This is a genomic window from Actinosynnema sp. NPDC050436 (genome assembly GCF_040655415.1).
In the GTDB taxonomy this organism is placed as follows: Bacteria; Actinomycetota; Actinomycetes; order Mycobacteriales; family Pseudonocardiaceae; genus Actinosynnema.
In genome coordinates this window covers 1-49,012 of record NZ_JBFAJV010000029.1, presented here as the reverse complement: position 1 = coordinate 49,012, position 49,012 = coordinate 1, and the positions used below count along the sequence as shown (strand labels likewise).

Sequence of the window (49,012 nt, the reverse complement as noted above, 5' to 3'; positions counted from 1 at the left end):
CGTCGAGCTGGGCCACTCGCTGAGCCTCACCGTGGTGGCCGAGGGCGTGGAGGACGACGCCGCCCGCGACCAGCTCGTGGCCATGGGCTGCGACGTGGCGCAGGGCTACCTGATCTCCCGGCCGCTGTCCGAGGACCGCTTCGAGGCGTGGCTGCGCGCGCGGACGGTGCAGGTCAGGGGTGCCCGGGATGAGACGGTGCTCACCCTCGTGCACTGATCGACCCCCCGGATTTCACTCTCGCGGGGACGTTGTGTAGAGTTCTACTCGCTCCGCAAGGAACGAAAGAGCAAGCCCCTTTAGCTCAGTCGGCAGAGCGTCTCCATGGTAAGGAGAAGGTCTACGGTTCGATTCCGTAAAGGGGCTCCACGACTTGGCCGCGGTGCACAAGCATCCGCGGCCGGTTGTCGTGCGAAGCGGTGTAGCTCAGTTGGTAGAGCAAGCGGCTCATAATCGCTGTGTCGCCGGTTCAAGTCCGGCCACCGCTACTCCCGTTCGACCCCGCCAGGCGGTAAGCCCGCACTGGACGCACCGGGGCACGTGCGCTCTAGAAAGGCAAGGACCGTGGCTGCAACCGACGTACGCCCGAAGATCACCCTCGCGTGCGAGGAGTGCAAGCACCGGAACTACATCACCAGGAAGAACCGGCGCAACGACCCGGACCGCCTGGAGATCAAGAAGTTCTGCCCGAACTGCAAGACCCACCGGGCGCACAAGGAGACCCGCTGAGGGTTCCCGCCAGTCGTGCCGACGAGGCCCGTCCCCGACCGGGGGCGGGCCTCGTCGCGTAACCTGCTCCGGTGCCCCTCGACCAGTCGTTCGCCGGACGCGCGTACCCACCCTCACCGCCCTACGAAGTCGGCCGCGAGAAGATCCGCGAGTTCGCCGACGCCGTCGGTGAGACCAGCCCGGTGCACCGCGACCCGGAGGCCGCCCGCGCGGCCGGGTACCGCGACGTCATCGCGCCGCCCACGTTCGCCGTCATCGTCTCGATGAAGGCGAACGACGTCCTGGTGGACGACCCCGAGCTGGGCCTGGACTACTCCCGCGTCGTGCACGGCGACCAGAGCTTCAGCCACGTCCGCCCGATCACCGCCGGCGACCGGCTCGTCGTCGAGCTGCACGTGGACGGCATCACCTCGCGGATGGGCAACGACATGCTCACCGTCCGCGCCGAGATCAGCACCGACGAGGGCGAGCTGGTCTGCACCGGCCGCTGCACCCTCGTGGTCCGTGGGGAGGACGCGTGACCCGCGCCGCAGACGTGTCCGTGGGCGACGAGCTGCCGCCCCTGTCGCTGCGCATCACCCGCGCCGACCTGGTCCGCTACGCCGGCGCGTCCGGCGACCTCAACCCGATCCACTGGAGCGACCGGTTCGCCACCGGCGTGGGGCTGCCGGGCGTGATCGCGCACGGGATGCTCACCATGGGCCTGGCCGGCCGGATCGTCACCGAGTGGGCCGGCGACCCCGGCGCGGTCCTGGAGTACGGCGTCCGGTTCGGGCGGCCCGTCCCGGTGCCCGACGACGACGAGGGCGCGCTCGTGGAGGTCACCGCGAAGGTGACCAAGGTGCTGGACGACGGGACGTTCAAGGTCAACGTGACGGCCGCGTTCGAGGGCAAGTCGGTCCTCGGCGGCGCGTCCGCCCGCGTCCGCCTGCCCTAGCCGGCAGCACGGCGGGGCGCACGTCCCGGTGCCCGCTCCCCGCAGACCGCCGACCGGCCTGCGGGGCGGCGGACTGCTCAGAAACCGCCGCAGAGGGCGCTGGTGAACGGGCCGGTGGCGGTCGCCGAGCGGCGTTCCACGCCGTCCACGTCGACCCGGCAGCCCACCGAGCCGCCGTCCGGGCCCACGGTCACCGTCAGCACGCCGTCGTGCACGGCGTCCTGCTCCACGCGCAGCTCCTGGTGCCACGGGAAGGACGTCAGCTCCACCTGCCGGGTGCCGCCGCCCTCGCCCTCGAACGTGGAATACGTGACGGTGGCGCTGCCCGCCTCGCCGAAGACCTCGTAGACCACGACGGACGGCTCCTCGGGTCTGGCCACCCAGAGGGCGAGGATCAGCGCGCCCAGCACCAGCAGGGCCGATCCGGTGATCACGGGCCACCGGCGGGCCGGGCGTCCGGCGGGCTCCGGTAGGGCGGACTCCGTCATGGGCTGCTCTCCTCGGGCGAAGATCGATTGATCTGAATAGACCATCGGTGTAGTTATACCGACGGTTACTCGTTTCACCCGGAAGGACCACTTCAGGTGTCGGCGGGAGACCACCCCGGCGGGTGCGGAGGGAGTGCCGGAGTGGCCCCGTCGTGCGCGGAGCGGGTCAGAAGTTGCAGGCCGCCACAGCGGAGGCCCCGGTGGCGGTCGCGGTCTTCTTCTCCACGCCGTCCACGCTGATCTTGCAGGTCACCGAGCCCCCCTCGGGGCCGGTCATCGCGGAGAGGCCGGCACCGCTGAGCAAGCCGGTCACGGTCACCTCCTTCTTCCAGGGCAGCTTGGTGATCTCCTCCTTGTTCGACGAGCTGTCGCCGCCGCTGTAGGTGGTGAAGGTGGCGGACGCCCTGGCGGCGGTGCCGGTGATCTCGTAGACCACCCGGGACTCCTTGCCGGCGTGCCCCTTCAGGTCGTCCAGCGGCGGCGTGGCCGCGTTGAGCGCCTGGTTGAACACCGCCACCCAGAGCACGCAGACGACCAGGCCCGCGGCCGAGAGCACGACGCCCGCGACCGCGAGCCCCCTGCCGCCGGACCGGCGGGCCCGCGCGATGCCCAGGCCGCCGAGCACCAGGCCCAGGACGACCAGCGGCCAGGCGACGACGCCGACCAGCGGGACGAAGCTCGTGCCCAGGCCGAGCAGGCCCAGCACGAAGCCGGCGACGCCGAACCAGTTGCGCGGGGGTGCCGGCGCGGCGTGGTGGTGTTGCGTCGACGGGGGTAAGGCCATGTGCGCTCCTCGGGGGGATGCGGCTCGGCGAGCCGGGGGTTCGGGCGTCGGACGGGTGCGCGGCGCGGGGGCATCCGGTTACCCGATCGGGCCCGAACACGACGAAAGGCACCCCCAGGTGGAGGTGCCTTTCGAAGGGGTTGTGAATGTCTACAACTTGATCTCGCCGAGCAGTTCCGCCATTCGGGTGATGCCGGTCTTCAGGTCGTCGTCGCCCAGCGCGTAGGAGAGCCGCAGGTAACCGGGCGTTCCGAAAGCCTCGCCGGGCACCACGGCCACCTCGGCGTGCTCCAGGATCAGCGCGGCGAGCTGGACCGTGTCGGTGATCTCCGCGCCGCGCAGCGACTTGCCGATCAACGCCTTCACCGAGGGGTAGACGTAGAACGCGCCCTTCGGCGTCGGGCAGTGCACGCCGGGGATCGCGTTCAGCAGGTCCACGATCGTGCGCCGCCGGCGGTCGAACGCCTCGCGCATTTCGTGCGCGGCGTCCAGGGGGCCGGACACGGCCTCCAGCGCGGCCCGCTGCGCGACGTTCGACACGTTCGAGGTGAGGTGCGACTGGAGGTTCGCGGCGGCCTTCACCACGTCCGCCGGGCCGATCAGCCAGCCCACCCGCCAGCCGGTCATCGCGTAGGTCTTCGCCACGCCGTTGAGCACGATCGTGCGGTCGGCCATCGCGGGCACGGCCACCGGCAGCGACACCGACTCGGCACCGTCGTAGACCAGGTGCTCGTAGATCTCGTCGGTGATCACCCACAGGCCGTGCTCCAGCGCCCACTCGCCGATCGCGGTGACCTGCTCGCGGGAGTACACCGAGCCGGTCGGGTTGGACGGCGAGCACAGCAGCAGGACCTTGGTCCTCGGGGTCCGCGCGGCCTCCAGCTGGTCGACCGTGACCAGGTAGTCGGTCGCCTCGTCCGCCGTGACCTGCACCGGGACGCCACCCGCGAGCGTGATCGCCTCGGGGTAGGTGGTCCAGTACGGCGCGGGCAGCAGCACCTCGTCACCGGGGTCGAGGACGGTGGCGAACGCCTGGTAGACCGCCTGCTTGCCGCCGTTGGTGATCAGCACCTGCGAGGCGGGCACGACGTACCCGGAGTCGCGCTCGGTCTTCCTGGCTACGGCCTCCCGCAGTTCGGGCAGGCCCGAGGCGGGGGTGTAGCGGTGGTTGCGCGGGTCGGTGCACGCGGCCTGAGCAGCGGCGACGATGGCGTCCGGGGTGGGGAAGTCGGGTTCGCCCGCACCGAAGCCGATCACCGGTCGGCCGGCCGCCTTGAGCGCCTTCGCCTTCGCGTCGACCGCCAGCGTGGCGGACTCGGCGATGCCGGCGATCCGCCGGGAGATCCTGGGGAAGTCGGAGGTGGCGGGGGCGGAGGTCGTCTCAGGTGAGGCCATGCCCCAATCGTGGCAGACGGCACAACGCCGCGAGCCGCCGGCACCCCCTCTGACCGGGCCAGTTGGAAGGAGGGGCACCCGGTGCCGTATGCTTCGACTCCGGAACGTCCAGCCGCTGCCTCACGGGCCACGTGAGGAGAGTGGAAGACGTCCTCAGCCAGGGGTCCCCCACCGGGGGTCCCAAAGGGGTGTAGCTCAACTGGCAGAGCAGCGGTCTCCAAAACCGCAGGTTGCAGGTTCAAGTCCTGTCGCCCCTGCGTCGAAGCGCGACGTGCGATCGCGATGGTGAGCGGAGGACGGCATGAGCGAGGGCCGCGAGCAGGATCAGCCGGACGAGCGCGAGAGCGCGTCCCGGCCGGTCACCGCCGCAGCACGTCGTGAGCGTCGGGGCTCCGCGCGCCCGGCGGGCCGCAAGGACTCCGCCGCACGTCCCGAAGCGAAGAAGGCGGCCGAGGTCGACGCCGAGGCCGCCGAGGACAAGAAGGGTCGTCCCACGCGCGCCCGGGGCGACCAGGAGAAGCGGGTCGGGTTCTTCGCGCGGATCGTGCGCTACGTCCGCGAGGTGGTCAGCGAGCTGCGGAAGGTCATCTGGCCGACCCGCAAGCAGATGATCACCTACACCTCGGTCGTGTTGGTCTTCGTGGCCTTCATGGTGGCGTTGGTGTTCGGCCTCGACTCGGCCTTCGCCTGGGGCGTGTTCAAGGTGTTCGCCTAGAGTCGAACACCCCGGCCGCCGCCCGCGGGCGGCGGCGGGAGCACGTGATGCACGAAAGGAAGCGAGACCCACAGTGACCTCCGACAACGGCGTTGACGCCCAGGAGCCGACCGACCTGTCCGACGAGCAGGACCTCGACCGTGGCGTCGAGGACGTCGAGCAGGGCGAAGCGGCGGAGGACACCGAGGAGGGCACCGCCTCCGACTCCGACGAGACCGGCGGCGAGGACGTGGCGGCCGGCGGCCCCGAGGCGGCGGAAGCCCCCGAGGGCGACGGTGACGTGGACGTCATCGCGCTGGACACGACGCCGATCGACGAAGAGCCCGCCGACCCGGCCGCCGAGATGCGCGAGGCCCTGAAGTACGCGCCCGGCGACTGGTACGTCGTGCACTCGTACGCGGGCTACGAGAACAAGGTCAAGACCAACCTCGAAACGCGCATCCAGACGCTCGACATGGAGGACTTCATCTTCCAGGTCGAGGTGCCGACCGAGGAAGTCACCGAGATCAAGAACGGCCAGCGCAAGCAGGTGCAGCGCAAGGTGCTGCCCGGCTACATCCTGGTCCGGATGGAGCTCAACGACGCCTCGTGGAGCGCGGTGCGCAACACGCCGGGCGTGACCGGGTTCGTCGGCGCGACCTCCAAGCCGTCGCCGCTCACCCTGGACGACGTGCTGAAGTTCCTGCTCCCGCAGGCCGAGCGCGAGAAGCCGGCCGCCGGCAAGAAGGCCGCCTCCGCTCCCGCGAAGACGACCGTCGAGGTCGACTTCGAGGTCGGCGAGTCGGTGACCGTGATGGACGGCCCGTTCGCCACGCTGCCCGCGACGATCAGCGAGGTCAACGCGGACGGCCAGAAGCTGAAGGTCCTGGTGTCGATCTTCGGCCGCGAGACTCCGGTCGAGCTGTCGTTCAGCCAGGTCTCCAAGATCTGACCGGTCCCCACGCGGGACCGCCAGCCACGCTGCGGCCGGCAGGGCCGCGCGCGGACACCGCAATAGAGGAATCACGAGATGCCACCCAAGAAGAAGAAGCTCTCAGCTGTCATCAAGCTGCAGATCAAGGCCGGGGCCGCGAACCCCGCGCCGCCCGTTGGTCCCGCGCTGGGTCAGCACGGCGTCAACATCATGGAGTTCTGCAAGGCGTACAACGCGGCGACCGAGTCGCAGCGCGGCACCGTGGTGCCCGTCGAGATCTCCGTGTACGAGGACCGCTCGTTCGACTTCAAGCTCAAGACCCCGCCGGCCGCGAAGCTGATCCTCAAGGCCGCCGGCGTCGAGAAGGGCAGCGGCGAGCCGCACCGCGTCAAGGTCGCCAAGGTGACCATGGACCAGGTGCGCGAGATCGCGCAGACCAAGATGGTCGACCTGAACGCGAACGACGTCGAGCAGGCCGCGAAGATCATCGCGGGCACCGCCCGTTCCATGGGCATCACGGTCGAAGGCTGATCCACCCCCCGATCTCGTGGGAGAGCCGTCGCTTCGGCTCGTGACCACAACTGTTGGTGAAGGACAGAGGAATGAAGCGCAGCAAGGCGTACAAGAACGCGGCTGAGCTGGTGGACCGGGAGCGGCTGTACTCGCCGCTGGAGGCCGCCAAGCTCGCCAAGGAGACGTCCAAGGTCAAGCTGGACGCGACCGTCGAGGTCGCCATCCGGCTCGGCGTCGACCCGCGCAAGGCCGACCAGATGGTCCGCGGCACCGTGAACCTGCCGCACGGTACGGGCAAGACCGCCCGCGTGATCGTCTTCGCCACCGGCGACAAGGCCGCCGAGGCCGAGGCCGCCGGTGCGGACGCGGTCGGCTCGGAAGACCTGATCGAGCGCATCCAGGGTGGCTGGCTCGACTTCGACGCCGCGATCGCCACGCCGGACCAGATGGCCAAGGTCGGCCGCATCGCCCGCATCCTCGGCCCGCGCGGCCTGATGCCGAACCCGAAGACCGGCACGGTGACGCCCGACGTCACCAAGGCCGTGACGGACATCAAGGGCGGTAAGATCAACTTCCGCGTCGACAAGCAGGCCAACCTGCACCTGGTCATCGGCAAGGTGTCGTTCGACTCGGAGAAGCTGGTCGAGAACTACGCGGCAGCGCTGGACGAGATCCTGCGCGCCAAGCCGTCCGCCGCGAAGGGCCGGTACCTGAAGAAGGTCACCGTCTCCACGACGATGGGCCCCGGCATCCCGGTCGACCCGAACCGCACCCGCAACCTGCTCACCGACGAAGCCACCGCCTGACCCGGCTCCGCTCGGCAGAAAAGCCCCTCGGCCTCCCGCCGAGGGGCTTTTCCCTTTCCCTTCAGCGGGCGGGGCAGCTCGCGGGCTCGGCCTGGTAGTCGGTGATCGGCCAGGCGCCGCTGGGCTGCTTGGTGAGGACGAACCGGCCGAGCTTCGGGCCGTCGCGGACCACCAGGGCGCACGAGCTGACCTCGACCGAGCCGGACGCGGGCGTGATGCGCTGGTCGGCGGGGAAGACGAGCTGCCGGTAGTTGGTCACGCTGGTGACCTGTGGCTGGAGCTTCGCCACGGCCGCGATGCAGTCGCTCGCGCCGAAGGCCTCGGCGAACGCCTTCTTCGAGGCGTCGGAGGTGAAGTACAGGCAGGCACGGACGCCGTCGCCGGTGCCGACGTGCTTGTAGAACTGGCCGACCGTGCCGTTGGGCCCGAACGGCTCGGTCGGCGCGATCACGTTGTTCTGCACGCCGCCGCTGTCCCGGGCGATCGAGCCCGACTCCTCGCCGCCGAAGTACTTGTCGTAGAAGTAGTACGCGATGAGCAGGACCACCAGCAGGTAGACCAGCCGCCGGAACGCCCTGCTGCCCAGCAGGACCCGCCACAGCGGCCGGCCCGCAGGTCGCGCCGGGGTGACGGGCGGCGGCGGCCCGTACGGCGGCGGCCCGTACGGGGGCGGTGGGGTGTCGGGTGGGGGGACGGCGGGGAGGTTGTGCGGGGTCGGGGTGCCGCCCGGGGGGAGGGCCGGGGTGCCCTGGGCCTGCTGGAAGCGCTGGAACTCCTGGAACCGCTGGAACTCCTGGAACTGCCTGAGCTGTTCCGGGTCGATGTCCGGGGGCGGCGGGTTCCTCGGGGGCTCTTCGGTCACGGGTCACATCATGCCGATTTGGAGGGCGCGGGACACATCCCGTAGGCTGGTTCCCGGTTCCACCGAAGACCGCTGGTCTTCTCACGCCCGACGGGTGTGGGGACGAAGGGTTCGCATGGCGAACGGCCCGCGCAGGAGGACGAGGTTACCCGGACGTTCCACGTCCCGACCGCCCCGTGCTGCTGTGCGCCGGGGCGTTTTTCATGCCCTCCCCTCGTCACGGCCGGTGGTCAACCCCCTAGCCCAGAGAGGAGGCGATCATGGCGAAGCCCAGCAAGGTTTCGGCCGTCGCCGAGCTCACGGACAAGTTCCGGGGAAGCTCGGCAGCAGTCGTCACCGAGTACCGTGGCCTCTCCATGGCGCAGCTCACCACGCTGCGTCGCGCTCTCGGCGCGGGCACCACGTACACCGTTGCGAAGAACACGCTGGTCAAGCGTGCCGCTCAGGACGCCGGCGTCGAGGGTCTCGATGAGCTGCTCATCGGCCCGACCGCCATCGCCTTCGTCGAAGGCGAGCCGGTCGACGCGGCGAAGGCCCTGCGGGACTTCGCGAAGGACAACAAGGCCCTGGTCATCAAGGGCGGCTTCATGGACGGCCGCCCGCTCTCGGTCGACGAGGTCACCCGCATCGCGGACCTCGACAGCCGCGAGGTCGTGCTCGCGAAGATCGCGGGCGCGATGAAGGGCAACCTGTCCAAGGCCGCGGCGCTGTTCAACGCCCCGGCTTCGCAGGTCGCCCGCCTGGCCGCTGCCCTGGTGGAGAAGCGGACCGCCGAGGAAGCGCCCGCCGCTGCCGAGGCCCCCGCCGACGCTCCCGCCGAAAGCTGATCCACCCGACAACCTCCGCGCCCCGGCGGTAGTCGGGCGTTGAACGAAAGGACGCCGATCATGGCGAAGCTCAGCACCGACGACCTGCTCGAGGCGTTCGCGGACCTGACGCTGCTGGAGCTCTCCGACTTCCTGAAGAAGTTCGAGGAGAAGTTCGAGGTCACCGCCGCCGCTCCCGTCGCCGTCGCGGCGGCCCCGGCCGCCGGTGGCGGCGCTGCCCCCGCCGAGGACGAGAAGGACGAGTTCACCGTCGTCCTCGAGGGTGCCGGCGACAAGAAGATCCAGGTCATCAAGGTCGTCCGCGAGGTCGTCTCGGGCCTGGGCCTGAAGGAGGCCAAGGAGCTGGTCGAGTCCGCTCCGAAGCCGCTGCTGGAGAACGTGGCGAAGGACGTCGCCGACGCCGCCAAGGAGAAGCTGGAAGCGGCCGGCGCCAAGATCTCGCTCAAGTGATCTGAGCGCCTTCGGGCGCTTGCGCACCGCCGAGAGGGCGGGCACCCACCACGGGTGCCCGCCCTCTCGGCGTTCACGGGGCGGGTTTCCGCAGGTCGTGGTCCCTGCACGGCACCGGTGATCCAGCTCGCAAAGTTACCGTTCCGTGACCACCGTTAACCCAACTGGGGAGTAACCACGGCGCGACGGGCTCGTTGCAGGGGTATGGCGTCCTGCCGCGCGGGGCGTGCCCTGGCGAGGTGGCCGGTGACCTGGAGGTGCGGATGGGCGTCGAGGTGGTCGTCGAGGGCCTGACGAAGTCCTTCGGCACGCAGACCATCTGGCGGGACGTCACGCTCACCCTGCCGCCGGGCGAGGTCAGCGTGATGCTCGGTCCCTCCGGAACCGGCAAGTCGGTGTTCCTCAAGTCCCTGGTCGGCCTGCTCAAGCCCGAACGCGGCCGGATCTCGATCAACGGCACGGACCTCGTCCGCTGCTCCGAGCACAAGCTCTACGAGATCCGGAAGCTGTTCGGCGTGCTGTTCCAGGACGGCGCCCTGTTCGGCTCGATGAACCTGTTCGACAACGTCGCCTTCCCGCTGCGCGAGCACACCCGCAAGACCGAGGCCGAGGTCCGGCGGATCGTGCTGGAGAAGATGGAGATGGTCGGCCTCGTCGGCGCGGAGAAGAAGCTCCCCGGCGAGATCTCCGGCGGGATGCGCAAGCGGGCGGGCCTGGCGCGGGCGCTGGTGCTCGACCCCGAGATCATCCTGTGCGACGAGCCGGACTCGGGCCTCGACCCGGTCCGCACCGCCTACCTCAGCCAACTGCTGATCGACCTGAACTCGCAGATCGACGCGACGATCCTGATCGTCACCCACAACATCACCGTCGCCCGGACCGTGCCGGACAACCTCGGGATGCTCTTCCGCCGCGAACTGGTCATGTTCGGCCCCCGCGAGGTGCTGCTGACCAGCGACGAACCGGTCGTCGAGCAGTTCCTCAACGGCCGCCGCATCGGCCCGATCGGCATGTCCGAGGAGAAGGACCAGGCCACCATGGCCGCCGAGCTCGCGCACCGCGACGCGGGCCACTCGGACGGCTCGCCCGACGAGGACGTCCGGGGCGTGGTCCCGCAGCTCGAACCCACGCCCGGCCTGCCGCCGCGCGGCGCGGTCCGCCGCCGCAAGGACCGGGTCATGAGCATCATCCACACGCTGTCCCCGGACGCCCGGCAGGGCATCATCGCCAGCCTGACCCCCGACGAGCAGCGGCACTACCGGGTGTTCGCCGGCGCGGACCGGGAACCCGCCGCCCGCACCGCGCCCAGCCCGTGGCCGAGGCAGGGGGGCGTGCTGTGACCTCACCCGCGACGTTCCCCGGCGCGGGCGCGCTGCGGGAGGCGGGCCGGATGTTCGCGCTGGGTGCCGACGTCGTCCGCAACGCCTTCCGCCGGCCGTTCCAGCTCCGCGAGTTCGTCCAGCAGTGCTGGTTCGTGGTCAGCGTGACGGTCCTGCCCACGGCCCTGGTGTCGATCCCGTTCGGCGCGGTGATCGCGCTGCAGATCGGGTCGCTCACCCGCCAGATCGGCGCGCAGTCGTTCACCGGCGCGGCCAGCGTGCTGGCGATCATCCAGCAGGCCAGCCCGATCGTCACCGCGCTGCTGATCGCGGGCGCGGGCGGGTCGGCGATCTGCGCCGACCTCGGGTCGCGCAAGATCCGCGAGGAGATCGACGCCATGGAGGTGCTGGGCGTCTCGCCGGTCCAGCGCCTGGTGGTGCCCCGCGTGCTGGCCGCGATGCTGGTCTCCGTGCTGCTCAACGGCATGGTGAGCGTCGTCGGAGTGATGGGCGGCTACTTCTTCAACGTGGTGCTCCAGGACGGCACGCCCGGCGCGTACCTGGCCAGCTTCGCCGCCCTGGCCCAGCTTCCGGACCTGTGGATCTCCGAGTTCAAGGCGCTGGTCTTCGGGTTCATCGCGGGCATCGTCGCGGCCTACCGGGGCCTGAACCCGGCGGGCGGCCCGAAGGGCGTCGGCGACGCGGTGAACCAGGCCGTCGTCATCACGTTCCTGCTGCTGTTCTTCGTGAACTTCGTGCTCACCACGATCTACCTCCAGGTCGTCCCGGCGAAGGGGAGCTGAGGTGGCCACCACCGGCAGCAGGCTCCGCAGGGCGGTCGACGCGCCCCTGGCGGTGCTCGACGCGCTCGGCGACCAGCTCTGGTTCTACCTGCGCGCGCTCGCCTGGACCCCGCGCACGCTGACCCGCTACCTGCGGGAGACGCTGCGGCTGCTGGCGGAGGTCAGCTTCGGCTCGGGCGCGCTGGCCGTCATCGGCGGCACGATCGGCGTGATGGTGGGCCTGTCGCTGGCCACCGGCACGGTCGTCGGCCTCCAGGGCTTCGCGGCGCTCGACCAGATCGGCACGTCGGCGTTCGCCGGCTTCGTCTCGGCCTACTTCAACACCCGCGAGATCGCGCCCCTGGTCGCGGGCCTCGCGCTCAGCGCCACGGTCGGCTCCGGCTTCACCGCGCAGCTCGGCGCGATGCGGATCTCCGAGGAGATCGACGCCCTGGAGGTCATGGGCATCCCGAGCCTGCCGTTCCTGGTCACCACGCGGATCATCGCCGGCTTCGTCGCCATCATCCCGCTGTACGTGATCGGTCTGCTCACGTCGTACCTGGCCGCCCGGATGATCACCGTCGAGTTCCACGGCCAGTCGGCGGGCACGTACGACCACTACTTCACCCTGTTCCTGCCACCGGTCGACGTGCTGTGGTCGTTCGGCAAGGTCCTGGTGTTCTCCGTGGTGATCATCCTCACCCACTGCTACTACGGCTACCGCGCGAGCGGCGGTCCGGCGGGCGTGGGCGTCGCGGTCGGCCGCGCGGTGCGCACCGCGATCGTCACCACCAGCCTGCTGGACTTCTTCCTGAGCATGGCGATCTGGGGCACCACCACGACGGTGAGGATCGCCGGATGAGCCGCGCCCTGCCGCCCATCGCCGCGCCGCGCGCGCCCGGACCCGGACCGGGGGTGGCGTGATGCTCCGTCGACGGCTGCTGGGCGTCGTGTTCCTCGCGGTGATCGCCCTGTTCCTCGCCCTCACCGTGGCGCTGTACAACGACGCGTTCACCAAGGTCGTGAAGGTGACGCTGAAGACCGACCGCATCGGCAACCAGCTGCTGGTCGCGTCGGACGTCAAGGTGCGCGGCATGGTGGTGGGCGAGGTCCGGCAGATCCGCACCTCGGGTGACGGCGCGGAGCTGGAGCTGGCGATCCGGCCGGACCAGGTGGAGTTCATCCCCGGCGACGTCTCCGCGCGCCTGCTGCCCAAGACCCTGTTCGGCGAGCGGTACGTGAACCTGGTCGTGCCGGAGCGGGCGGACCGGACCGACCACCTCGCCGACGGCGACGTCATCGAGCAGGACCGCTCCAGCGGCGCGGTCGAGCTGGAACGCGTGCTGGACGACCTGCTGCCGGTGCTCCAGGCGGTGCAGCCGGAGAAGCTGGCGACCACGCTCACCGCCGTGTCCCAGGCGCTGGACAACCGGGGCCGGGCGCTCGGCGAGACGCTCGTCCAGCTCGACTCCTACCTCGGCGGGCTGAACCCCGAGCTGCCCCGGCTCAAGGAGGGCATCAGCCGGCTCGCGGACGTCTCGAACGTCTACGCCGACGCCGCGCCCGACCTGGTCCAGGCGCTCGGCGACGCCACCGCGACCAGCCGGACCCTGGTCGACCAGCGGGACGAGCTGCTGGCGATGTACGGCTCGCTGACCACCACGTCGGTCGACCTGAACAGCTTCCTCGCGGTCAACCGCACCAACCTGATCCAGCTCGCCGACGTGTCCCGACCGACCCTGGAGCTGCTGGCCAAGTACGCGCCCGAGTACCCCTGCCTGCTCCGGGGGCTCAGCGAGTTCAAGCCGATCATGGACCAGGTGTTCGGCAAGGGCACCGACGAGCCGGGCCTGCACATCACCCTGGAGATCACCGCGAACCGGGGCAAGTACGTGCCGAACCGGGACGAGCCCGAGTACGCCGACAAGCGCGGCCCCCGCTGCTACGACATCGTGCCCCGGCCGGACCCGTTCCCGCAGTACCCGCCGGAGGGCGCGGTCCGGGACGGTTCCACGCCGCCGCCGCCCGCCCGCGTCGCCAACGACGGCGTCCTCCCACCCGCGACCGGCGTCAACGGCCTGGGCACCACCTCGCCGTCGTCGCTCGGCGGCGTCCAGGTCCCGAGCCTGGCGAACTCCCCGGAGGAGCAGGACTTCCTGGCCGCGCTGCTCGCGCCGCAGTTCGGCGTGCCCGAGAGCGGGATGCCGAGCTTCACCGCGCTCCTGCTCGGACCGCTCTACCGGGGAGCGGAGGTGACGGCGTGAGGTCGCTGGTCGCGCCCCTGGTCAAGTTGGGCGTCTTCGCCACCGTGACGGTCCTCGCCACGGCGCTGCTCGCTATCACCATCGCCAACACCGACTTCGGCGACGCCCACACCTACCGCGCGCGGTTCACCGACGTGACGGCGCTCAACGACGGCGACGACATCCGCATCGCCGGCGTCCGCGTCGGCCAGGTCACCGGGATCCGGGTGGTGGACCGGCGGGTCGCCGAGGTGGAGTTCGAGGTGGACGACCGGCGCAGCCTGCCCCGGTCGGTCGTGGCGACCATCAAGTACCGGAACCTGGTGGGGCAGCGCTACATCGCGCTGGAGCACGGCGCGGGCGACGCATCCGCGCTGCCGCCCGGCGACGTGATCCCGGTGGAGCGCACGAAACCCGCGCTCGACCTGACCGCCCTGTTCAACGGCTTCAAGCCGCTGTTCCAGGCGCTGGACCCGGACGACGTCAACAAGCTGTCCAACGAGATCATCCAGGTGCTCCAGGGCGAGGGCGGCACGATCGACAGCCTGCTGCGGCACACCGCGTCGCTCACCCGGACCCTGGCCGCCCGCGACCAGGTGATCGGCGAGGTGATCGACAACCTCAACTCCGTGCTGGGGACCGTGAACAGCCGCACCGACCAGGTGTCCACGCTGGCGTCCACGCTCCAGGAGCTCACCACGGGCCTCGCGGGCGACCGGCAGCCCATCGGTGACGCGATCAGCGCCCTGGGCGACCTGACCGGCACCACGGCCGGGCTGCTCGGCGAAGCGCGGCAACCGCTCAAGGACGACATCGCGCAACTGGGCCTGGTGTCGCAGACGCTGGCGGACAACGAAGCGGTCGTGGAGGGCGTCATCCAGCGCCTGCCCGGCAAGATCGAGGCCATGGCGCGCACCGCGTCCTACGGCTCCTGGTTCAACTTCTTCCTGTGCGAGGCCGGCGGCCAGGTCGCCGTGCCGCCGGTCATCACCGACCCCATCCCCATCACGGTGCTGCCCGTCACGCAAGCGAGGTGCCGCCCGTGAAGGCCGAGCGCAACCCCGTGACCACCGGCGTGGTCGGCCTGACCGTCATCGCGCTGCTGCTGCTCGCCGCGTTCCACTCCGACGACCTGCCGTTCGTCGGCGGCGGCACCACGTACTCCGCCGAGTTCACCGAGGCGGCGGGTCTGGTGCCGGCCAACGAGGTGCGGGTGGCGGGCGTCAAGGTCGGCAAGGTGACCAAGGTCCGGCTCGACGGCGACAAGGTGCGCGTGTCGTTCCGGGTGAAGGACGCCTGGCTCGGCGACCGCACCACCGCCACCATCCGGATCAAGACGCTGCTGGGCCAGAAGTTCCTGGCCCTGGACCCGCAGGGCGGCCGGCCCCTCGACCCCGGCGACCCGATCCCGCGCGAGCGCACGCTGTCCCCGTACGACGTGCAGGAGGCGTTCAACGGCCTCGCGTCCACCGTCGGCCGGATCGACACCGCGCAACTGGCGGAGAGCTTCCAGGTCCTGGCCGAGACGTTCGAGGGCTCGGCGGACAACGTCCGGGGCGCGCTCGACGGCCTTTCCGCGCTGTCGAAGACGATCTCGTCCCGCGACGAGCAGTTGGCGCAGTTGCTCGCCAACACCGAGCAGATCACCAAGACCCTGTCCGACCGCAACGAGCAGTTCGAGAAGCTCCTCGCGGACGGCAACCTCCTGCTCGGCGAGCTGCGCAAGCGCAAGGACGCCATCGGCGCGCTGCTCACCGGCACGCGCGCGCTGTCCCGGGAGCTGTCCGGCCTGGTGGCGGACAACGCCGCGCAGCTCAAGCCCGCGCTGGAACAGCTGGACCGGGTGTCCACGATGTTGCAGCGCAACCAGGACGCGCTCAACCGGGGCCTGGCGCTGATGGCCCCGTTCTACCGGGTGTTCGCCAACACCCTGGGCAACGGCCGCTGGTTCGACGTCTACATCTGCGGCCTGCTGCCGCCGTCGGTGAACCTCGGCGTCGTCGGCTTCACCGAAGAGGGCTGCCTGCCCCCCGGCGTGCAGAGGGGGAACTGAGGTGACGACCAGCCGGATCGGACGGGCCGCCGCGATCGCGTGCGTGCTCGCGCTCGTCGCGGTGGCCGCGCTGTGGTGGGTGTTCGCGGCGGGCAACAGCCGCAAGGTGACGGCCGTGTTCGGCGCGGCCGTGGGCGTCTACCCGGGCTCCGACGTCCGGGTGCTGGGCGTGCGGGTCGGGTCCATCGAGGACGTCGAGCCGCAGGGCGCGCAGGTCAAGGTCACCATGTCCCTCGACCGGGCGGTGAAGGTGCCGGCGGACGCCCGGGCCGTCGTCGTCGCACCGAGCGTCGTCTCCGACCGCTACGTCCAGCTCGCACCCGTCTACACCGGCGGCGAGACCATGGGCGACAACGCGACGATCCCGCGTGAGCGCACCGCCACGCCGGTCGAGCTGGACGAGCTGTACGCCAGTCTGGAGGAGCTGACCACCGCGCTGGGACCCAACGGTGCCAACAAGAATGGTGCGCTGTCGGACCTGCTGAACGCGGCGGCGAAGAACCTGGACGGCAACGGCAAGGCCCTGGGCGACACCATCCGGCAGCTCGGCGACGCCACCCGGACCCTGTCCGGTTCCCAGGACGACCTGTTCGGCACGGTCGACAACCTCCAGGAGTTCACCGGGATGCTGGCCGCCAACGACAGCCAGGTCCGCGACTTCAACCGCCAACTCGCCGACGTGGCGGGCTTCCTGGCCGACGAGCGCGAGAACCTCGCCGGGGCACTGACCGAACTGGCCCACGCGCTCGGCCAGGTCCAGGGCTTCATCCAGGACAACCGCGCGATCGTGAAGTCCAACGTGGACAAGCTGGCCGGCATCACCCAGATCCTGGTGGACCAGCGCGCGTCACTCGCCGAAACCCTGGACGTGGCCCCGCTCGCGCTGGGCAACCTGCAGAACGCCTACAACGCCGCGTCCGGCACCCTCGACACGCGAGCCGACCTGAACGAGCTGAACCAGCCGCCGCTGGTGCTGGTCTGCAAGCTGATCCAGTCGGTCGAACCGGGCAAGGTCCCCCTCGCCCTGTCCCAGGCGTGCCGACAACTGGCCCCGATCCTCACCGGCGCGGTCCCGCTCAAGACCCCCGCCGAAGTCATCAGCGACCTGACCCAGGGCAAACTCCCCCTACCCCTCCCACTGGCAGGGGTCCCCCGATGACCCACACCTCCCGACGTCCCCGCCCCACCCGCACTCTCCTCATCTTCGCCGCCACCACGACCCTGGCCATGGCGCTCACCTCCTGTGGCTCGGGCGGCTTCGAGGGCGTCTACACCATGCCGCTGCCCGGCGGCGCCGACCTGGGCGACCGCCCGTACTCGGTGAAGGTGCGGTTCAAGGACGTCCTCGACCTCGTCCCCCAAGCGGGCGTCAAGGTCAACGACGTCCCGGTCGGCCGGGTGGACCGGATCGACCTCGCCCCCGACGGCTGGACCGCCGAGGTCACCGTCCTGGTCAACGGCGGCGTGAGACTCCCCGCCAACGCCGTCGCCAAGCTGCGGCAGTCGGCGCTGCTCGGTGAGAAGTTCGTCGAACTGGCCAAGCCCGCCGAGGGCCGCGAGGAGGGCGCGCTGACCGACGGCGCGACCATCCCCGTCGAGCGCACCAACCGCAACCCCGAGGTGGAAGAGGTCTTCGGCGCGCTGTCGATGCTCCTCAACGGCGGCGGCATCGCCCAGCTCCAGAACATCAGCCGCGAACTCAGTGCCGCCCTGGAGGGCAACGAGCCCGAGATCCGCTCCCTGCTGGCGAACCTGAACACCCTCGTCAGCGAGCTGGACGGCCACAAGACCGAGATCACCCGGGCCCTGGACGGCGTGAACCGCCTCGGCGGCACGCTCAACGCCCAGCGGCAGCAGATCACCGACGTGCTCGACGGCCTCGAGCCCGGTCTCAAGGTGCTCAGCGAGCAGCGCACCCAACTGGTCACGCTGTTGCAGTCGCTCGACGCCCTGTCCGACGTCGCGGTGGACACCGTCAACCGGTCCCGGGACGACGTCGTCGCCGACCTCAAGGCCCTGCAACCCACCCTGCGCAAGCTGGCCGAGGCGGGCACCAACCTGCCCAACGCCCTGGAGCTGCTGCTCACCTACCCGTTCCCGGACTCGGCCGTCGACGGCATCAAAGGCGACTACACCAACCTCTACGCCGACGTCGACCTGAACCTGGGCAACATCGTCGACAACCTCGGCCGGTCCCGGCAGAGCCCGTTGCCCACGTTGCCGGGCATCGACGGCACCGCCCCGTCCCTGCCGCTGCCCCTGCCGAACCTGCCGCTGCCCGACGTCGGCCGCACCACCGGCCTGGGCAACCTGCTCGGCGGGCTGCTCGGAGGTGGTCGCCGGTGATCCCCCGCAAGATCAAGGTGCAGATCGGCGCGTTCGTGCTGATCGCCCTGCTCGGCGTCAGCTACGTCGGCGCGCGCTACGCGGGCCTGGGCCGGGTGTTCGGCGCGTCCGGGTACGTGGTGACGCTGCAACTGGCCGACTCCGGGGGAGTGTTCACCAACGCCGAGGTGACCTACCGGGGCGTCACCGTCGGCCGGGTCGGGCAGATGCGGCTCACCGCGGACGGCCTGGACGTCGACCTGAACATCGACTCCGACGCCCCGCGCATCCCGTCCGACCTGGATGCCGTGGTCGCCAACCGCTCCGCCGTGGGCGAGCAGTTCGTGGACCTGCGCCCGCGCCACGGCGACGGCCCGTACCTGGCCGCCGGCGCCACCATCGACAAGGCCCGCACCAGGACCCCGCCGCCCGTGGACGGCCTGCTCGCCAACCTCGACGGCTTCGCCAAGTCGGTCCCCGCCGACTCGCTGCGGACCGTCGTGGACGAGCTGGACGAAGCCTTCAACGGCACCGGTCCGGATCTGCAGGCCCTGCTGGACAACACCCGGCGGTTCACCGAGGCCGCGACCCGGCACCTGCCCCAGACCAAGGCGCTGATCAACGACGGCCTGGTGGTGCTCGACACCCAGGCCGCGCAGGGCAGCGCGATCCGCTCGTTCAGCGCGGACCTCCGCGCCCTGGCCGAGCAGCTCAAGAACTCCGACACCGACCTCAGGGCCCTGATCGGCATCTCACCCCTGGCCGCCGAACAGGTCTCCGCCCTGCTGGAGGAGACCGGCCCGAACCTCGGCGTCGTGCTGGCCAACCTGCTCACCACCGGGAACATCCTGGTCACCAGGCTCGACGGCCTGGAGCAGATCGCCGTCACCTACCCGATCGCCGTCGGCGGCGGCTTCAGCGTGGCGAAGGGCGACGGGACCGGGGCCCACTTCGGCCTGGCGCTCAACGTCTTCGACCCGCCCCCGTGCACCGTCGGGTACGAGGGCACCAAGATCCGCCAGGGCACCGACACCACCCCCGTGACGCTGAACAGCCAGGCGTACTGCGCCCTGGCCCGGGGCAGCGCCACCGCCGTGCGCGGTGCGCAGAACGCGCCCTACGGCGGCACACCGACGACGCCCGTCGGCAACGAGACCTCCCAGCCCGGACGGGAGCCGGTCGGCAGGCCGCAGGCCGACGCCCCCGTCCTGACCAGCCTGGGACAGCTGCTCGGTCTGCCGGGCTGAGCGAGGAGGAACCCGATGCAGCGCTACGCGCTCCCCGTCGCCGCCGTCCTGGCGGTGCTGGCCGCCGGTTACGCGCTCTGGGCCGGCGTGTCCTGGTGGAGTTCGGAGACCAACGACTCGGTGTCGTTCTCCCGGGAACGCGAAGAAGTGCTCAGGGTGGGCCAGGTCGGCATAGCCAACTTCACCACCCTGGACTACAAGAAGGTGGACGAAGACCTGAACCGCTGGCTCGACTCGTCCACCGGCGACCTCCGCACCGAAATAGAAACCGGCCGCGACACCCGGAAGAAGCAGATCGCCGACGCGAAGACCGTGACCGTGAGCAGAGTCCTCGACGCGGCCGTGACGGACCTGGACGACCGAGCCGGAAAAGCGCACCTGATAGCGGTGGTGGAAACCACGGTGACCCCGGAAGGCGCCCAACCGGTGAAAAAGGTGAACCGCTACCAGACCAACCTGACCCGCACCGAAGCGGGCTGGAAGCTCAGCGCCCTGGGCCCAGTCGCCGCCGGCGGCGCATAACCCGGAGGAGGAACCCCGTGCCCCCCACACGCCGCCGCCCGGTCCCCACCCCACCCACCACCGGCCGCCCCCGGGTAGCCGGCCTGCGCAAGCGCCCCACCGACCCCGCCCCACCCCCCACCCACCCCGACCCGCCCCCACCACACGACGAGCCGACCACCCCCGCACCCCCTTTCGTAGAAGACACGGTCACCTCCTCCGCCACCACCACGACGGAACCCCAAGAGGAACGACCCACCTCCCGCCCCACACCTCGACGCAAGCGGCAGACCCCCCGACCCCACCCAGTACCGCCTTCTGACCAAGACACCCACCTCCCTCCCTCCACCTCTGACCAGCAGAAGTCGCGCCGTTCGACCCTCTTCCTCCCCATCGCACTGGTGCTCGTGGCGGCAGTGCTGGTCGGCCTGGGCGTATGGCTACAGGGTCAGGCGGGCAACTCCCGGTACAACAAGGCGCTGGTCGACAGCGGCGGCACCACGGAGGTCGCGGGCCAGGTCAGGGAGGCCGTGGAGAAGGCGTTCTCGTACAACTACGCCGACGTCGCGTCGACCGAGAAGGCCGCCGGCGAACTGCTCCTGGGCAAGGCGAAGTGCCAGTACCTGGCGATCTTCGGCCCGGTGAAGACCCTGGCACCGGAGCAGAAGCTGGTGGTGACGGTGAAGGCCGTGTCGAGCGGGGTGACCAGCCTGGACGACGACCGCGCGACCGTCCTGCTCTTCCTGGACCAGGTGACCACCCGGACCACGGACAACCAGTCGGGCGGCGGAATAGCGATGATGAGGGCGGGCGCGCAAAAGGCCGACGGCCGCTGGAAGGTCGACAACATGGAGATGTTCGGTCAAACGGGCGAGCAATCGACAGAACTGGCGAAGTGCAACTAGCACTCCACACCCCACCCACCAAGTCGTGTCATCCCCGTATGGCCCGCGCGCCAGCGAACCGCGCTTGAGTGGGGAGTGCAAGCACGCTTTTCGCTTGCACTCCCCACTCAAGGGTGGTTGTCTCCGACCGGGTCATACGGGGATGACACGACGACCCGCACTTCCGTCATCCTCGGTGGCTCGCCCGTCCGGCGAGGACACCTTGAAGAACAACTCCGCTGCCGCCTGCCCGAGGTTCGCCGCCCAAGGCCGGCCAGAGGTACTCCCGCGCGAAGACCCCCTACCAACATCCAACCAGCGGGGTACGACATTTTCGCCCGCCGCACCCGCCGCACCCGCCGCACCCGACTGGCCCCGCCACGGCCAGCCGCACCTCACAGAGCCTGCTGCCCCTCCGCCGCTCCCACTACACCCTCAAGCCACACCCTCAAGCCACACCCAGCACCCGCACCCGGCACCCGCACCCGGCCCCACCACACCACCCACATCCACCGCACGCCACTTCAAACGCAGCGTAGGCGCACGACCACACCCAGTATCCCGCCCCATCACCTGAAAGATCAACTCACCGCAGCCCGTCCCACCTCCAGTCGCATGTGGACCGGACACCCCCAAAAGCAACTCTCAAAACAGTGATCTCCACCACACGGACGGGCACGTCACCGAGCGGAGCCGCAGGCTTCGACCGGAGGACCACGAACACCCGCCAACAGTTCACCCCCGGCCCACATCGCTGTAATTCCGCAGGTCAGAGCGGTAACCGCGAGTGAGCGGCGCTTGCGCCACGAGAGTGATCGCCGCGTGGCATCTTGACTGTCGGCGTCGGCAGGGTCACTCTGTCGGTGACGACGAGAAAGGTCCTTCCAGGTGCCTCTCGACAGTTGGCGTGCGCGTGGCTAGACTGCCCCTTTGCGCTGCCCTCTTTCCGTTTGCCCTTCGCCGAGAGCTGGATTGCCGGGCATCGCCGCACCCTTGACAGCCGTGCTAGTTCCGCTGACTAGCCAGCTACCTGTCCCTGGAAGGACGCATCTTGGCGATCTCTCGCGCGACCAAGGCCACTGCTGCGACCAACTCCACGTCGGGGATTCCCGGAGCGCCGAAGCGCGTCTCGTTCGCGAAGATCCACGAACCGCTTCAGACGCCCAACCTGCTCGACCTCCAGATTCAGTCCTTCGAGTGGCTCACCGGCGACGAGGCGTGGTTCCAGCGTCGCGTCGACGAGGGCGACGAGACGCCGACGGGCGGTCTCGAAGAGGTCTTGAACGAGATCTCGCCGATCGAGGACTTCTCGGGCTCGATGTCCCTCTCCTTCTCCGACCCGCGCTTCGACGAGGTCAAGGCCTCGACCGAGGAGTGCAAGGACAAGGACATGACGTACGCCGCCCCGTTGTTCGTCACGGCGGAGTTCACCAACCACACCACCGGCGAGATCAAGAGCCAGACGGTGTTCATGGGTGACTTCCCGATGATGACCGACAAGGGCACGTTCATCATCAACGGCACCGAGCGGGTCGTGGTCTCCCAGCTCGTCCGCTCGCCCGGCGTCTACTACGACACGGCGATCGACAAGACGACCGACAAGGACGTCTTCAGCGTCAAGATCATCCCGTCGCGGGGTGCCTGGCTGGAGTTCGACGTCGACAAGCGCGACACCGTCGGTGTCCGGATCGACCGCAAGCGCCGCCAGCCGGTCACCGTGCTGCTGAAGGCCCTGGGTTGGAGCACCGAGCAGATCCGCGAGCGCTTCTCGTTCTCCGAGACGCTGCTGACGACGCTGGAGAAGGACCACACCGCGGGCACCGACGAGGCGTTGCTCGACATCTACCGCAAGCTGCGTCCGGGCGAGCCGCCGACGAAGGAGTCCGCGCAGGCGCTGCTGGAGAACCTGTTCTTCAAGGACAAGCGCTACGACCTGGCCAAGGTCGGCCGCTACAAGGTCAACAAGAAGCTGGGCCTGGACACGCCGATCTCCACGGGTGTGCTCACCGAGGACGACATCGTCACGACGATCGAGTACCTGGTCCGCCTGCACGCCGGTGAGACGACCATGCAGCCGGGCGAGACCGAGGTCCCGGTCGAGGTGGACGACATCGACCACTTCGGCAACCGCCGCCTGCGCACCGTCGGCGAGCTGATCCAGAACCAGATCCGGGTCGGCCTGTCCCGCATGGAGCGCGTCGTGCGCGAGCGCATGACGACCCAGGACGTCGAGGCGATCACGCCGCAGACCCTGATCAACATCCGCCCCGTCGTGGCGGCGATCAAGGAGTTCTTCGGCACCTCCCAGCTCTCGCAGTTCATGGACCAGACGAACCCGCTGGCGGGCCTGACGCACAAGCGCCGGCTGTCCGCCCTCGGCCCGGGTGGTCTGTCCCGGGAGCGGGCCGGCATGGAGGTCCGCGACGTCCACCCGTCGCACTACGGCCGCATGTGCCCGATCGAGACCCCGGAAGGCCCGAACATCGGCCTGATCGGCTCGCTGTCGAGCTACGGCCGGGTCAACCCGTTCGGCTTCATCGAGACGCCGTACCGCAAGGTCATCGAGGGCCGGGTCACCGACCAGATCGACTACCTGACCGCCGACGAGGAAGACCGCTTCGTGAAGGCCCAGGCCAACGCGAAGATCGACAACGAGGGCAACTTCCTCGAGACGAAGGTCCTCGTCCGCAAGAAGGGCGGCGAGGTCGAGCAGATCGACCCGCTCGACGTCGACTACATGGACGTCTCCCCGCGCCAGATGGTGTCGGCGGCGACCGCCATGATCCCGTTCCTGGAGCACGACGACGCGAACCGCGCGCTGATGGGCGCGAACATGCAGCGCCAGGCGGTGCCGCTGCTGCGCAGCGAGTCGCCGCTGGTCGGCACGGGCATGGAGCTGCGCGCCGCGGTCGACGCCGGTGACGTCGTGGTGGCCAAGAAGACCGGTGTGGTCGAGGAGATCTCCGCCGACTACGTCACGGTCATGGCCGACGACGGCTCGCGGCAGACCTACGGCCTGCACAAGTTCCGCCGCTCGAACCAGGGCACCTGCATCAACCAGAAGCCCATCGTGAACGAGGGCGACCGGGTGCAGGAGGGCCAGGTCCTCGCGGACGGGCCGTGCACCGAGAACGGCGAGATGGCGCTGGGCAAGAACCTGCTCGTCGCGATCATGCCGTGGGAGGGCCACAACTACGAGGACGCGATCATCCTGTCGCAGCGCCTCGTCCAGGACGACGTCCTGACCTCGATCCACATCGAGGAGCACGAGATCGACGCGCGGGACACCAAGCTGGGCGCCGAGGAGATCACCCGGGACATCCCGAACGTCTCCGAGGAGGTCCTGGCCGACCTCGACGAGCGCGGCATCATCCGCATCGGCGCCGAGGTCCAGCCGGGCGACATCCTGGTCGGCAAGGTCACGCCCAAGGGCGAGACCGAGCTGACCCCGGAGGAGCGCCTGCTGCGCGCGATCTTCGGCGAGAAGGCCCGCGAGGTCCGCGACACGTCGCTGAAGGTGCCGCACGGCGAGTACGGCAAGGTCATCGGCATCCGCGTGTTCAGCCGCGAGGACGACGACGAGCTGCCCCCCGGCGTGAACGAGCTGGTCCGGGTCTACGTCGCCCAGAAGCGCAAGATCCAGGACGGCGACAAGCTCGCCGGCCGCCACGGCAACAAGGGCGTCATCGGCAAGATCCTCCCCGTCGAGGACATGCCGTTCCTGGAGGACGGCACCCCGGTCGACATCGTGCTGAACACGCACGGCGTGCCGCGTCGTATGAACATCGGCCAGGTGCTGGAGACCCACCTCGGGTGGATCGCCAAGCAGGGCTGGAGCATCAACGGCGACCCGGACTGGGCGAAGAACCTGCCCGGCGACCTGTACGACGTGGAGCCCGGCACGAAGACCGCCACCCCGGTCTTCGACGGCGCGCGCGAGGACGAGATCACCGGCCTGCTCGGCTCGACGGTCCCGAACCGCGACGGCGAGCGGATGGTCAAGGAGAACGGCAAGGCGCAGCTCTTCGACGGGCGCAGCGGCGAGCCGTACCCCTTCCCGGTGTCGGTCGGCTACATGTACATCCTGAAGCTGCTGCACCTGGTGGACGACAAGATCCACGCGCGGTCCACCGGCCCGTACTCGATGATCACCCAGCAGCCGCTGGGCGGTAAGGCCCAGTTCGGTGGCCAGCGCTTCGGTGAGATGGAGTGCTGGGCGATGCAGGCCTACGGGGCGGCGTACACGCTCCAGGAGCTGCTGACCATCAAGTCCGACGACGTGCTGGGCCGCGTGAAGGTCTACGAGGCCATCGTCAAGGGCGAGAACATCCCGGAGCCGGGTATCCCGGAGTCCTTCAAGGTGCTGCTCAAGGAGCTCCAGTCGCTGTGCCTCAACGTCGAGGTGCTGTCCTCGGACGGCGCCGCGATCGAGATGCGCGACGGCGACGACGAAGACCTGGAGCGCGCGGCCGCGAACCTCGGCATCAACCTGTCGCGGTCCGAGTCGCCGTCCGTGGACGACGTCGTCAACTGACACTCGCCGGCGGTCGGGGGAACGCCTCCCGCGTCCCCCCGACCGCCGAGCCACCAGCTCCCAAGCACCGCCCGCACACCGGGCAACCGAATCAAAAGGGGAAGAGAGTAGACGTGCTCGACGTCAACTTCTTCGATGAGCTCCGCATCGGTCTTGCGACCGCGGACGACATCCGCCAGTGGTCCTTCGGCGAGGTCAAGAAGCCCGAGACCATCAACTACCGCACGCTCAAGCCGGAGAAGGACGGCTTGTTCTGCGAGAAGATCTTCGGCCCCACCCGGGACTGGGAGTGCTACTGCGGCAAGTACAAGCGCGTCCGGTTCAAGGGCATCATCTGTGAGCGCTGCGGCGTCGAGGTGACCCGCGCCAAGGTGCGCCGCGAGCGGATGGGCCACATCGAACTGGCCGCCCCGGTCACGCACATCTGGTACTTCAAGGGCGTCCCCAGCCGGTTGGGCTACCTGCTCGACCTGGCTCCGAAGGACCTCGAGAAGATCATCTACTTCGCGGCCTACGTGATCGTGGGCGTCAACGCGGAGCTGCGCCACAACGACCTGCCCACGCTCGAGAACGAGATGCAGGTCGAGCGCAAGCGCGTCGAGAACAAGCGCGACGCCGACGTCGAGGGCCGCGCGCAGAAGCTCGAAGCCGACCTGGCCGAGCTGGAGGCCGAGGGCGCCAAGTCCGACGTCCGCCGCAAGGTCAAGGAGGGCGGCGAGCGCGAGATGCGCCAGCTCCGCGACCGGGCGCAGCGCGAGCTGGACCGGCTCGACGAGATCTGGTCCACCTTCACCAAGCTGGAGCGCGCGCAGCTCATCGCGGACGAGATGCTCTACCGCGAGCTGTACGACCGCTACGGCGACTACTTCACCGGCGCCATGGGTGCCGAGGCCATCCAGAAGCTGCTCGGCGACTACGACGTGGACGCCGAGGCCGACGTCCTGCGCGAGACGATCCGCAGCGGCAAGGGCCAGAAGAAGCTGCGCGCCCTCAAGCGGCTCAAGGTCGTGGCCGCCTTCCAGGCGACCCGCAACAACCCGCAGGGCATGGTGCTGGACTGCGTCCCGGTCATCCCGCCGGACCTGCGCCCGATGGTGCAGCTCGACGGTGGCCGCTTCGCCACGTCCGACCTGAACGACCTGTACCGCCGGGTGATCAACCGGAACAACCGCCTCAAGCGGCTGATCGACCTCGGCGCGCCCGAGATCATCGTCAACAACGAGAAGCGGATGCTCCAGGAGGCCGTCGACGCGCTGTTCGACAACGGCCGCCGCGGTCGTCCGGTCACCGGTCCGGGCAACCGGCCGCTGAAGTCGCTGTCCGACCTGCTCAAGGGCAAGCAGGGCCGGTTCCGCCAGAACCTGCTCGGCAAGCGCGTCGACTACTCCGGCCGTTCGGTCATCGTGGTCGGCCCGCAGCTCAAGCTGCACCAGTGCGGCCTGCCCAAGCAGATGGCGCTGGAGCTGTTCAAGCCGTTCGTCATGAAGCGGCTGGTCGACCTCAACCACGCGCAGAACATCAAGTCCGCCAAGCGGATGGTCGAGCGCGCCCGCCCCGCCGTGTGGGACGTGCTGGAAGAGGTCATCACCGAGCACCCGGTGCTGCTCAACCGCGCGCCCACGCTGCACCGCCTCGGCATCCAGGCGTTCGAGCCGCAGCTGGTCGAGGGCAAGGCCATCCAGTTGCACCCGCTGGTCTGCGAGGCGTTCAACGCCGACTTCGACGGTGACCAGATGGCGGTCCACCTGCCGCTGTCCGCCGAGGCGCAGGCCGAGGCGCGCGTGCTGATGCTGTCGTCGAACAACATCCTCTCGCCCGCGTCGGGCAAGCCGCTGGCCATGCCGCGACTGGACATGGTGACCGGCCTGTACCACCTGACCCGGCACAAGGAAGGCGACATCGGCGAGGGCCTCGCCTACTCGTCGCCGGCCGAGGCGCTGATGGCGTTCGACCGCAAGGCGCTGGGCCTCCAGGCGATGGCCAAGATCCGGATCTCGGACAAGAACCCACCCAAGGGCGAGGAGCCCGAGGGCTGGGAGCCCGGTCAGCCGTGGCTGGCCACGACCACCCTCGGTCGCGTGCTGTTCAACGAGGTCCTGCCGCAGGACTACGCGTTCATCAACGAGGTCATGCCCAAGAAGCGGCAGGCCACGATCATCAACGACCTGGCCGAGCGGTACCCGATGGTCACCGTCGCCCGGACGCTGGACAAGCTCAAGGACGCCGGTTTCTACTGGGCCACCCGGTCCGGCGTGACCGTGGCGATCTCCGACGTGCTCGTGCCGGAGGCCAAGCAGGGCATCCTGGACGAGTACGAGAAGCTCGCCGACGCGGTGGAGAAGCGCTACCAGCGCGGTCAGCTCTCCTACACCGAGCGCAACAACGAGCTCGTCAAGGTGTGGACCAAGGCCACCGAAGAGGTCGCCGAGGTCATGGAGTCCAACTTCCCCGAGGACAACTCGATCCGCATGATCGTGAAGTCCGGGGCGGCGGGCAACATGACCCAGGTCCGCTCGCTGGCCGGTATGCGCGGCCTGGTGACCAACCCGAAGGGCGAGTACATCCCGCGCCCGATCAAGAACTCGTTCCGCGAGGGCTTGTCGGTGCTGGAGTACTTCATCGCCACCCACGGTGCCCGCAAGGGCCTCGCCGACACCGCGCTGCGCACCGCCGACTCGGGTTACCTGACCCGTCGTCTGGTGGACGTCTCGCAGGACGTCATCATCCGCGAGATCGACTGCAACACCACGCGCGGCGTGAACATGACGGTCGGCGAGAAGCTGGGCGACAAGGTCGGCCTGGCCGAGTTCGCGCAGACCTCGGTCTACGCGCGGACCATCGCCGAGGACATCACCGACGCCAACGGCAACACCGTGCTCAACCGCGGTGACGACCTGGGCGACCCGGCGCTGGCCACCCTCGTGGAGGCGGGCGTCACCCGGGTGAAGGTCCGCTCGGTGCTGACCTGCGAGTCGGCGGTCGGCGTGTGCGCGTCCTGCTACGGCCGCTCGATGGCGACCGGCAAGCTGGTCGACGTCGGCGAGGCGGTCGGCATCGTGGCCGCCCAGTCGATCGGTGAGCCCGGCACGCAGCTGACCATGCGCACCTTCCACCAGGGTGGTGTGGCCGGTGACGACATCACCACCGGTCTGCCCCGCGTGCAGGAGCTGTTCGAGGCCCGCGTGCCCAAGGGCAAGGCGCCCATCGCGGACGTCGACGGCCGCGTGCGGATCGAGGACGGCGACCGCTTCTGGAAGATCACGCTCATCCCGGACGACGGGTCCGAGGAGATCATCTTCGAGAAGCTGTCCAAGCGGCAGCGGCTGGCCAACACGGCCACCGGCCCGCTGCAGGACGGCGACCACGTGCACGTCGGCCAGCAGCTGCTGGAAGGCACGCCGGACCCGCACGAGGTCCTGCGCGTGATGGGTCCCCGCGAAGCCCAGCTGCACCTCGTCCAGGAGGTCCAGAAGGTCTACCGGGCCCAGGGCGTGGCGATCCACGACAAGCACATCGAGGTCATCGTCCGGCAGATGCTGCGCCGGGTGACGATCATCGACTCGGGTGCCACCGAGTTCCTGCCGGGCTCGCTGGTCGAGCGCGCGGAGTTCGAGAGCGGCAACCGCGCCGTCGTGGCGGAGGGCGGCGAGCCCGCCGCCGGCCGTCCCGTGCTGATGGGCATCACGAAGGCGTCGCTGGCCACCGACTCGTGGCTGTCGGCGGCGTCGTTCCAGGAGACCACCCGGGTGCTGACCGACGCGGCCATCAACGGCCGCTCGGACAAGCTCATCGGTCTCAAGGAGAACGTGATCATCGGTAAGTTGATCCCGGCCGGCACCGGCATCAACCGGTACCGGAACATCCAGGTGCAGCCGACCGAGGAGGCCCGCGCGGCGGCGTACGCCATCCCGTCCTACGACGACGGCTACTACACGCCGGACGTCTTCGGCACCGGGACCGGCGCTGCCGTTCCGCTGGACGACTACGACTTCGGCCGCGACTACCGCTGACCCAGGTCACCCCGAACGGCCCCCGGAGCCTCCCGCTCCGGGGGCCGTTCGCTGTTCAGCCCCCGCCTGCGTTGCCCGGGCTCCGCGCCGCGCTGCCCGCCCTGAGCCGCCCGCGCTGCGCCGCCTGCCTCGCGCGCCGCCCCTCGCGGCCGGGTGATCCGCCGCGCTCCCCGCCTGTTGATCACCACCTGGACTTTTCGTGACTTTCGTCGCACTCCGTAGCGGAGCGACACTTTAGGTAGTCACCCGTCCTGAAGTTCAGGCCCTCGGATTAATGCGCTGCGGCATTCAGGTGGCAGGGCGTTGGGCCGCTTGCGACTGTTCCTCGGCAGTGGATAGCTTCGCCGCCAGGCGTGACGCCGTACCGCCCGGCCGCCCCACGGCCGTGACGAGGTACCTCCGCCGGTACCCGACCCTCGAACCTGATCGGGATCCACGATGTTGCGTTCGCTGCTGCTCGCAGCCGTGTCGGTGCTCGCCGCCACGGCCTGCGCCGGCCCCCCGGAACCACCGCCCCCGCCCGCTCCGCCGGCCGTGGACGCGGTGTCCTTCGAGACGCTGCCCGAAGCCACCACGTTCGCCAGGATCGACGCCCTGCCCCGCGACGACGGCACCGGGCCCACCCCGGGCCAGGTGCTGCGCGCCAGGAAGGACCTGCCCGTCTACGACCGGCCCGACGGCACGCCCGTCGCACGCCTGCCCGCCACCCAGCTCGGGTCGCCGACCTGGGTGCCCGAGGTCGCCCGCGAGGGCGACTGGTCCCGGGTGCTGCTCCCCGCCCGCCCCAACGGGTCCACCGGCTGGGTGTTCACCGGCTCGGACGACTTCGAGCGCGCGGAGAACGACTTCCTGGTCACGGTCGACCTGGCCGCGTTCCGCCTGGAGGTGACCGAGCGGGGCCGGTCCCGGGGCACGTGGACGGTCGGCACCGGCAAGCCCGAGTACCCGACCCCGACCGGTCGGACCTACATCCTCGCGTCCATCAAGGAAACCGTCACCACGTTCAGCCCGCACGTCCTCCCGCTGGGCGCGCACTCGGACAGCCACGAGACCTTCGGCGGCGGTCCGGGCACGGTCGCCCTGCACGGGTGGCCCGACGCGAGCCCCTTCGGGGTGGCGAGCAGCGACGGCTGCATCCGCGTGCCGGATGACGCCCTCGACCTGCTGCTGACCCTCCCGCTGGCAACCGTGGTGATCGTCACATGACCCAGAGAGGCACTGCCTTGCCCGGTAAGAGAATCCTGCTGACCGTCGCCGCGACCCTGGCGCTCGTCGCCACGACCGCCCCCGGTGCGGCCGTCGCCGCCCCGGCCGGTCCCGGTGTCAGTTCGGCGTTCGCGCTGTCCGCGTCCGGCCTGCTCGACGTCCCGCCGCTGGCCGCGCTGGACAGCCGCAACGGCTTCCGGCAGGCGTCCGTGACGTCGACCCGGCTGCCCGACGCCACCGCGCCGGTGCTCACGGCCGGCGCGCTCAACTCGGAGGTCGACAAGGGGCGGGCGCGGGCGAGCGTCACCGACCTCGACGCGCGGCTGGGTGCGCTGGAGCTGCCCGGCGACCTCTCCGCCCTGACCGCCGAGGTGGTCAGCGCGTCCTGTGTGGACGGTGCCGGTCAGGTCGTGCTGGCCGGGGCCAGGGCGGGCGCGCTGGCGCTGGCCGCCCAGCCCGCCCCGAACACCGGGGTCGACGTGCCCGGCGTGGCGTCCGTGGTGCTGAACAAGCAGACCCGGGCCGCCGACGGCACGCTCACCGTGGTCGCGCTCTCGGTCGAGGTCGCGGGCCTGCAGAAGATCGACGTGGCAGCGGCGACGTGCGCCAAGACCGTCGACGAGCCCACTCCGAGCACCACCAAGGCCACCCCCACGGCCTCCGCGCCCGGCAAGGCGCCGCGCCCGACCGCCGTCGAGGGCCACCTGGCCGTGACGGGCTGATCCCGGGCGAGGAGCCGGTGCGAGAGCCCGGCTCCTCGCCGCCGGTCGCCGGGGACGCACCCCGGTGATCAGGTCACGGCCGCCGGCGTGACTTCGCCAGGGCGCGCGCCCTGGCCACCAGCTCGTCCACCAGGTCGGCGTTCGCGGCCGGGGGAGTGCCGTCCGAGCAGCACGGCGGTTTGGTGCGGCGCTCGCCGAGGCGGGGCCGGACGCCCGCCAGCTCGTACAGGGCGTCGTACAGGTTGCGGCCGGGGTCGTCCTCGTGGGTGCCGACCAGCAGCACCCAGGCGGTCGCCGGGTCCGGGAAGGCGACGATCACGCGGTCGGCGCCGCGCAGGTGCTTCACGCACAGCCGGGGCAGCGGCTCCGGCCCGGTCACCCGGTAGCCGAGCGCGGCGCAGCCGCTGTGCGCCAGCTCGTCCAGGAAGCGCTCGTAGGCGAGGCGGGCCGGCCCGCGCAGGCGCGCGGCCTGGACGCCGGCCAGCGGCGTCTCCACGACGGTGATCAAGCTGAGCGGACTACCCGTCCTTCGCCCCGGCGCAGCTGCGCCAGGCTCGTCGCCAGGTCCTCGCGGTCGAGCAGGGCCCGGTCGCTCAGCCTGCGGTGCACCTCGTCCAGCAGGCCCCGGGTGCGGCCGGCGCGGCGGAGTTCCGCCACCAGGTGCAGCACCTCGTGCAGCCGCACGGCGTCCAGGAGCATCCGGGGCTGTTGGCTGTGGATCGCCAGCACGCCCTCCCGGGCCCACGCCTTGACCGTCTTCTCGGTCAGGTCCAGCAGCTCGCCGGCCACGACGGGCCGGACCGGCGGTGCCGTGCGCAGTGCGCGCGCCACCACGCCGTCGAGCTTGTGCCGCCGCTCGTCGTCCTCCGAGAGGCTCGACGCGACCTCTTCGATGTCCTCGATCTGGTCGAACAGGTCGCGGATCCGCGCGGCCTCCGTCGCAACGGTCATGGCGACCTCCCTGGAGTCACTACCGATTATCGGCCAAATTCTCGGTAGTGACAACCCCGGTGCGGTCGGCGGAACCGGGCCCGGACCCACCGGGACCGGTTCGACGACCGACGGCGACCGGGGATCAGGTCAGGACGAGAAGAACAGGCCGCCGAGACCGCGGTGCTTGCGGTGGCCGTAGCCGTGGCCGTAGTGCGGCTGCGCGCCCCACCCCGGCTGGACCGGCTGCACGTAGTGCACCTGGGCGGGGGCCGGCGCGGCGGGCGGCGGGGGCGGGGGAGCGGCCATCTGGGTCTCCAGCCGGGTGATGGCCTCCAGCTCGCCGTAGTCCAGGAAGACCCCACGGCAGCCGTCGCACTGCTCGATGTGTACACCCATGCGGTCGAAGGTGCGCATGTTCGCATGACACTTGGGACACTGCATCGTGTGAGCCTCCTGCTCTCGGTGCGATGAACGCGATATTAGCCGCGCGGAATGGGTTCGTGTTCCGATGCGATGCGAGTGCACGCGTCCATCAGTGCCTCTTGGGCCTCGTTGAGCGGTTTGTCGTCGCGCTCCGCAGCCGCCAGCGCACGCGCGGCCATCTGGACCACCAGCGCCCGCGCCGGCACGTCCAGCCGCTCCCACGGGTCGTCCCGCCGCACGGCCGTGCCGCCGGCGTCGAGGTAGGCGGTCAGCAACCGGCTCCACGACCCCGGGTCCAGCACGCCCGAGGCGAACAGCGCGGCGGGCCGCGCCAGGTCCCACGCGGGGTCGCCCAGGCCGAGGTCGTCCACGTCGATCAGCCGCCAGCCGCCGCGCTCGACGAGCTGGCCGAGGTGCCAGTCGCCGTGCACCAGGGTGTCGCCGTCCGCGCTGCCCAGCGCCGGGGCGAGCGCGGCGAACGCCCGGCGCACCTGGCCCGCGCCCGGCACGTCCGGCAGGTCGCGCACCGCCCGCTCCATCCGGGGCCGCGCGCCGGCGGGCGGGACCGGGTGGGCGAAGTCCGCCCGGCCGAACCGGTGCAGGTCGGCCAGCAGCCGGCCGGCCGCCTCCAGCGGCAGCGCGTCGACGTCCTGCGGCACCGGCACCCCGAGCGGCCACGCCGTGACCACCCGGCCGAGCACCTCCGCCGGCGCGGCCGAGGGTGCCAACAGGAGTTCACCCAGTCGTGGGTCGCCGGCCACCTCCAGCCGGGCGGTCAGCGCGGCCCGGTCCGTGCCGCGCTCGTGTGCCTTGAGCACCACGTCCCCCACCCGCACCACCACGACGTCGCCGCGCACCGCGAGCACCTCGGCCGGCGCGGGCCCGTCGACCAGCGCGGCCATGCCCGCGACCAGTTCGGATTTCACCCGATCAGTGTGCGTGCGGAGCGCGGGTGACGGCTCGTGGGCGGGGCTCACCGGTCCAGGCACACCGTGCGCGGGGGAGCGGCGTAGACGTGGGCGGGGCCGGCGCCGCACGCGCCCCGGTCCGCCGCGTCCTGCACGCGCGTCACCCGCCGCACGTCGGCCTGGTCGCACGGCCAGGTGTGGAACGCCGAGGCGTCCTGGTGGTCCACGGGCCTGAGGCAGTCGCCCGCCACCACGTCCAGCGCCAGGCACAGGTCGCCGGCGGCGAGGTAGTCGCCCTCGGGGCACGGCGCGGCGGACACCCGGTAGGTCGCCTCCGGCGCACCGCAGTCGATCTTGCGCACCGCCATCGCCGTGGACGGGCCGCCGGAGGTCACCACGCAGTCGCCGGCACCCGGCGCGGAGGTGCGGCTGAGCGCGAACACCGCGCCGGCGCCCAGCAGCAGCACCAGGACGGCGACGATCACCGAGACGGTCACCACCTTGCGGCGGCGCAGCGGGTCGGGGCCGGGCGCGACGGGGTCCACGCCCCCAGTGTGACCGCCGCGACCGACCGGCTCCCGCAGTGGTCCCCACCGGGGAATGCGCCGCAGGTCGGCGGCGTTGTCACGGGTGGCGGGCACGGTCGGCCGGTGGTCGCGCGACCCGGTCGGCCCGGTGCGCCGAGGTCGGTGCCCGGCTGTCCGCGGGCGGCGCGTGCCCGGTGACCGGCCCCGTTTTGACCGGTGGGAAGCGGCCGGGGTATCTTTGGTACTCGTGCCCGACCCATGTCGGGCCGCTCCGCGTGCCTACGCGCCAGTCGAGTCTGGAAAGCCGGCCGCGGTGACCTCCACTCGTAGGGGCATCCTGGGATGTTGCCTGCGGACCTGGGGTCCACGGGCGCGACACGCCCGACCTCGGGTGCAGAGAGGGACCAGGTAAACAGTGGTCGACGCCCCCGAGGCGACGGGCACTCGAACGGAAGAAGCAGTCGGCGAATGCCAACGATCCAGCAGTTGGTCCGAAAGGGCCGGCAGGACAAGGTCGCTAAGCAGAAGACCGCGGCGCTCAAGGGCAGCCCGCAGCGGCGCGGTGTGTGCACCCGCGTCTACACGACCACCCCCAAGAAGCCGAACTCGGCGCTCCGCAAGGTCGCTCGCGTCAAGCTGACCAGCGGTATCGAGGTCACGGCCTACATCCCCGGTGAGGGCCACAACCTCCAGGAGCACTCGATGGTGCTCGTGCGCGGCGGCCGTGTGAAGGACCTCCCCGGCGTCCGGTACAAGATCATCCGCGGTTCGCTCGACACGCAGGGCGTGAAGAACCGCAAGCAGGCCCGTAGCCGTTACGGCGCGAAGAAGGAGAAGAGCTGATGCCCCGCAAGGGACCGGCCCCGAAGCGGCCGTTGATCTCCGACCCGGTCTACAGCTCTCCGCTGGTGACCCAGCTCATCAACAAGGTGCTGGTCGACGGCAAGCGCTCCGTGGCCGAGCGGATCGTGTACCGCGCCCTCGAAGGCGCCCGCGACAAGAACGGCACCGACCCGGTGGTCACCCTCAAGCGCGCGCTCGACAACGTCAAGCCCGCCCTGGAGGTCAAGAGCCGCCGCGTCGGTGGTGCGACCTACCAGGTGCCGATCGAGGTCAAGCCCGGTCGCGCGACCACGCTGGCGCTGCGCTGGCTGATCACCTTCTCCCGGCAGCGCCGCGAGAAGACCATGGTCGAGCGCCTGATGAACGAGCTGCTCGACGCGAGCAACGGCCTGGGCGCGAGCGTCAAGCGCCGCGAGGACACCCACAAGATGGCCGAGTCGAACAAGGCCTTCGCCCACTACCGCTGGTGATGCGACGCCCGCCGGGTGTCCGCAAGACCCACTTCCGGGCACCCGCCGGGCTCTCCCGGCCCTAGTGAGCCTGCGAGCTCAAGACAGGGGAAACACCCGTGGCACAGGATGTGCTCACCGACCTGGCCAAGGTCCGCAACATCGGGATCATGGCCCACATCGACGCGGGCAAGACCACGACGACCGAGCGGATCCTGTTCTACACCGGGATCAGCTACAAGATCGGCGAGGTCCACGACGGCGCGGCCGTGATGGACTGGATGGAGCAGGAGCAGGAGCGCGGCATCACGATCACGTCGGCCGCGACGACCTGCTTCTGGAAGAACCACCAGATCAACATCATCGACACGCCCGGTCACGTGGACTTCACCGTCGAGGTGGAGCGCAACCTCCGCGTGCTCGACGGCGCGGTCGCGGTGTTCGACGGCAAGGAAGGCGTCGAGCCGCAGTCCGAGCAGGTCTGGCGCCAGGCCACCAAGTACGACGTCCCGCGCATCTGCTTCGTCAACAAGATGGACAAGCTGGGCGCGGACTTCTACTTCACCGTGCGCACCATCCAGGAGCGCCTGGGCGCGAAGCCGCTGCCCATCCAGATCCCGATCGGGGCCGAGTCCGACTTCGTCGGCGTCGTCGACCTGGTCGAGATGCGCGCGCTGACCTGGCGCGGCGAGGTCCAGAAGGGTGAGGACTACACGGTCGAGGAGATCCCGGCCGACCTCGCCGACAAGGCCCAGGAGTACCGCGAGCAGCTGGTCGAGGCCGTCGCGGAGACCGATGACGAGCTGATGGAGCTGTACCTGGCCGGCGAAGAGCTGACCACGGACCAGATCAAGCACGGCATCCGGGACATCGTGAAGAACCGCAGCGCCTACCCGGTGCTGTGCGGCTCCGCGTTCAAGAACAAGGGCGTCCAGCCCATGCTCGACGCGGTCATCGACTACCTGCCGGCCCCGCTCGACCTCCCGCCGGTCGAGGGCACGCTGCAGGACGGCGAGACGCCGGCCTTCCGCAAGCCCTCCGTGGAGGAGCCCTTCTCCGCGCTGGCGTTCAAGATCGCCGCGCACCCGTTCTTCGGCAAGCTGACCTACATCCGGGTCTACTCGGGTCGGGTCGCCTCCAGCTCCCAGGTCATCAACTCGACCAAGGACCGCAAGGAGCGCATCGGGAAGATCTTCCAGATGCACGCCAACAAGGAGAACCCGGTCGACGAGGCCATCGCGGGCCACATCTACGCCGTGATCGGTCTGAAGGACACGACCACCGGTGAGACGCTCTGCGACCCCCAGCACCCCATCGTGCTGGAGTCGATGACGTTCCCGGAGCCGGTCATCCAGGTGGCGATCGAGCCGAAGACCAAGGCCGACCAGGAGAAGCTGGGCACCGCGATCCAGAAGCTGGCCGAGGAGGACCCGACGTTCCGGGTCAACCTGGACCAGGAGACGGGCCAGACCATCATCGCCGGCATGGGCGAGCTCCACCTGGACATCCTGGTGGACCGGATGCGCCGCGAGTTCAAGGTCGAGGCGAACATCGGCAAGCCCCAGGTCGCGTACCGGGAGACGATCCGCCGCAAGGTGGAGAAGTACTCCTACACGCACAAGAAGCAGACCGGTGGTTCCGGCCAGTTCGCCAAGGTCCTCATCGACCTGGAGCCGCTGGAGAAGAAGGAAGACGGCGCTCTCTACGAGTTCGTCAACGCGGTCACCGGTGGTCGCATCCCCCGGGAGTACATCCCGTCGGTGGACGCGGGCGCGCAGGACGCCATGCAGTACGGCGTGCTGGCGGGCTACCCGCTGGTGGGCGTGAAGGTGACGCTGCTCGACGGCGCCTACCACGAGGTCGACTCGTCGGAAATGGCCTTCAAGATCGCCGGTTCCATGGCGCTCAAGGAAGCCGCTCGCCAGGCGAGCCCGGCGATCCTCGAACCGCTGATGGCCGTCGAGGTCACCACGCCCGAGGACTACATGGGCGACGTGATCGGCGACCTGAACTCCCGCCGTGGCCAGATCCAGGCCATGGAGGAGCGCAGCGGCACCCGTGTCGTCAAGGCACTGGTCCCGCTGTCGGAGATGTTCGGGTATGTCGGCGACCTGCGGTCCAAGACCCAGGGTCGCGCGAACTACTCGATGACCTTTGACTCCTATGCCGAGGTTCCCGCGAACGTCGCCAAGGAGATCATCGCGAAGGCGACGGGCGAGTAACCCCAACCGGAGCACCGCAGCACCACGCGGGCTCTCCGGGGTCTCGTCCCTGGGGTCCGCACAACCCTGACGTGACGCCCGGCGGTCGGCAACCCGCCCGCCGGGCACAGCACCAGAAGTCCAGGAGGACAATCCAGTGGCGAAGGCGAAGTTCGAGCGGACGAAGCCGCACGTCAACATCGGCACCATCGGTCACATCGACCATGGCAAGACCACGCTGACCGCGGCGATCTCCAAGGTCCTGCACGACAAGTACCCGGACCTGAACCCCTTCACGCCGTTCGACCAGATCGACAAGGCGCCGGAGGAGAAGCAGCGCGGCATCACGATCTCGATCGCGCACATCGAGTACCAGACCGACAAGCGCCACTACGCGCACGTCGACTGCCCCGGTCACGCCGACTACATCAAGAACATGATCACCGGTGCGGCGCAGATGGACGGCGCCATCCTGGTGGTCGCGGCGACCGACGGCCCGATGCCGCAGACCAAGGAGCACGTGCTGCTGGCCCGCCAGGTCGGCGTGCCCTACATCGTGGTGGCCCTGAACAAGGCCGACATGGTGGACGACGAGGAGATCCTGGAGCTCGTCGAGCTCGAGGTCCGCGAGCTGCTCTCCGAGTACGAGTTCCCGGGTGACGACCTGCCGGTCGTGCGCGTCTCCGCGCTGAAGGCCCTCGAGGGCGACGCCGAGTGGGGCGAGAAGCTCATCGGCCTGATGGACGCCGTGGACGAGAACATCCCGGAGCCCGAGCGCGAGGTCGACCGGCCGTTCCTGATGCCGGTCGAGGACGTCTTCACGATCACCGGTCGCGGCACCGTGGTGACCGGCCGCATCGAGCGGGGCATCGTCAAGGTCAACGAAGAGGTCGAGATCGTCGGCATCAAGGAGACCTCGAAGAAGACCACGGTCACCTCGATCGAGATGTTCAAGAAGTTCCTCGACGAGGGCCAGGCCGGCGACAACGCCGCCCTGCTGCTGCGCGGCGTCAAGCGCGAGGAGGTGGAGCGCGGCATGGTGATCGTGAAGCCGGGCACCACGACCCCGCACACCGAGTTCGACGCGCAGGTCTACATCCTGTCGAAGGACGAGGGTGGCCGCCACACGCCGTTCTTCAACAACTACCGCCCGCAGTTCTACTTCCGCACGACCGACGTGACCGGCGTCGTGACCCTCCCCGAGGGCACCGAGATGGTCATGCCGGGCGACACCACGACCATGGCCGTGAAGCTGATCCAGCCGATCGCCATGGACGAGGGCCTGCGGTTCGCCATCCGCGAGGGTGGCCGGACGGTCGGCGCGGGCTCGGTCACCAAGATCATCAAGTGACCTCGCTCTAACTTTTCGACCCCCGATTTGGTCTGCGCACCCCGGTGTGCGACCATTGACGGGTTGCTCGTCACGGGGCGGCCGGTTCCATCGGAACCCGGCCGCTCCGTCACGAGGGGATCGAACAGCAAGGCAATCCCACGAGGTTTCATCAGTGGGACCGGTCTGTGGCCAAGGGCGCGACACGCCCGACCGCGTGGACCGGGCACCGTGACACCGCTGAGGTGTCAGTCCTGAATAGGGGGCGGTACGCGCCGGAGGCTTGACGGCCTCATTCCGGTTGCCCGCACCGCAGCGGTATCGAGAAGCAGAGGAACGGCAAGCCATCATGGCGGGACAGAAGATCCGCATCCGGCTCAAGGCCTACGACCACGAGGCGATCGACGCGTCTGCGCGCAAGATCGTCGAGACCGTGACGCGCACCGGCGCTCGGGTCGTCGGGCCTGTGCCGCTGCCCACTGAGAAGAACGTCTACTGCGTCATCCGCTCGCCGCACAAGTACAAGGACTCGCGCGAGCACTTCGAGATGCGCACGCACAAGCGTCTGATCGACATCCTCGACCCGACGCCGAAGACGGTGGACGCGCTCATGCGCATCGACCTGCCGGCGAGCGTCGACGTCAACATCCAGTAAGCGTTGGACGCGGAGAGTAACGAGACCAATGTCTGACAGGCAGGTTAAGGGCCTCCTGGGCACCAAGCTCGGCATGACTCAGGTCTTCGACGAGAACAACCGGATCGTCCCGGTGACCGTCGTCAAGGCAGAGCCGAACGTGGTCACCCAGATCCGGACCCAGGAGAACGACGGCTACTCGGCCGTGCAGTTGGCCTTCGGCGCTATCGACCCGCGCAAGGTCAAGAAGCCCGTCGCGGGCCACTACGCCAAGGCGGGCGTCACGCCCCGCCGCCAGCTGGCGGAGCTGCGCACCACGGACGCGTCCGAGTACCAGGTCGGCCAGGAAGTCACCGCCGAGGTCTTCGAGGCCGGCGCGGTGGTCGACGTGGTCGGCACGAGCAAGGGCAAGGGCACCGCGGGTGTCATGAAGCGGCACGGCTTCCACGGCCTGGGCGCGAGCCACGGCACGCAGCGCAAGCACCGCTCGCCCGGCTCCATCGGCGGCTGCGCCACGCCCGGCCGCGTGTTCAAGGGCCTGCGCATGGCGGGCCGCATGGGCCACGTGCGCGTGACCACCCAGAACCTCAAGGTGCACCGGGTCGACGTCGAGTCCGGCCTGCTGCTCATCAAGGGCGCGGTGCCCGGCCCCAAGGGCGGCACCGTGTTCGTCAAGACCGCTGCGAAGGGTGGTGCCTGATCATGACGTCCGTTGAGATCCGCACCCCGGACGGCAAGACCGACGGCAACGTCGAGCTGCCCTCGTCCGTCTTCGACGCGCAGGCGAACGTGGCCCTGCTGCACCAGGTCGTCGTGGCCCAGCTGGCCGCGGCCCGCCAGGGCACGCACTCCACGAAGACGCGCGGCGAGGTGTCCGGTGGCGGCAAGAAGCCGTACCGGCAGAAGGGCACCGGTCGCGCCCGCCAGGGCTCGACCCGCGCGCCCCAGTTCGCCGGTGGTGGCGTCGTGCACGGCCCCCAGCCGCGCGACTACAGCCAGCGCACCCCCAAGAAGATGAAGGCCGCCGCCCTGCGCGGTGCCCTCTCCGACCGGGCGCGCGCCGGCCAGGTCCACGTGGTGAGCGGTTTCGTCTCGGGCGACGCCCCGTCGACGAAGTCGGCCCGCAAGGTCCTGGAGTCCGTGACCGAGGCCCGCCGGGTGCTGGTCGTGCTGCTGCGCACCGAAGAGGTCTCGTGGGTCAGCCTGCGCAACCTGCCGCACGTGCACGTCATCGCCCCGGACCAGCTGAACACCTACGACGTCCTCGTCAACGACGACGTGGTGTTCACCAAGGACGCTCTGGACGTGTTCCTGGCGAGCAAGGCCCAGCAGGGCAAGGGCTCGGCCGAGGCGGTCGCCGGTTCGTCCGAAGTGGAGGACGAGAAGTGATCCCCGACCACAGGGACATCCTGCTCGCGCCGGTCATCTCCGAGAAGTCCTACGGGCTCCTGGAGGAGAACAAGTACACCTTCGTGGTGGCACCCGGCTCGAACAAGACCCAGATCAAGATTGCCGTGGAGAAGGTCTTCGGCGTCAAGGTCGTCAGCGTCAACACGATCAACCGCCAGGGCAAGCGCAAGCGCACCCGGACGGGCTTCGGCAAGCGCAAGGACACCAAGCGCGCCATCGTGACGCTGTCCGCCGAGAGCAAGCCGATCGAGATCTTCGGCGGCCCGGCCGCCTGATGACGACGAGGACTGCGTAGAGATGGGCATTCGCAAGTACAAGCCGACGACCCCCGGTCGTCGCGGTGCGAGCGTCTCCGACTTCGCCGAGATCACTCGGACGACGCCGGAGAAGTCGCTGGTCCGCCCGCTGCACGGCCGTGGTGGCCGCAACGCCTCGGGCAAGATCACGACGCGGCACAAGGGTGGCGGCCACAAGCGGGCCTACCGCCTGATCGACTTCCGCCGCACGGACAAGGACGGCATCCCGGCCAAGGTCGCTCACATCGAGTACGACCCCAACCGGACCGCCCGCATCGCGCTGCTGCACTACGTCGACGGCGAGAAGCGCTACATCATCGCCCCGGCCAAGCTCCAGCAGGGTGACCGGATCGAGAACGGCCCCAAGGCCGACATCAAGCCGGGCAACAACCTGCCGCTGCGCAACATCCCGGTCGGCACGGTGATCCACGCGATCGAGCTCCGCCCCGGCGGCGGCGCGAAGATCGCCCGCTCCGCCGGTGCCAGCGTCCAGCTCGTCGCCAAGGACGGCCCGTACGCCCAGCTGCGGATGCCCTCGGGCGAGATCCGCAACGTGGACGTGCGCTGCCGCGCCACGGTCGGCGAGGTCGGCAACGCCGAGCACCAGAACATCAACTGGGGCAAGGCCGGCCGGATGCGCTGGAAGGGCAAGAAGCCGACCGTCCGCGGTGTCGCCATGAACCCGGTCGACCACCCGCACGGTGGTGGTGAGGGCAAGACCTCCGGTGGTCGCCACCCGGTGAACCCCGCGGGTAAGCCGGAAGGCCGCACTCGCCGCGCCAAGAAGCCAAGCGACAAGCTCATCGTCCGGCGTCGTCGCACCGGTAAGAAGCGCTGAGCAGGGAGGGAGTGAAGGATGCCTCGGAGCCTTAAGAAGGGCCCCTTCGTGGACGACCACCTGCTCAAGAAGGTGGACGTGCTCAACGAGTCGGGCAAGAAGACCGTGATCAAGACCTGGTCCCGCCGGTCGACGATCATCCCCGACATGCTGGGCCACACGATCGCGGTGCACGACGGCCGCAAGCACGTGCCGGTGTTCGTGACGGAGGCGATGGTCGGGCACAAGCTCGGCGAGTTCGCGCCGACCCGCACGTTCAAGGGCCACATCAAGGACGACCGGAAGTCGCGCCGCCGCTAGGCGACGAACTAGAGGAAGAGCAAGGGGAAGCAGCGATGAACGCCCGCAACGAAGCCGAAGCGCCGGAGTTCCCGCGCGCCGTGGCTCGGGCTCGCTACGTCCGCGACACGCCGATGAAGGTGCGCCGCGTCGTCGAGCTCATCAGGGGCCGTAGCGCCAGCGAAGCCTTGGCCGTGCTCCAGTTCGCGCCTCAGGCGGCAAGTGAGCCGGTCCGCAAGGTGCTCGCGAGCGCCGTGGCCAACGCCGAGAACAACCTGTCCCTGGACCCCGACACCCTGTGGGTGTCCAAGGTCTACGTGGACGAGGGTCCGACCCTCAAGCGGTTCCGCCCGCGCGCCCAGGGCCGTGCGTACCGGATCCGCAAGCGGACGAGCCACATCACCGTCGAGGTGGAGAGCCGTCCGAAGAAGACCGGCGCTGATTCCAGGAAGGGGGCTCGGTAGTGGGCCAGAAGATCAACCCACACGGCTTCCGACTCGGGATCACCACCGACTGGAAGTCCCGTTGGTACGCGGACAAGCAGTACGCCGAGTACGTGGCCGAGGACGTCAAGATCCGCAAGCTGCTCTCGCGCGGCATGGAGCGCGCCGGCATCTCCAAGGTGGAGATCGAGCGGACCCGCGACCGGGTCCGCGTCGACATCCACACCGCCCGGCCGGGCATCGTCATCGGCCGGCGCGGCGCGGAGGCCGACCGCATCCGCGGTGAGCTGGAGAAGCTCACCAAGAAGCAGGTGCAGCTCAACATCCTCGAGGTGAAGAGCCCCGAGTCGGACGCGCAGCTCGTCGCGCAGGGCGTGGCCGAGCAGCTGTCCAACCGCGTGGCCTTCCGCCGGGCGATGCGCAAGGCCATCCAGTCGGCCATGCGCTCCCCGCAGGTGAAGGGCATCCGCGTGCAGTGCGGTGGCCGCCTGGGCGGCGCCGAGATGTCCCGCTCGGAGCACTACCGCGACGGTCGCGTGCCGCTGCACACGCTGCGCGCCGACATCGACTACGGCTTCTTCGAGGCCCGCACCACGTTCGGCCGGATCGGCGTGAAGGTGTGGATCTACAAGGGCGACGTGGTCGGCGGGATCAACGCCAAGCGCGAGCGCGACGCCGCGCCGTCGGCCGAGCGCGCCCCGAGGCGCGACCGGGGCGACCGCCCGAACCGGGCGCGTCGTTCGGGCGCCAGCGGCACCACGGCGACGAGCACCGAGGCGGGCCGCGCTGCGGCCGGCGCCACGGACGCACCGGTCGCGACCGAAGAGAAGACGGAGGGCTGAGTCGTGCTCATCCCGCGCAGGGTTAAGCACCGCAAGCAGCACCACCCCGGTCGGTCCGGTGCTGCCAAGGGCGGCACAAGGGTCACCTTCGGCGAGTACGGCATCCAGGCTCTGGAGCCGGCTTACGTGACCAACCGGCAGATCGAGTCGGCTCGTATCGCCATCACCCGGCACATCCGCCGTGGTGGCAAGGTCTGGATCAACATCTTCCCGGACCGCCCGCTGACCAAGAAGCCCGCCGAGACCCGCATGGGTTCCGGCAAGGGCTCGCCGGAGTGGTGGGTGGCGAACATCAAGCCGGGTCGGGTGCTCTTCGAGATGAGCTTCCCGAACGAGACGGTGGCCCGCGAGGCGCTGCGCCGCGCGATCCACAAGCTCCCGATGAAGTGCCGCATCGTTACGCGTGAGGGTGGTGAGTTCTGATGGCAGCGGGTACCACCGCTTCCGAGCTGCGTGAGCTCACCGAGGAGGAGCTCGTGCTGCGCCTGAGGGAGGCGAAGGAGGAGCTGTTCAACCTCCGCTTCCAGATGGCCACCGGGCAGCTGGACAACAACCGCCGGCTCCGCACGGTCCGGAACGAGATCGCCCGGATCTACACCGTGATGCGGGAGCGGGAGCTGGGTCTGTCGACCTCTCCCGACGCTGTTTCCACTGGTGAAGGTGCCGCATGAGCGAGAACACTGAAGTGACTGAGACCCAGACGCGCAACGACCGCAAGGTCCGCGAGGGCTACGTCGTGTCCGACAAGATGGACAAGACGATCGTCGTCGCGCTGGAGGACCGGAAGAAGCACCGCCGGTACGCCAAGGTCCTGCGCTCCACCACCAAGGTGAAGGCGCACGACGAGCAGAACACCGCCGGTGTCGGCGACCGCGTCCTGCTCATGGAGACCCGGCCGCTGTCGGCCACCAAGCGCTGGCGCCTCGTCGAGATCCTCGAAAAGGCCAAGTAGCAATCGGACCGAGCCCGTCAGGTCGGAAATCTGGCGGGCCAGGAATGGTCAAGGAGTAGGTAAGTGATCCAGCAGGAGTCGCGGCTGCGCGTCGCCGACAACACCGGTGCGAAGGAGATCCTCTGCATCCGTGTTCTCGGTGGCTCGGGCCGCCGCTACGCGGGTATCGGGGACATCATCGTCGCCACGGTGAAGCAGGCCATCCCCGGCGCCGGCGTGAAGAAGGGCGATGTGGTCAAGGCCGTCATCGTCCGCACCGTCAAGGAGAAGCGCCGTCCCGACGGCTCTTACATCCGGTTCGACGAGAACGCCGCCGTGCTCATCAAGAACGACAACGAGCCCCGTGGCACGCGCATCTTCGGCCCGGTGGGCCGCGAGCTGCGCGACAAGAAGTTCATGAAGATCATCTCGTTGGCGCCGGAGGTGCTCTGACCATGAAGGTGAAGAAGGGCGACACGGTCGTCGTCATCGCCGGTAAGGACAAGGGTGCGCGCGGCAAGGTCATCCAGGCCTACCCCGCCACCGACCGCGTCCTGGTCGAGGGCGTCAACCGGATCAAGAAGCACACCCGGATCACGCAGACCCAGCGCGGTGCGCAGTCGGGTGGCATCGTGACCCAGGAAGCCACCATCCACGTGTCCAACGTGATGGTGGTCGACTCCGACGGCAAGCCGACCCGCGTGGGCTACCGGACGAACGACGAGGGCAAGCGAGTCCGCGTTTCCCGTCGTAACGGGAAGGACATCTGATGACCACGGTTGAGAAGATCACGCCTCGGCTGAAGACGCGCTACCGCGAGGAGATCGCCGCGGAGCTGCGCAAGCAGTTCGAGTACGCCAACGTCATGCAGACGCCCGGCGTGGTGAAAGTCGTCGTCAACATGGGCGTCGGCGACGCCGCCCGCGACGGCAAGCTGATCGAGGGTGCCGTCAAGGACCTGTCGATCATCACCGGCCAGCGCCCCGAGGTCCGCAAGGCCCGCAAGTCCATCGCGCAGTTCAAGCTCCGCGAGGGGATGCCGATCGGCGCGCGCGTCACGCTGCGCGGCGACCGCATGTGGGAGTTCCTGGACCGCCTGCTGACCATCGCGCTGCCCCGGATCCGCGACTTCCGCGGCCTGTCGGGCAAGCAGTTCGACGGCAACGGCAACTACACGTTCGGTCTCAACGAGCAGTCGATGTTCCACGAGATCGACCCGGACGCGATCGACCGTCCCCGCGGCATGGACATCACCGTGGTCACGACCGCGACCAACGACGACGAGGGTCGGGCGCTGCTGAAGCTCCTGGGCTTCCCGTTCAAGGAGAACTGAGAATGGCCAAGAAGGCTCTGATCAACAAGGCCGCGGCCAAGCCGAAGTTCAAGGTGCGGGGTTACACCCGTTGCCAGCGTTGCGGTCGCCCGCACTCGGTGTTCCGCAAGTTCGGCCTGTGCCGGATCTGCCTCCGCGAGATGGCCCACCGCGGCGAGCTCCCGGGTGTCAGCAAGTCGAGCTGGTAGCACCCCACCGGTTCGAGGCACCACTTTTCACACTCCACTTCGCTGTAGGCCCGCTCACGACCAGCCGGCCGCAAGGCCGGCTCGGACCCTGACTGGGGAACCGCAGCGAGAAAGGTTGACCAGGTCACCATGACGATGACCGACCCGATCGCAGACATGTTGACGCGTCTGCGGAACGCGAACTCGGCTTACCACGACAAGGTCGTGATGCCGCACTCGAAGTTGAAGGCCAACATCGCCGAGATCCTCAAGCGCGAGGGCTACATCGCGAGCTACCGCGACGAGCAGGGCGACGTTGCCAAGAACCTGGTGGTCGAGCTGAAGTACGGCCCGAACCGGGAGCGCAGCATCGCCGGTCTGCGGCGCGTCTCCAAGCCCGGTCTCCGGGTCTACGCGAAGTCGACCAACCTGCCGAAGGTCCTCGGTGGCCTGGGCGTTGCGATCATCTCGACCTCTGGCGGTCTGCTGACCGACCGGCAGGCCAACAAGCAGGGCGTGGGCGGAGAAGTCCTCGCCTACGTCTGGTGAGGAAGGGGGACTAGGCATGTCGCGCATCGGAAAGCTGCCGATCACCGTCCCTTCCGGGGTCGACGTGAACATCGCGGGCCAGGACGTCAGCGTGAAGGGGCCCAAGGGCACCCTGTCGCTGACCGTCGCTGAGCCGATCATCATCGAGAAGGTCGAGGACGGCACCCTCGAGGTGAAGCGTCCCAACGACGAGCGTCGCAGCCGTTCGCTCCACGGCCTGTCCCGCACCCTGGTGCAGAACATGGTCATCGGCGTGACCCAGGGCTACGAGAAGAAGATGGAGATCCACGGGGTCGGCTACCGCGTCGCGCTGAAGGGCTCCGACCTGGAGTTCGCGCTCGGCTACAGCCACCCGGTGAAGGTCGAGGCCCCCGAGGGCATCACCTTCGCGGTGGAGACCCCGACCCGGTTCTCGGTCGCGGGCATCGACAAGCAGCTCGTGGGCGAGGTCGCCGCGAACATCCGCAAGCTGCGCAAGCCCGACCCGTACAAGGGCAAGGGCGTGCGTTACGCAGGCGAGAAGATCCGCCGCAAGGTCGGAAAGACGGGTAAGTGACATGAGCGAGACTGCAACGAAGCGCAAGCCGGTGGGCAAGGACATCTCGACCACCCGCCGCGTCGCCAAGACCCGCCGTCACTTCCGCCTCCGCAAGAAGGTCAGCGGCACCGCCGAGCGCCCGCGCCTGGTCGTGCACCGGTCGTCCAAGCACATCACCGTGCAGATCATCGACGACCTCGCCGGCCACACCCTGGCGGCGGCCTCCTCGGTCGAGGCGGACGTCCGCGCGGTGGACGGCGACAAGAAGGCCCGCGCCGCGAAGGTCGGCCGGCTGGCCGCCGCCCGCGCGAAGGACGCCGGCATCACCAAGGTCGTGTTCGACCGCGGCGGCAACGCCTACCACGGCCGGATCGCCGCCCTGGCCGACGCCGCCCGCGAGGCGGGGCTGGAGTTCTGACCGTGTACAACAACGCGAACATCATCCGAATTGAGAGGGACGCCTGATGCCAGGACGCACGCGTCGCGAAGGCGGCGGAGGCGAGCGCGGAGAGCGTCGCGACCGCCGTGACGGCGGCCGCGGCGGCGCGGCCCAGGAGAAGACCCCGCACCTGGAGCGCGTGGTTGCGATCAACCGCGTCTCCAAGGTCGTGAAGGGTGGTCGTCGCTTCAGCTTCACCGCGCTGGTCGTGGTCGGTGACGGCGACGGCATGGTCGGTGTCGGCTACGGCAAGGCCAAGGAAGTCCCGGCCGCGATCGCCAAGGGTGTGGAGGAGGCGAAGAAGAACTTCTTCCGCGTCCCCCGCATCGCGGGCACGATCCCCCACCCGGTCCAGGGCGAGAAGGCGGCCGGCGTCGTGCTGCTCCGCCCGGCCTCGGCCGGTACCGGCGTCATCGCCGGTGGCGCGGTCCGCGCGGTGCTGGAGTGCGCCGGTGTCCACGACGTGCTGAGCAAGTCGCTGGGCTCCGACAACGCGATCAACATCGTGCACGCCACCGTGGAGGCCCTGAAGGGCCTCCAGCGTCCGGAGGAAGTCGCGGCCCGCCGCGGCCTCCCCCTGGAGGACGTCGCTCCCGCCGGTATGCTCCGCGCTCGCGCAGGGGCGGTGTGACCATGGCTCAGCTCAAGGTCACCCAGGTGAAGAGCAGCATCGGTACCAAGCACAACCACCGCGAGTCCCTGCGGACTCTGGGGTTGCGCAAGATCCGCCAGTCGGTGGTCCGTGAGGACTCGCCGCAGGTGCGCGGCCTGATCCACGCCGTGCGCCACCTGGTGGTCGTCGAGGAGGTCCAGTCGTGACCATCAAGATCCATGACCTCCGTCCGGCCCCCGGCGCCAAGACCGCGAAGACCCGCGTGGGTCGCGGTGAGGGCTCCAAGGGCAAGACGGCAGGCCGAGGCACCAAGGGCACCGGCGCGCGGAAGAACGTCTCCCCGCGCTTCGAAGGTGGCCAGATGCCGCTGCACATGCGCTTGCCGAAGCTCAAGGGCTTCCGCAACCCGTTCCGCACCGAGTACCAGGTCGTGAACGTCGGCGACCTGGCCCGGTTGTTCCCGAACGGCGGCCGGGTCGACGTGGACGCACTGATCCACGCGGGCCTGGTGCGCAAGAACGAGCTGGTGAAGGTCCTCGGCGACGGTGACCTGAACGGCGTCAAGCTGGACGTCGTGGCCAACAAGTTCTCGGGCAGCGCAGTCGAGAAGATCGCGGCGGCCGGCGGCACCCACACGGTGCTCTGACCGCACACACCCGAAAGGCCCCCGGAGCCTCCCGCTCCGGGGGCCTTTCGCATGAACAGGCGTAGCCCAAACTTCGCCGAAGCGAGTCGTGTCATCCCCGTGTGGCCCGCGCGCCAGCGAACCGCGCTTGAGTGGGGTGTGCAAGCACGCCCTTCGCTTGCACACCCCACTCAAGGGTGGTTGTCTCCGACCGGGCC

59 protein-coding genes and 3 tRNA genes are annotated in these 49,012 nt (G+C 69.6%); 53 read left to right on the top strand and 9 right to left on the bottom strand.

Annotated elements, in window-relative coordinates; all coding sequences use genetic code 11:
• The 6 genes from AB0I60_RS36905 to AB0I60_RS36880 all read left to right on the top strand — a co-directional run.
• The coding region (locus AB0I60_RS36905; protein WP_360738759.1) for an EAL domain-containing protein at positions 1-217 on the top strand (217 nt) is incomplete at its 5' end.
• A 74-nt stretch (positions 218-291) separates the two neighbouring features.
• A tRNA-Thr gene (locus AB0I60_RS36900) sits at positions 292-367 on the top strand.
• A 46-nt stretch (positions 368-413) separates the two neighbouring features.
• A tRNA-Met gene (locus AB0I60_RS36895) sits at positions 414-486 on the top strand.
• Between the two features lie 76 nt (positions 487-562).
• On the top strand, positions 563-727 hold the full coding sequence (rpmG, locus tag AB0I60_RS36890) for a 50S ribosomal protein L33 (RefSeq protein ID WP_015105301.1): 165 nt from the start codon (positions 563-565) through the stop codon (positions 725-727).
• A gap of 71 nt (positions 728-798) precedes the next feature.
• Positions 799-1,248, top strand: coding sequence for a MaoC family dehydratase N-terminal domain-containing protein (locus AB0I60_RS36885; protein WP_360738756.1), 450 nt, complete (start codon positions 799-801; stop codon positions 1,246-1,248).
• Positions 1,245-1,664 (top strand): MaoC family dehydratase, encoded by a 420-nt coding sequence (locus AB0I60_RS36880; RefSeq protein WP_360738754.1) that lies wholly within the window; start codon positions 1,245-1,247, stop codon positions 1,662-1,664. Before AB0I60_RS36885 ends, AB0I60_RS36880 begins: the two co-directional genes overlap by 4 nt.
• Positions 1,665-1,741: 77 nt before the next feature.
• Here AB0I60_RS36880 and AB0I60_RS36875 read toward each other — a convergent pair whose 3' ends face one another.
• The 3 genes from AB0I60_RS36875 to AB0I60_RS36865 form a co-directional block, all read right to left on the bottom strand.
• The gene (locus AB0I60_RS36875; RefSeq protein ID WP_360738751.1) at positions 1,742-2,152 is read right to left on the bottom strand and encodes an MmpS family transport accessory protein; all 411 of its coding nucleotides are present in this window, start codon (positions 2,150-2,152) and stop codon (positions 1,742-1,744) included.
• Positions 2,153-2,318: 166 nt separating this feature from the next.
• Positions 2,319-2,936, bottom strand: a complete 618-nt coding sequence (locus AB0I60_RS36870; RefSeq protein ID WP_360738749.1) for an MmpS family transport accessory protein — start codon at positions 2,934-2,936, stop codon at positions 2,319-2,321.
• Between the two features lie 150 nt (positions 2,937-3,086).
• Positions 3,087-4,331 carry a pyridoxal phosphate-dependent aminotransferase gene (locus tag AB0I60_RS36865; protein WP_360738746.1) on the bottom strand — a complete coding sequence of 415 codons (1,245 nt, stop codon included), beginning with the start codon at positions 4,329-4,331 and terminating at the stop codon, positions 3,087-3,089.
• 184 nt (positions 4,332-4,515) lie between these two features.
• Between AB0I60_RS36865 and AB0I60_RS36860 the strand changes: the two genes are divergently transcribed.
• The 5 genes from AB0I60_RS36860 to rplA all read left to right on the top strand — a co-directional run bounded on the left by AB0I60_RS36860 (position 4,516) and on the right by rplA (position 7,278).
• Positions 4,516-4,588 (top strand) — tRNA-Trp (locus AB0I60_RS36860).
• A gap of 44 nt (positions 4,589-4,632) precedes the next feature.
• Complete coding sequence (secE, locus tag AB0I60_RS36855; RefSeq protein ID WP_360738744.1) at positions 4,633-5,046, top strand: preprotein translocase subunit SecE; 414 nt, start codon at positions 4,633-4,635, stop codon at positions 5,044-5,046.
• Between the two features lie 73 nt (positions 5,047-5,119).
• Positions 5,120-5,977 (top strand): transcription termination/antitermination protein NusG, encoded by an 858-nt coding sequence (gene nusG / locus AB0I60_RS36850; RefSeq protein ID WP_360738741.1) that lies wholly within the window; start codon positions 5,120-5,122, stop codon positions 5,975-5,977.
• Positions 5,978-6,055: 78 nt separating this feature from the next.
• Positions 6,056-6,490: a 50S ribosomal protein L11 gene (gene rplK, locus AB0I60_RS36845; RefSeq protein WP_360738738.1), complete on the top strand. Its 435-nt coding sequence runs from the start codon at positions 6,056-6,058 to the stop codon at positions 6,488-6,490.
• 71 nt (positions 6,491-6,561) lie between these two features.
• Positions 6,562-7,278: a 50S ribosomal protein L1 gene (gene rplA, locus AB0I60_RS36840; protein ID WP_360738735.1), complete on the top strand. Its 717-nt coding sequence runs from the start codon at positions 6,562-6,564 to the stop codon at positions 7,276-7,278.
• Between the two features lie 61 nt (positions 7,279-7,339).
• Here rplA and AB0I60_RS36835 read toward each other — a convergent pair whose 3' ends face one another.
• Positions 7,340-8,140 (bottom strand): hypothetical protein, encoded by an 801-nt coding sequence (locus AB0I60_RS36835; RefSeq protein ID WP_360738733.1) that lies wholly within the window; start codon positions 8,138-8,140, stop codon positions 7,340-7,342.
• A gap of 260 nt (positions 8,141-8,400) precedes the next feature.
• Between AB0I60_RS36835 and rplJ the strand changes: the two genes are divergently transcribed.
• The 17 genes from rplJ to AB0I60_RS36750 all read left to right on the top strand — a co-directional run bounded on the left by rplJ (position 8,401) and on the right by AB0I60_RS36750 (position 31,243).
• Positions 8,401-8,967 (top strand): 50S ribosomal protein L10, encoded by a 567-nt coding sequence (rplJ, locus tag AB0I60_RS36830; protein ID WP_360738731.1) that lies wholly within the window; start codon positions 8,401-8,403, stop codon positions 8,965-8,967.
• A 60-nt stretch (positions 8,968-9,027) separates the two neighbouring features.
• Complete coding sequence (rplL, locus tag AB0I60_RS36825) at positions 9,028-9,417, top strand: 50S ribosomal protein L7/L12 (protein ID WP_360738728.1); 390 nt, start codon at positions 9,028-9,030, stop codon at positions 9,415-9,417.
• Between the two features lie 263 nt (positions 9,418-9,680).
• Positions 9,681-10,757: an ABC transporter ATP-binding protein gene (locus AB0I60_RS36820; protein WP_360738769.1), complete on the top strand. Its 1,077-nt coding sequence runs from the start codon at positions 9,681-9,683 to the stop codon at positions 10,755-10,757.
• 50 nt (positions 10,758-10,807) lie between these two features.
• The gene (locus AB0I60_RS36815) at positions 10,808-11,539 is read left to right on the top strand and encodes an ABC transporter permease (RefSeq protein ID WP_360738765.1); all 732 of its coding nucleotides are present in this window, start codon (positions 10,808-10,810) and stop codon (positions 11,537-11,539) included.
• 1 nt (position 11,540) lies between these two features.
• On the top strand, positions 11,541-12,380 hold the full coding sequence (locus AB0I60_RS36810) for an ABC transporter permease (RefSeq protein WP_360738725.1): 840 nt from the start codon (positions 11,541-11,543) through the stop codon (positions 12,378-12,380).
• Positions 12,381-12,441: 61 nt separating this feature from the next.
• Positions 12,442-13,782, top strand: coding sequence for an MCE family protein (locus AB0I60_RS36805; protein ID WP_360738722.1), 1,341 nt, complete (start codon positions 12,442-12,444; stop codon positions 13,780-13,782).
• Entirely contained in the window at positions 13,779-14,807 is a 1,029-nt protein-coding gene (locus AB0I60_RS36800) for an MlaD family protein (RefSeq protein ID WP_360738719.1), read from the top strand. Before AB0I60_RS36805 ends, AB0I60_RS36800 begins: the two co-directional genes overlap by 4 nt.
• Positions 14,804-15,814, top strand: a complete 1,011-nt coding sequence (locus AB0I60_RS36795) for an MCE family protein (RefSeq protein WP_360738716.1) — start codon at positions 14,804-14,806, stop codon at positions 15,812-15,814. The genes AB0I60_RS36800 and AB0I60_RS36795 overlap by 4 nt, the downstream gene beginning before the upstream one ends.
• A gap of 1 nt (position 15,815) precedes the next feature.
• Positions 15,816-16,973 carry an MCE family protein gene (locus AB0I60_RS36790; protein WP_360738714.1) on the top strand — a complete coding sequence of 386 codons (1,158 nt, stop codon included), beginning with the start codon at positions 15,816-15,818 and terminating at the stop codon, positions 16,971-16,973.
• Positions 16,974-17,041: 68 nt separating this feature from the next.
• Entirely contained in the window at positions 17,042-18,160 is a 1,119-nt protein-coding gene (locus tag AB0I60_RS36785; RefSeq protein ID WP_360738762.1) for an MCE family protein, read from the top strand.
• Positions 18,157-19,386 (top strand): MlaD family protein, encoded by a 1,230-nt coding sequence (locus AB0I60_RS36780; protein ID WP_360738711.1) that lies wholly within the window; start codon positions 18,157-18,159, stop codon positions 19,384-19,386. Before AB0I60_RS36785 ends, AB0I60_RS36780 begins: the two co-directional genes overlap by 4 nt.
• Positions 19,387-19,401: 15 nt before the next feature.
• Complete coding sequence (locus AB0I60_RS36775) at positions 19,402-19,908, top strand: hypothetical protein (RefSeq protein ID WP_360738708.1); 507 nt, start codon at positions 19,402-19,404, stop codon at positions 19,906-19,908.
• A gap of 380 nt (positions 19,909-20,288) precedes the next feature.
• Entirely contained in the window at positions 20,289-20,792 is a 504-nt protein-coding gene (locus AB0I60_RS36770) for a hypothetical protein (RefSeq protein WP_360738705.1), read from the top strand.
• A 1,030-nt stretch (positions 20,793-21,822) separates the two neighbouring features.
• On the top strand, positions 21,823-25,305 hold the full coding sequence (rpoB, locus tag AB0I60_RS36765; RefSeq protein ID WP_360738702.1) for a DNA-directed RNA polymerase subunit beta: 3,483 nt from the start codon (positions 21,823-21,825) through the stop codon (positions 25,303-25,305).
• A 113-nt stretch (positions 25,306-25,418) separates the two neighbouring features.
• On the top strand, positions 25,419-29,315 hold the full coding sequence (locus AB0I60_RS36760; RefSeq protein WP_360738699.1) for a DNA-directed RNA polymerase subunit beta': 3,897 nt from the start codon (positions 25,419-25,421) through the stop codon (positions 29,313-29,315).
• Positions 29,316-29,753: 438 nt separating this feature from the next.
• Positions 29,754-30,521 carry a L,D-transpeptidase gene (locus tag AB0I60_RS36755; RefSeq protein ID WP_360738696.1) on the top strand — a complete coding sequence of 256 codons (768 nt, stop codon included), beginning with the start codon at positions 29,754-29,756 and terminating at the stop codon, positions 30,519-30,521.
• The gene (locus AB0I60_RS36750; RefSeq protein WP_360738693.1) at positions 30,518-31,243 is read left to right on the top strand and encodes a choice-of-anchor P family protein; all 726 of its coding nucleotides are present in this window, start codon (positions 30,518-30,520) and stop codon (positions 31,241-31,243) included. The genes AB0I60_RS36755 and AB0I60_RS36750 overlap by 4 nt, the downstream gene beginning before the upstream one ends.
• A 73-nt stretch (positions 31,244-31,316) precedes the next feature.
• Here AB0I60_RS36750 and AB0I60_RS36745 read toward each other — a convergent pair whose 3' ends face one another.
• From AB0I60_RS36745 to AB0I60_RS36725, 5 genes are all read right to left on the bottom strand, one after another.
• Positions 31,317-31,751, bottom strand: coding sequence for a hypothetical protein (locus AB0I60_RS36745; RefSeq protein ID WP_360738690.1), 435 nt, complete (start codon positions 31,749-31,751; stop codon positions 31,317-31,319).
• Positions 31,748-32,194 (bottom strand): hypothetical protein, encoded by a 447-nt coding sequence (locus AB0I60_RS36740; RefSeq protein WP_360738687.1) that lies wholly within the window; start codon positions 32,192-32,194, stop codon positions 31,748-31,750. Before AB0I60_RS36740 ends, AB0I60_RS36745 begins: the two co-directional genes overlap by 4 nt.
• A 129-nt stretch (positions 32,195-32,323) precedes the next feature.
• Entirely contained in the window at positions 32,324-32,617 is a 294-nt protein-coding gene (locus tag AB0I60_RS36735; RefSeq protein ID WP_360738684.1) for a zf-TFIIB domain-containing protein, read from the bottom strand.
• Positions 32,618-32,655: 38 nt separating this feature from the next.
• Complete coding sequence (locus tag AB0I60_RS36730) at positions 32,656-33,525, bottom strand: phosphotransferase (protein ID WP_360738681.1); 870 nt, start codon at positions 33,523-33,525, stop codon at positions 32,656-32,658.
• A gap of 47 nt (positions 33,526-33,572) precedes the next feature.
• Positions 33,573-34,052 (bottom strand): hypothetical protein, encoded by a 480-nt coding sequence (locus AB0I60_RS36725; protein WP_360738678.1) that lies wholly within the window; start codon positions 34,050-34,052, stop codon positions 33,573-33,575.
• Positions 34,053-34,502: 450 nt separating this feature from the next.
• Here AB0I60_RS36725 and rpsL point away from each other — a divergent pair, with 450 nt between their 5' ends.
• The 25 genes from rpsL (at position 34,503) to rplO (ending at position 48,815) form a co-directional block, all read left to right on the top strand.
• Positions 34,503-34,877 (top strand): 30S ribosomal protein S12, encoded by a 375-nt coding sequence (gene rpsL, locus AB0I60_RS36720; RefSeq protein WP_030473471.1) that lies wholly within the window; start codon positions 34,503-34,505, stop codon positions 34,875-34,877.
• Positions 34,877-35,347, top strand: a complete 471-nt coding sequence (gene rpsG, locus AB0I60_RS36715) for a 30S ribosomal protein S7 (protein ID WP_360738675.1) — start codon at positions 34,877-34,879, stop codon at positions 35,345-35,347. The genes rpsL and rpsG overlap by 1 nt, the downstream gene beginning before the upstream one ends.
• A gap of 98 nt (positions 35,348-35,445) precedes the next feature.
• Positions 35,446-37,548 (top strand): elongation factor G, encoded by a 2,103-nt coding sequence (fusA, locus tag AB0I60_RS36710; protein ID WP_360738672.1) that lies wholly within the window; start codon positions 35,446-35,448, stop codon positions 37,546-37,548.
• A gap of 136 nt (positions 37,549-37,684) precedes the next feature.
• The gene (gene tuf, locus AB0I60_RS36705) at positions 37,685-38,878 is read left to right on the top strand and encodes an elongation factor Tu (protein WP_184665744.1); all 1,194 of its coding nucleotides are present in this window, start codon (positions 37,685-37,687) and stop codon (positions 38,876-38,878) included.
• Positions 38,879-39,206: 328 nt separating this feature from the next.
• Positions 39,207-39,512: a 30S ribosomal protein S10 gene (gene rpsJ, locus AB0I60_RS36700; protein WP_003938093.1), complete on the top strand. Its 306-nt coding sequence runs from the start codon at positions 39,207-39,209 to the stop codon at positions 39,510-39,512.
• A gap of 28 nt (positions 39,513-39,540) precedes the next feature.
• Positions 39,541-40,191, top strand: a complete 651-nt coding sequence (gene rplC / locus AB0I60_RS36695; protein WP_360738668.1) for a 50S ribosomal protein L3 — start codon at positions 39,541-39,543, stop codon at positions 40,189-40,191.
• A 2-nt stretch (positions 40,192-40,193) separates the two neighbouring features.
• Complete coding sequence (rplD, locus tag AB0I60_RS36690; RefSeq protein WP_360738665.1) at positions 40,194-40,880, top strand: 50S ribosomal protein L4; 687 nt, start codon at positions 40,194-40,196, stop codon at positions 40,878-40,880.
• Complete coding sequence (gene rplW / locus AB0I60_RS36685; RefSeq protein WP_015105262.1) at positions 40,877-41,176, top strand: 50S ribosomal protein L23; 300 nt, start codon at positions 40,877-40,879, stop codon at positions 41,174-41,176. Before rplD ends, rplW begins: the two co-directional genes overlap by 4 nt.
• 22 nt (positions 41,177-41,198) lie before the next feature.
• Complete coding sequence (gene rplB, locus AB0I60_RS36680; protein WP_360738663.1) at positions 41,199-42,035, top strand: 50S ribosomal protein L2; 837 nt, start codon at positions 41,199-41,201, stop codon at positions 42,033-42,035.
• Between the two features lie 18 nt (positions 42,036-42,053).
• The gene (gene rpsS / locus AB0I60_RS36675) at positions 42,054-42,335 is read left to right on the top strand and encodes a 30S ribosomal protein S19 (RefSeq protein WP_015105260.1); all 282 of its coding nucleotides are present in this window, start codon (positions 42,054-42,056) and stop codon (positions 42,333-42,335) included.
• 35 nt (positions 42,336-42,370) lie between these two features.
• Positions 42,371-42,778: a 50S ribosomal protein L22 gene (rplV, locus tag AB0I60_RS36670; protein WP_360738660.1), complete on the top strand. Its 408-nt coding sequence runs from the start codon at positions 42,371-42,373 to the stop codon at positions 42,776-42,778.
• Positions 42,778-43,599, top strand: coding sequence for a 30S ribosomal protein S3 (gene rpsC, locus AB0I60_RS36665; protein WP_360738657.1), 822 nt, complete (start codon positions 42,778-42,780; stop codon positions 43,597-43,599). The genes rplV and rpsC overlap by 1 nt, the downstream gene beginning before the upstream one ends.
• Positions 43,600-43,602: 3 nt before the next feature.
• On the top strand, positions 43,603-44,022 hold the full coding sequence (gene rplP / locus AB0I60_RS36660) for a 50S ribosomal protein L16 (protein WP_073885915.1): 420 nt from the start codon (positions 43,603-43,605) through the stop codon (positions 44,020-44,022).
• Positions 44,022-44,270, top strand: a complete 249-nt coding sequence (rpmC, locus tag AB0I60_RS36655; RefSeq protein WP_360738655.1) for a 50S ribosomal protein L29 — start codon at positions 44,022-44,024, stop codon at positions 44,268-44,270. The genes rplP and rpmC overlap by 1 nt, the downstream gene beginning before the upstream one ends.
• Complete coding sequence (gene rpsQ / locus AB0I60_RS36650) at positions 44,267-44,551, top strand: 30S ribosomal protein S17 (protein ID WP_360738652.1); 285 nt, start codon at positions 44,267-44,269, stop codon at positions 44,549-44,551. Before rpmC ends, rpsQ begins: the two co-directional genes overlap by 4 nt.
• Before the next feature lie 63 nt (positions 44,552-44,614).
• Positions 44,615-44,983, top strand: a complete 369-nt coding sequence (rplN, locus tag AB0I60_RS36645) for a 50S ribosomal protein L14 (RefSeq protein WP_033436721.1) — start codon at positions 44,615-44,617, stop codon at positions 44,981-44,983.
• A gap of 2 nt (positions 44,984-44,985) precedes the next feature.
• Positions 44,986-45,300: a 50S ribosomal protein L24 gene (gene rplX, locus AB0I60_RS36640; RefSeq protein WP_360738648.1), complete on the top strand. Its 315-nt coding sequence runs from the start codon at positions 44,986-44,988 to the stop codon at positions 45,298-45,300.
• Entirely contained in the window at positions 45,300-45,863 is a 564-nt protein-coding gene (gene rplE, locus AB0I60_RS36635; RefSeq protein ID WP_360738645.1) for a 50S ribosomal protein L5, read from the top strand. The genes rplX and rplE overlap by 1 nt, the downstream gene beginning before the upstream one ends.
• A 2-nt stretch (positions 45,864-45,865) precedes the next feature.
• A complete protein-coding gene (locus AB0I60_RS36630; RefSeq protein ID WP_053715226.1) occupies positions 45,866-46,051 on the top strand; it encodes a type Z 30S ribosomal protein S14 in 186 nt (61 codons plus the stop codon).
• A 129-nt stretch (positions 46,052-46,180) separates the two neighbouring features.
• The gene (gene rpsH / locus AB0I60_RS36625; RefSeq protein ID WP_015105250.1) at positions 46,181-46,579 is read left to right on the top strand and encodes a 30S ribosomal protein S8; all 399 of its coding nucleotides are present in this window, start codon (positions 46,181-46,183) and stop codon (positions 46,577-46,579) included.
• Positions 46,580-46,595: 16 nt separating this feature from the next.
• Positions 46,596-47,135, top strand: coding sequence for a 50S ribosomal protein L6 (rplF, locus tag AB0I60_RS36620; RefSeq protein ID WP_360738642.1), 540 nt, complete (start codon positions 46,596-46,598; stop codon positions 47,133-47,135).
• 1 nt (position 47,136) lies between these two features.
• Positions 47,137-47,535, top strand: a complete 399-nt coding sequence (rplR, locus tag AB0I60_RS36615; protein WP_360738640.1) for a 50S ribosomal protein L18 — start codon at positions 47,137-47,139, stop codon at positions 47,533-47,535.
• A gap of 46 nt (positions 47,536-47,581) precedes the next feature.
• Positions 47,582-48,187, top strand: a complete 606-nt coding sequence (gene rpsE / locus AB0I60_RS36610) for a 30S ribosomal protein S5 (protein ID WP_121224926.1) — start codon at positions 47,582-47,584, stop codon at positions 48,185-48,187.
• 2 nt (positions 48,188-48,189) lie between these two features.
• The gene (rpmD, locus tag AB0I60_RS36605; protein ID WP_204843433.1) at positions 48,190-48,375 is read left to right on the top strand and encodes a 50S ribosomal protein L30; all 186 of its coding nucleotides are present in this window, start codon (positions 48,190-48,192) and stop codon (positions 48,373-48,375) included.
• Positions 48,372-48,815, top strand: a complete 444-nt coding sequence (gene rplO, locus AB0I60_RS36600) for a 50S ribosomal protein L15 (protein WP_360738637.1) — start codon at positions 48,372-48,374, stop codon at positions 48,813-48,815. The genes rpmD and rplO overlap by 4 nt, the downstream gene beginning before the upstream one ends.
• Positions 48,816-49,012 lie beyond the last annotated feature (197 nt).

Coding starts and splice junctions, on each gene's coding strand:
- rpsJ (WP_003938093.1), top strand. CDS start 39,207: ATGGCGGGACAGAAGATCCGCATCCGGCTCAAGGCCTACGACCACGAG.
- rpsL (WP_030473471.1), top strand. CDS start 34,503: ATGCCAACGATCCAGCAGTTGGTCCGAAAGGGCCGGCAGGACAAGGTC.
- rpmC (WP_360738655.1), top strand. CDS start 44,022: ATGGCAGCGGGTACCACCGCTTCCGAGCTGCGTGAGCTCACCGAGGAG.
- rpsE (WP_121224926.1), top strand. CDS start 47,582: ATGCCAGGACGCACGCGTCGCGAAGGCGGCGGAGGCGAGCGCGGAGAG.
- rplE (WP_360738645.1), top strand. CDS start 45,300: ATGACCACGGTTGAGAAGATCACGCCTCGGCTGAAGACGCGCTACCGC.
- AB0I60_RS36805 (WP_360738722.1), top strand. CDS start 12,442: ATGCTCCGTCGACGGCTGCTGGGCGTCGTGTTCCTCGCGGTGATCGCC.
- rplL (WP_360738728.1), top strand. CDS start 9,028: ATGGCGAAGCTCAGCACCGACGACCTGCTCGAGGCGTTCGCGGACCTG.
- AB0I60_RS36875 (WP_360738751.1), bottom strand. CDS start 2,152: ATGACGGAGTCCGCCCTACCGGAGCCCGCCGGACGCCCGGCCCGCCGG.
- rplV (WP_360738660.1), top strand. CDS start 42,371: ATGAACGCCCGCAACGAAGCCGAAGCGCCGGAGTTCCCGCGCGCCGTG.
- rplX (WP_360738648.1), top strand. CDS start 44,986: ATGAAGGTGAAGAAGGGCGACACGGTCGTCGTCATCGCCGGTAAGGAC.
- rplC (WP_360738668.1), top strand. CDS start 39,541: ATGTCTGACAGGCAGGTTAAGGGCCTCCTGGGCACCAAGCTCGGCATG.
- AB0I60_RS36865 (WP_360738746.1), bottom strand. CDS start 4,331: ATGGCCTCACCTGAGACGACCTCCGCCCCCGCCACCTCCGACTTCCCC.
- AB0I60_RS36820 (WP_360738769.1), top strand. CDS start 9,681: ATGGGCGTCGAGGTGGTCGTCGAGGGCCTGACGAAGTCCTTCGGCACG.
- AB0I60_RS36630 (WP_053715226.1), top strand. CDS start 45,866: ATGGCCAAGAAGGCTCTGATCAACAAGGCCGCGGCCAAGCCGAAGTTC.
- rplR (WP_360738640.1), top strand. CDS start 47,137: ATGAGCGAGACTGCAACGAAGCGCAAGCCGGTGGGCAAGGACATCTCG.
- AB0I60_RS36775 (WP_360738708.1), top strand. CDS start 19,402: ATGCAGCGCTACGCGCTCCCCGTCGCCGCCGTCCTGGCGGTGCTGGCC.
- rpsG (WP_360738675.1), top strand. CDS start 34,877: ATGCCCCGCAAGGGACCGGCCCCGAAGCGGCCGTTGATCTCCGACCCG.
- AB0I60_RS36755 (WP_360738696.1), top strand. CDS start 29,754: ATGTTGCGTTCGCTGCTGCTCGCAGCCGTGTCGGTGCTCGCCGCCACG.
- rpsS (WP_015105260.1), top strand. CDS start 42,054: ATGCCTCGGAGCCTTAAGAAGGGCCCCTTCGTGGACGACCACCTGCTC.
- rpmD (WP_204843433.1), top strand. CDS start 48,190: ATGGCTCAGCTCAAGGTCACCCAGGTGAAGAGCAGCATCGGTACCAAG.
- rplA (WP_360738735.1), top strand. CDS start 6,562: ATGAAGCGCAGCAAGGCGTACAAGAACGCGGCTGAGCTGGTGGACCGG.
- AB0I60_RS36750 (WP_360738693.1), top strand. CDS start 30,518: ATGACCCAGAGAGGCACTGCCTTGCCCGGTAAGAGAATCCTGCTGACC.
- AB0I60_RS36870 (WP_360738749.1), bottom strand. CDS start 2,936: ATGGCCTTACCCCCGTCGACGCAACACCACCACGCCGCGCCGGCACCC.
- rpsQ (WP_360738652.1), top strand. CDS start 44,267: ATGAGCGAGAACACTGAAGTGACTGAGACCCAGACGCGCAACGACCGC.
- secE (WP_360738744.1), top strand. CDS start 4,633: ATGAGCGAGGGCCGCGAGCAGGATCAGCCGGACGAGCGCGAGAGCGCG.
- rplF (WP_360738642.1), top strand. CDS start 46,596: ATGTCGCGCATCGGAAAGCTGCCGATCACCGTCCCTTCCGGGGTCGAC.
- rplD (WP_360738665.1), top strand. CDS start 40,194: ATGACGTCCGTTGAGATCCGCACCCCGGACGGCAAGACCGACGGCAAC.
- AB0I60_RS36785 (WP_360738762.1), top strand. CDS start 17,042: ATGGCGCTCACCTCCTGTGGCTCGGGCGGCTTCGAGGGCGTCTACACC.
- rplJ (WP_360738731.1), top strand. CDS start 8,401: ATGGCGAAGCCCAGCAAGGTTTCGGCCGTCGCCGAGCTCACGGACAAG.
- AB0I60_RS36735 (WP_360738684.1), bottom strand. CDS start 32,617: ATGCAGTGTCCCAAGTGTCATGCGAACATGCGCACCTTCGACCGCATG.
- rplK (WP_360738738.1), top strand. CDS start 6,056: ATGCCACCCAAGAAGAAGAAGCTCTCAGCTGTCATCAAGCTGCAGATC.
- rpsH (WP_015105250.1), top strand. CDS start 46,181: ATGACGATGACCGACCCGATCGCAGACATGTTGACGCGTCTGCGGAAC.
- AB0I60_RS36815 (WP_360738765.1), top strand. CDS start 10,808: ATGTTCGCGCTGGGTGCCGACGTCGTCCGCAACGCCTTCCGCCGGCCG.
- rplB (WP_360738663.1), top strand. CDS start 41,199: ATGGGCATTCGCAAGTACAAGCCGACGACCCCCGGTCGTCGCGGTGCG.
- AB0I60_RS36740 (WP_360738687.1), bottom strand. CDS start 32,194: ATGACCGTTGCGACGGAGGCCGCGCGGATCCGCGACCTGTTCGACCAG.